Below are 55,799 nucleotides of genomic sequence, written 5' to 3'. Positions count from 1 at the left end.
CCGCCGGTGCCGGGAACGCCGGCTCCGATGCCGCCAACGGGAGCACGGCCGCCGACAGTGCCGGGACGACGAAGACCACTTCCGGCGCCACCATCCATCTGGACAACCTGACCAAGCGCTATCCGGGCAATCCGAGCCCGGCGGTGGACAACGTCACGATGGACATCAAGGCCGGTGAAACGGTGATCTTCGTCGGCCCGTCCGGCTGCGGGAAGTCCACCACCCTGAAGATGATCAACCGGCTGATCGAGCCGACGTCCGGGCGGATCAGGATCGACGACGAGGACGTCACCGACATCGATCCGGTGAAGCTGCGCCGCAAGATCGGTTACGCGATCCAGTCGTCCGGGCTCTTCCCGCACATGACGGTCGCCGAGAACATCGCCCTCGTACCGAGGATGGTCGGCTGGTCGAAGTCGAAGGTGAAGGACCGGGTCGAGGAGATGCTCGATCTGGTCGGCCTCGACCCCCGGGAGTTCCACGGGCGCTACCCGCGTGCGCTCTCCGGCGGACAGCAGCAGCGGGTGGGCGTGGCGCGGGCCCTGGCGGCCGATCCACCGGTGCTGCTGATGGACGAGCCGTTCGGCGCGGTCGACCCGATCACCCGCGACCACCTGCAGGACGAGCTGATCCGGCTCCAGCACGAGCTGCACAAGACGATCGTCTTCGTCACCCACGACTTCGACGAGGCGATCAAGCTGGGTGACCGGATCGCGGTACTGCGGGAGCGTTCGCACATCGCGCAGTTCGACACCCCGGAGGCGATCCTGACCAACCCGACGGACGACTTCGTCTCGGGTTTCGTCGGTGCCGGGGCCGCGCTGAAGCGGCTCAACCTCACCCGCGTACGGGATGTGGAGATGGTCCAGTTCCCGACGGTCACGGTCGACGACCCGCTCCAGTCGATCTTCAACAAGCTGCGCAGCGGCCCGCACAACGAGCTCCTGATGCTGGACCGCAGGAACCGCCCGTACAAGTGGCTGCGGCGCGGCGACCTGATGCGGGCGCGGGGTTCGCTGGCGCGTGCCGGGCAGTTGGTCCATGACACGGTGACGCGGGACGCGACGCTGCACGACGCCCTGGAGGCGGTGCTGACCGACAGCGGCGGACGGGCCGCGGTGACCGGGCGGCGCGGCGAGTTCATCGGGGTCGTCGACATGCACACCCTGATGAACTCCGTCCAGGAACTACTGGAGGCCGACCGGCTCGCCGCCATCGAGCACCAGCACGACCTGGAGGAAATGCGCGCCCCCCGGACCGAACAGGAGCTGGAGGGCGGTGCGGGCGCATGAATCCCAACTTCCCGCGGAATCCCGAATCGGCGCGGCCTCCGCGCTCCCTGCGCCCGGCGCCCGCGTCCGACAAGGACCGCCCGCCCGGCGAACACGACGTCATGGGCCATGCCTTCCACGACGAGGAGGAGGAACCCCCACCGCCACCGGCGGGGCCGCGGCGCCGGATCACCTGGCGCAAGCTGGTACTGCTGCCGGCCGCGCTCGCGATCGTCCTGGCCATCACCTATCTGTGGATCACCAACACCCACCTCGACTCGATCGCGAGGAATTCGCTCACCGGCGGCAATGTGCAGCTTCGCTGGTGGCAGCATGTGAAACTGACCGCGATCTCGACGTTCTGGGTTCTGGTCATCGCCATCCCGCTGGGGATCGCACTGACCCGCCGCCGGCTGCGCAAGGGCGCCCCGGTGGTCACGGCCGTCGCCAACATCGGGCAGGCGACCCCCGCGATCGGTCTGCTGGCTCTCCTGGTCATCTGGCTGGGCATCGGCCCGTCGACGGCGATCATCGGCATGGTGATCTACGCGGTGCTGCCGGTGTTCTCCAACACGGTGGCCGGTCTCAAGGCGATCGAACCGAGCCTGGTCGAGGCCTCGCGCGGCATCGGCATGTCGGCGATGGGGACGCTCACCAAGGTCGAACTGCCGCTCGCCGTCCCGCTGATCCTGGCCGGTGTACGGACGGCGCTGGTGCTCAACGTCGGTACGGCGACCCTGGCCACCTTCGTCGGCGGCGGCGGCCTCGGGGACCTGATCACCTCGGGCATCCAGACCCAGCGGATGCCGGTGCTGGTGCTCGGTTCCGTACTGACGGTGGTGCTGGCGCTGCTGGTGGACTGGCTGGCCTCGCTGGTCGAGGTGGCGTTGACACCGCACGGACTGGAGGTGGGGTGAGATGAGCCCGCGGCAGATGCGTGCCGGACTCGTGGGGGCCCTCGCCCTGACGCTGACGCTCTCCGGGTGCGGTCTGAAGAGCGGCTCGCCGATGGTGGACGACGTGGTGCCGGGCTCCGTGGGTCAGGGGAAGCCGCTGGACGGTGCTGCGCTGACCGTGACCTCGAAGAACTTCAGCGAGAACATCATCCTCGGCCAGATGATCGGCCTGGTCTTCAAGGCCGCCGGCGCGGAGGTCCTGGACCGGACGAACCTGCCCGGTTCGATCAGTGCGCGCGAGGCGATCATCAAAGGCGGCGCGGATGCGATGTACGAGTACACGGGCACCGGCTGGATCACCTATCTCGGCCATGCGAAGCCGATCGCCGACCCGTTGCAGCAATGGAAGGCGGTCCGCGACGAGGACCGGAAGAACGGGGTGACCTGGCTGACGCCGTCCACCCTCAACAACACCTACGCGCTCGCCATCAGCAGGAAGAACAACGCGAAGTACCACCTGAGGACGCTCTCCGATGTCGCCGCGCTGGCGAGGAAGAACCCGTCGGCGGTGACGATCTGCGTGGAGAACGAGTTCGCCTCGCGCGACGACGGGCTGCCGGGCATGGAGAAGGCGTACGGGATGTCGCTCCCGGCCGCCAACATCAAGAAGATGGACGCCGGGATCATCTACACCCAGGTCTCGAAGTCCAACTCCTGCCTGCTGGGCGAGGTGTTCACCACGGACGGCCGGATCAAGGCCATGGACCTCGATGTGCTCGTGGACGACAAGCACTTCTTCCCCAACTACAACGCGGCGCCCGTCATCCACACCAAGACCTTCGAGAAGTACCCGCAGATCGCGGGGCTGCTCGACCCGGTCAGCAGGAAGCTGACGACGGAGGTCGCCCAGGTGCTCAACGCGAAGGTGGATGTCGACGGGCAGGACCCGCACGAGGTGGCGAAGGACTGGCTGATCCAGGAGGGGTTCATCAAGAAGGGGTGAACCACCGCGGCCTCCAGCGGCGCTCCGGGGCAGAACGCAAAGAAGTAGTTGCAAAGAACGCGTTGCAAAGAGAGCTTTGCAACTCTATCGTTGAGCCATGCCCGCAACAGAGGACGGCGGCGACAGCCCCTTTTTCGCCGACGATCAGAACGTCCACATGGTCAATGCCCGCACCCTGCGCGGGCTCGCCCATCCCCTGCGACTGCGACTGCTGAGCGCGCTGCGGGAGTTCGGCCCCGCCACCGCCTCCGGCCTCGCGGACCGGCTGGGCGAGTCCAGCGGCGCCACCAGCTACCACCTCAGGCAACTGGCGGCGTACGGCTTCGTGGAGGACGACCCGGAACGCGGCAAGGGCCGCGAACGCTGGTGGCGGGCCGTCCACATGGGCACCGCCTTCGACAGCGGCAGGTTCATGGGCCACCCGGATCCCGAGGTGCGCGGCGCCGTCGGTGTCGTACTCCACGAGATCGCCACCTCGCACGCCCAGGAACTGAACACCTGGCTCGGCACGATGCACGAATGGCCCGAGGAGTGGCGGCGCGGCTGGGACGTCAGCGATTTCAAGGTGCGCCTCACCCCCGATCTCTCCTCGGAGCTGATCGGGAAGATCCACGACCTCATCGAGAGCTACCGGGACCGGGTCCCGGAGGGTACCGAGGGCTCGGCCACCGTCCGCAGCCATGTGCACTTCTTCCCCCGCCCTGCCGAATAACGAACCCGCCGGGCAACGAGCCCCTCCGACCGGAAGGACACCGCCATGCACCCCGACACGCATTTACTGATGCACCATCAACGCGCCGCCGAACTACGACAGCGGGCAACGGAGTTCCACCTTGCGCCGACTGCGTCGCGCACCGGGCTGCGCACCCGACTGGGCTGGTTTGCCGTCGAGTTGGGACTGCACATCCTGTCCCGCCACCCCGGGCGCCCCTCCGTCGCACCCGGTACGGCATGAACGGCCGGGGGGACCGGAACCGCATCCCGCTCATCGCCGTACTGTCCGCCAACTCCATATCCACGGCCGGTACTTCACTCACCCTCATCGGTGTCCCGTGGTTCGTCCTGGAGACCACGGGCAGCGCTGGACGGGCCGGCGTCGTCGCCTTCTGCGCGACTCTGCCGATCGTCGTCTCCGCACTGATCGGCGGACCTGTCATCGACCGGATCGGACGCCGCCGGGTCTCCGTCGCCTCCGACCTGGTGTGCGGCGTCGCCGTCGCCGCCATCCCGCTGCTGCACTACGCGGACGCCCTGGCGTTCTGGATGCTGTGCGCGCTGATGGCGGTCAGCGGACTCCTGCACACCCCGGGCAACACGGCCCGCTACGTCCTCGTGCCGGATCTCGCCGAGCACGCCGGCATCACCCTCGCCCGCGCCGCCAGCTTCTTCGACGCCGTCTCGCGCGGCGCCCGGATGGTCGGGGCGGCGCTGGCCGGCGTACTGATCGCACTGGTCGGCGCGGAGACCGTACTGCTGCTGGATGCCGCGACGTTCCTGACGTCCGCGCTGCTGATCGCGGCCGGGGTGCGGGGGGTACGCGCGGCCGAGCCCCGCAAGGCCGCGGCGCCCGTCTCGCTGCGGGCGTACCGCGCCGAACTGCGCGAGGGTTACACCTACTTGCTGAGCAACCGGCTGTTGCTGGCCGTCGTGGTGATGGTCCTCTTCATGAACGGCACCGATCAGGGCTGGAACGCCGTCCTGCTGCCGGTGCACGCCTCCGCCGAACTGGGCGGGGCCAGGGACATCGGGCTGCTCACCGCACTGTTCGGCGCGGGCGGGCTGACCGGGGCGCTGCTGTACGGGGCGTTCGGGCACCGTTTCTCGCGGCGGGCCGTCCTCACGGTGTGCGTGGTGCTGTGCGGCGCGCCCAGGTATGCGGTCGCGGCGCTGACCGGGACGACGCTGCCGCTCGCCGTGACCATGGCGCTGAGCGGCATCGCGGGCGGGGTGCTGAACCCGATCCTGACGACGGTGATCTACGGGAGCGTGCCCGACGAGCTGCGCAGCCGGGTCTCCGGGGTGCTCACGGCGGGCGGCGAACTGGCCATGCCGGTGGGCGGTCTCGCGGCCGGCCTGCTGGTGGAGAGCGCAGGCGCGAGAGGTGCGCTGCTGGCGATGGGCACGGTGTACCTGCTGGCGACGCTGAGCCCGTTGGTGTTCCCGGTGTGGCGCACGATGGACGCGGCCGGATCCGAGTCCGGGTCCGCGGGCACGGCGGCGGAGGCCTCCGTACCGTCACCGGCCGCCGAGGTCAGCAGCTCGGGACCGTGCGCCCCTGCTCCAGCGCCTGAAGCGAGGACACCGCGCTCTTCAGGGTCGTGACCGGGATCAGCCGGAGCCCCTTGGGAAGCTCGGCGCCCGCCTCCCGGCACTCGGCCTTCGGGACAAGGAAGACGGTCGCACCGTCGCGGTGCGCGGCCTGAGTCTTGAGCGACACTCCGCCGACCGCGCCGACCGTGCCGTTCGCCTGGATCGTTCCGGTGCCCGCGATGGTGCGGCCACCGGTGAGATCGCCGCCGGAGCCGTCGCCGTCGAGCTTGTCGACGATGCCGAGCGCGAAGAACAGGCCCGCGCTGGGGCCTCCGACATCGGCGAGGTGCAGGGTGACGTCGACCGAGTCCTTGGGCTTGCCGAGGTAGTTCAGGGCCGCGTCGACGGCGGAGTTCTGCGACTTCCTCATGTCCTCGAGGTTGTGCTTCTCGATCTCCTTCTCGGAGCCGCCGGTCGGGTAGACGGAGTTGCGGGGCAGAACCGCCCGGTCCGTACGGAACCAGCTGTCGACCACATCACCGATGCCGACATCGACATTGGGCCCGGTCGCGACGATCGTCGTCATCCGCAGCTCGCCCTTGGTGGGGCGGGTGGGCGCGCCCTTGATGCTGATCACGGGAGTGCCGTGATCGTCCCCGAGCACGTTCGCGGTCGTGCCGGGCTGCGCCAGCGTGAACGGCAGCGGCGCGAAGGCGGCCACGCCGAACAGAGCGAGGACGGGCAGGGCGCACAGGACGAGGGTGCGGGGGCGCGAGAGACGAGTGAGCACCCGCCCAATCTAACCGCCGGGGCGGGGTGCGCGGACCGGGTGGTGGGGCGTACCCGTCCTGCTCCGGCCGCCCGCGCTCCGCGAGAGGCCGGGGCCGCCCGGCTTGCCGCTTTGTCCTCAATCGCCGGACGGGCTGGATCTGTCCGCCCGGCCGCCACAGATTGCCTACCTCAGCGCGTCCGCCACCTCGCGGGCCGCGTCCACGACCCGGGGGCCGACGCGTTCGGGTACGGAGTCCGCGAGCATCACCACGCCCACGCTCCCCTCGACCCCCGTCACCCCCACCAGCGCGGCCGCCGCCCCGCTCGCCCCGGCTTCCAGTTCGCCGTGGGTGAGGGTGAAGGCGGTCTCACCCACCGGCTTCTGGCGGGCGGCGAGGATCGCCCGGCCCGCGGCACCCCGGTCCAGCGGGTGACGGAAGCCGGCCCGGTAGGCCACGTGGTAGTCGGTCCAGGTCGGCTCGACGACCGCGACCGCCAGCGCGTCGCTGCCGTCGACCAGCGTGAGATGGGCGGTGGCCCCGATGTCCTCGGCGAGGGACCGCAGAGCGGGCAGCGCGGCTTCCCGCACGAGCGGATGCACCTGGCGGCCCAGGCGCAGCACGCCGAGGCCCACCCTGGCCCGGCCACCCAGATCGCGGCGTACCAGGGCGTGTTGTTCCAGGGTGGCCAGCAGGCGGTAGACCACGGTTCGGTTGACGCCGAGTTTGTTGGACAACTCGGTGACGGTCAGGCCGTGGTCGGTGTCGGCGAGCAGCTTGAGGACCCGTAGTCCCCGGTCGAGCGTCTGGGAGGTCTCCGCGGTCACGACGCCCTCTCCTCTTTGGTGAGCGGCGGCGGCTGGTTCTCACGGAATGTGTGCCACCGGTCCCAGCGGCGACGCACGGAGAGGCCGCCGGCCTGGCCAAGGCAACCGGCTGCGCTCCGCGGCGGCGCTGCCACGGGGCGTGCATTTTTTGGGACAGTAGCGAGCCAGTCCGCTCAGCGGAAGACCTCGTCCAGAATCCGGGCGTCAGCGGAAGTGGAGTTACGGTGAAGAAGCTTAAGCGCCGGTCAGCGCGGCGCCGGCCGAAGCCTGGACGTCTACGCGCGTCCAGGTCGGCCGACGCCTCGGCGACGCTCCGCATACCAGACGTGAACGGTCGTTAACTCACCGTGAACGACTGTTGTGCAATTTTTCCGTTCACGAGCACCTCGCAGGCTCTGATCGCCCTCGTCGCCGGGTCGCGGACGGCGAAGTTGAGGGCGAAGGTGCCGTCGAGTCCGATGACTCGGGTGACGTACGAGTCCGAGGTCTGCTTCCCGTCCGCGGTGCGGCCGGTCACCGAGACCGTGGCGACGGGGGCGAAGCCCCGGCCGGTCACCTGGACCACCGTACCGAGGGGCCCCTCGGACGGCGAGAGCGCGAAGGACGGTCCGGCGGGGACGGTCCCGTCCTGGACGGTGAACGCCGCCGTCTCGGTGCGCGGGTTGACGAGGACCTCCCGGACCCGGATCGCGACGGTGTCGGTGGCGTTGACCGTGAAGGTCTGCGAGAACGCCCCGTCCAGCCCGACCACCTTCGTCCTCACCGGGTCGGACGTCTGCGATCCGTCGGCCCGCAGCCCGACGACGGATACGGTGGCGACCTTCGCGAACCCCTGTCCGAGGACGGTGACGGCGGTGCCCTTCGGACCTGCCGACGGGCTGAGGACGACAAAGGCCGGGGCGACGGTCAGCGGGGTGAGGGCCTGCGCTCCTCCCGCGGTGACCTGGAGCGCGTACACGGCGCGCGGGGTGGATCCGGCCACGGTGACCGTACCGGCGAGCGTTCCGTCGGCGTTGATCCGGAGGGTGGAGCCGCTGATCCGTGCGCTGTCGCAGGCGCTGCCGTCGGCGGCGCAGAGCGCGGCGACGGGCGCGGTACCGGTCGGCCAGTCGCCGCCGGAGAGGGCGATCGTTCCGCCGGGTTTGACCTTCGCAGCGCCCGCGGAGAGCGTCGCGGACGCGTCGGTCACGGTGAACGGGGTGGTCAGTACGGTGGCCGGGTCGTTGCCCTCGTCGACCTGGATCGCGGCTGTGGCCGGGTCGGAAACGGTGAAGTCGGCGCTGAACGTGCCGTCGGGGGTGCTCTTCACATAGACGGCGGTGTCGTCGAGCGTCGCCCCGCTCGCGTCCAGGCCGACGGTGTTGATCCACCGGTCCTGGAAGTAGTTACTGCCGGTCACCTTGACGACGCTGCCGAGCGGTGCACCGGCGCGGGAGAGCGCGATGGCCCGTGGCCCGCCGGGGACATAGGCCTTGACGGTCAGGGGCGCGGTCGCCTCCTTCGTACCGTCACCGACCTTCACCAGGTACGAGCCGTCGGCCACGGTGCCGGCGGCGGCGAGCACCGCACTTCCGGTCAGCTCCCCCGAGCTGCTGATGGCGAGGGTGCTGGAGACGAACTTGCCGATGTCGCAGCCACCGCCGTCCGCCGCGCACAGAGAGGGCACGGGGGTGGCACCGGCGGTCCACAGGCTGCCCGTCAGGGCGACCGCGGTGGACGGCCGGACGGCGGTGGTGGGCGCGGTCAGGGTGGCGGGCAGGCCCGCGGTGCCCTCGGCGGTGACGGTGCCGATGGAGCCGCCGCCGCTGACCACGTCGCACGGGGTCTCGTAGGTGGAGCCGAGCACCTTCGTACGCGTCAGATTGCGTACCGGGGTGAAGGAGATCGGCCCCTTCGCACTGGCGGGGATGATGAAGTCCCCTTCGTACGGCGGGATCTCGATCGGCTTCCCGGACGGGATGTCGAGGTTGATCTGTGGTCCGGTGACGGTGACCGTGCCGGTCGCGCCGCCCGACATGGCGAAGTCGATGCTGGGGGTGGTGGGCACATCGCTCAGGCTGAGTCCGCTGGTGGCGGGGGACGGGCCGAGGGTGACCTTGGCGTGGACCTTGCCGCCCGGGTCGACGACGGCCGGTGAGAGGTCGACGCTCATCTGCTGCGGCCCGGTGGCCTCGCCCTGTCCGGCGGGCAGGGTGCAGTGGACGGTCGGGGTGACCGTGCCGGCGTGGGCGACGGGGGCGAGTGCGATGGTTGTGCCGGTCCAGGCCAGCACGGCCCCGGTGGTGAGGGCGACGGCGCGGCGTAACACCGCACCCGTTCTTTCCGTTCTTCTCGATCTCGGCAGCAAGGACATGCGGCTCCTCCGTGACTACGGGAAATCTCCGAATTCGACATGGGCGACGCCCGCCTGCTCCCTTGCGAAACGGAGCAGGCGGGCGTCTCCGGGTATGTGGCTTCCTTCCTGTCCCTGGCGGCTCTCAGAGAAGGGTGAGCGTCAGGGTTGCGCTGTAATCTCCGGGCCGGGTGGTTCCGGGCACCGTCAGTACGAGAGCGGCGTCGGCGTCGAACCGGCCGCCGGTGAACGGGCGGGAGCCGTCCGGATTCATCCGGCACAGGCTCGCCGCCTCACTCCCGAGCGCGGCGGGCGATCCGGCCACCGGCACGCCCAGGCTCCCGTTCTGCGCCGCGCACTTGGGCGTCCACCGGACGGCGCCCGCCGGGATGGTGTTCCCGTCGGCGCTGGTGAAGCCGGTGAGCGTGGCGGTCAGGGACCAGCCGCTGTTGACGCCGCGGGCGTCCTCCACCTCGACCCGGTTGAGCCGGGAGCGCTGGACACCGCTGCCGGTGCCCAGGACCGTCGTACCGAAGTCGACGGTGTCGCCGTCCTGGACCATGGACAGCGTCCCGGCCCGGACCGAGGTGTTCAGCTTCTGGTCGGCGCTGCCGCCGCCCCCTCCCCCGTCCGTGGTGACGGTGAACGGGGTGGTCCGTACGGTGGCGGGGTCGTTGCCCTCGTCGGCCTGGACGGCGACGACGGCATCGGAGATCACGGTGAACTCGACGGTGAAGGTGCCGTCCGAGCCGCTCTTGACGTAGACCGCGCTGTCGTCGAGCCCGGTGCCCGTCGCGTCGAGGCCGATGACATTGATCCAGCGGTCCGGGTTGTAGTTCTTTCCGCTGACCGTGATCACACTGCCGACGGGTCCACTGCTCCGCGAGAGCGAGATCTCGCGGTCGCCGGCCGCGACGGCCTTGACGGTGAGGGGAGCGGTGGCTTCCTTCGTGCCGTCGTTGACCTTCACCTCGTACGCGCCGTCCGGCACCGCCCCGGCCTCCGCGAGGGTGGCCGTGCCGTGCAGCGTTCCGTAACTGTCGATGGTGAGGGTGTGGCTCTTGAACTTCAGCGGATCGCAGCCGCCACCGCCCTTCGCGCAGAGCGAAGGCACGGGCGCGCCGCCCGGCGTCCAGCCCGAACCCCCCAGCTTCACCGGGGTGTTGGGACGTACGGGATCGGCGGGGGCGGCCAGGACGGCGGGCTCGGAGCCGGTGCCCTCCGCCGTGACGGTGCCGATGGAGCCGCCCCCGTCGACCACGTCACAGGGCGTCTCGAAGACCGAACCGAGCACCTTGGTCTGCGTCAGCGTACGGACCGGGGCGAAGGAGATCTCGCCGGAGGCGTCCGCGGGGACCAGGAAGTCGCCCTCGTACGGCGGGAGTTCGATGGGCTTCCCGGCCGGGATGTCCATCGTGAACTCGGCGCCCCGCACAGTGACGGTGCCAGTGGCCCCGCCGGACATGGCGAGGTCGAGGCTGGGGATGGTCGGCACATCGTCCAGCGCGAGTTGACTGGTGGCGGGGGACGGGCCCAGCGTGACCTTGGCGTGCACCTTGCCGCCCGGAGCGACGACCGCGGGTGACAGCTCGACGGTCATCCCCTGCGGGCCGGTCGCCTCACCCTGACCGGCGGGCAGGGTGCAGTGGACGGTCGGGGTGACCGCACCGGCGGCCTGTCGCCCGGCCGGCCCGGCTGCCTGGGCGGTGGCCCCGACGCAGCTCAGTGACAGTACGAAACAGGCAGCGAGCAACCCTGTCACACCGGATCTTCGTCGTCGGATCACCAGACACCCCTCCATGGTCCATTGATTTGCGCACATTGAGGAGGTCGCACGCAGAGAAGTCAAGAGAGAATTGACTGATCCTTATCCGGAGAATGATCGTTATCTGAAATGCCCAAAAAGCATTTCTACAAGCACTTTTCACGCACCTGTTGACATCTCTTGACATCTCCGAAGGTCACAGTTTCACTGCATCCGATATGCCGGGCCCGGCACGCAGATCCGCAAGAAGATCGCATTCCGCGATTTCTTCGAATCCGCGGAATTCAACCGAAAGGAGTTCCTCCCGTCATGTCGATCACTTCTGTACGGCCGTCGAGAGTGCGGCCGTCGAACCGAAGACGCGTCCACGTCCCGCTCGTGCTGACCGCGGCCTGTTCCGTGGCCGGCGCCCTCGCCCTGGCCCCGACGGCCCAGGCGGTGACCCCGCTCACCGCGACGGTCACTTACGACTGCGGGGCCTGGGGCAGTGGTCTCGCCACCCTGACCGCCGCCGACTCGGGCACGTCCAAGACCATCAAGATCAACTCCACCGCGATCACCATGCCGATCGGCACCAGTGCCGACCCGAACAGCATCACGACGACGCTCAAGCTCACCAAGACCTCGGGCGGCGTCACCAGTCAGGTGCAGTTCTCCGGGAAGACCAACCCCGGCATGACCGGCCCCAACCCGATCACCCTGGGGCCGCTGAAGCTCACCTCCGGCACCCTGGCGGCGGGTGACCGCACCGATTCCGTGGTGCTGGCCACTCCCCCGAGCGCCACCAACTGGTCACTGCAGATCGTGGCCTCGTCCCCGACGTCGGCCACGGTCTTGTGCGTGGCCACGGCCAACCAGTCCGCGGCGTTCCTCTGGTAGCCATTCGTCAGGCAGCCGCACCCGATCCGCACGAACGACGCCGGCCCGGAGCGAGGACCGCTGTCCCCGCTCCGGGCCGGCACTTCACGAGAGCGTCCTCACGTCATACGCGTGGCCCACTCCTGGACCTTCTGGATCCGCTGCTGAATCTGCCCGGCCGTGGCCTCCGCACTCGGCGGCCCGCCGCACACCCGGCGCAGCTCGGTGTGGATCACACCATGCGGCTTGCCGCTCTGGTGCGTGTACGCCGACACCATCGTGTTGAGCTGCTTGCGCAGCCCCAGCAGCTGCTTGTGCGTGACCACGGGCCGCGCCTCGGCCGGCTTCTCCAGCAGGTCGGCCTCCCCGGCCGGCTTCTGGCGGCTGTGCGCGATCTGCCGGGTCTGCCGCTTCTGGAGCAGCAACTGCACCTGATCGGGTTCCAGGAGCCCCGGAATCCCCAGGTAGTCCTGCTCCTCCTCGCTCCCGGGGTGCGCCTGCATGCCGAATTCGGCACCGTCGTACAGCACCCGGTCGAAGACCGCGTCGGATTCGAGAGCCTCGAAGGGCAGCTGCTCCTCGGTCTCCTCGTCCTCCAGCTTCTCGGCGTCGGCGAGGAGCTTGTCCTCCTCCGCGAACGGGTTCTCCTCGTCGCTGCCCTTCTTGGGCTTGTCGAGGACGTGGTCCCGCTCGACCTCCATCTCGTTGGCGAAGTCGAGGAGCATCGGAATGGTCGGTACGAAGACGGAAGCGGTCTCGCCGCGCCTGCGTGAGCGCACAAAACGGCCGACGGCCTGCGCGAAGAAGAGCGGCGTGGAGATGGTGGTGGCGTACACGCCCACGGCGAGGCGCGGCACGTCGACGCCCTCGGACACCATGCGGACCGCGACCATCCAGCGCGATTCGTCCTCGCTGAACTTGTCGATCTTCTTCGACGCGGCCTTCTCGTCGGAGAGGACCACGGTGGCCTTCTCGCCCGTGACCCTCTTGAGGATCTTGGCGTACTCGCGCGCCGACTCCTGATCGGTGGCGATGACGAGCCCACCGGCATCCGGAATGCCCTTGCGTACCTCGGTCAGCCGCTTGTCGGCGGCACTCAGCACATTGGGGATCCAGTCCCCGGTGGGCGACAGGGCGGTACGCCAGGCCTGCCCGATGGCGTCCTTGGTCATCGGCTCGCCGAGCCGCGCGGCGATCTCGTCTCCGGCCTTGGTGCGCCAGCGCATGTTGCCGCTGTAGCTGAGGAAGATCACGGGCCGGACGACGCCGTCGGCGAGCGCGTTCCCGTAGCCGTAGGTGTAGTCGGCCGAGGAGCGCCGGATGCCGTCGTTCCCCTCCTCGTACACCACGAAGGGGATCGGGTTGGTGTCGGACCGGAACGGCGTACCGGTGAGCGCGAGCCGCCGGGTGGCCGGGTCGAACGCCTCCTGGCAGGCCTCGCCCCAGGACTTCGAGTCACCGGCGTGGTGGATCTCGTCGAGGATCACGAGGGTCTTGCGCTGCTCGCACCGGTTGCGGTGCAGCATCGGCCGGACGCCGACACCCGCGTAGGTGACAGCGACCCCGTGGTACTCCTTGCTCACGGGGCCCGCGCTGTACTCGGGGTCGAGCTTGATCCCTACCCGGGCCGCGGCCTCGGCCCACTGCTTCTTCAGGTGCTCGGTCGGCGCGACGACGGTGACCTGCTGCACCACGTGGTGGTGCAACAGCCATGACGCGAGGGTCAGCGCGAAGGTGGTCTTCCCCGCGCCGGGGGTGGCGACCGCGAGGAAGTCGCGCGGCTGCTCCTGGATGTACTTCTCCATGGCGCCCTGCTGCCAGGCTCGCAGCTTGCCGGCCGTGCCCCAGGGGGCGCGGCCGGGAAAGGCGGGTGAGAGGTGGTGGGAGGCGGTAGTAGTCACGGTCTCCGGTTCGGGTCTCTCGGGTACGTGGGGCGCTGCCCGTACGGGCCGGGACGGACTCGTACGCGATACGACAACCGGGCCACCCTACCGGGGGGCCGGCCGGAACCCCGTATGAACGAGCGGTGGTTCGGCCCCGCTGAGACCGTCTTCACAGAGGCGCGCTACACGGCGAACCCGGGGAGCCGTTCCGCGATCCTGGGCATGTCGAGGGTCCCCTGGCACACGTCCAGCACGAACTTCTCGGCCTCATCGACATCGAAGTCCGCGCTCAGGCGATGCCCATTGATGTGCAGGAAGACCCAGGTGGCATACCAGGCGATGCGCTTGTTTCCGTCGACGAGCGCATGATTGCGCGCCAGGGACTCCATGAGCGCTGCGGCCTTCTGCCACACGTCCGGATAGGCGTCCTGGCCGAACACGCTCGCCTGCGGGCGGGCGAGTGCCGAATCGAGCAGCCCGTAGTCGCGCACCTCGGCGGCCCCGAGGCGCTCGGCAAGGCTGAGCAGCTCGGGAAGTGTCAGGTACTTCATCAGGCGAGCCTCCGGTTTAGCTCCTCACTCACCTTCAGCACGTGGTCCGCTGCCTCGTTGAAGAGGCGCGAGTGTTCGTTTATGGCGGTGATCACCGCGTCGTGGGCGAACGACTGCATACTCCGCCCTTCCGACTCGGCACGCGCGCGCAATGCGTCCAGCTCTTCCTCGGTGAACCGCAGATTCAGACCAGCCATGCACGGATGGTACCGCGCGGTACCACGCGACACCTAAGGCCTTGTCCGCACCCGCGCCGCCACCCACGCCCCCACCAGCGCCACCCCCGCCATCGGCAGGAAGACCACCGCGAACGCCCCCGGATGAGACCCGGAGGCGCCCGCCTCCGCCGCCCCGTGCACGGCCCCCACCGCACCGCCGCCGAGCGCGGCGAAGGCGGCTCCACCCGCGGCCAGCAGCAGGACGTTCGACAGCCCGTCGGAGATCTGGAGGGCGGCCGAGTTCGCCCCCGCCTCCTCCGGCGCCGACAGCTTCAGCAGCAGCACGCTCGTCGATGCGATCACCACGCCCATGCCGAAGCACCCGAAGGCCCACACCACGGCCACGGTCCAGACCGGCACCCAGTCGATCAGCACGGACGGCGCGGCCGCGATCGCCGCGGCGACCAGCACCATGCCGCCCACCATCAGGCGCTCCCGGTACGGCTCGAGGCGCGGCCTGGACTGTACGTACGAACCGAGCGCCCAGGTCCCGCCCCCGGCCGCGAGCGAGAGCCCGGCCATCGTCGGGCTCAGCCCGCGCTGGGTCACCAGCATCAGCGGTACGAACGACTCGGCGGCGATGAACGACCCGGCCGCCACCCCGCGCAGCAGCACCACCGAGGGCAGCCCGCGCGCCGCCCGGCCCGTGCCCGGGGGCAGCAGCCCGCGCACGGCGGGGACGAGCAGGGCAACCCCCGCGACGGCCGGCAGCAGCGCAAACCAGTTCCGCTCCTGCCCGGCGTACTGGAGCAGCCCCGCCGCCAGCGAGATCCCGAGCGCAAGACGGATGCGGCGCCGGTCGTACGGCTCGACGGGTGCCGCGGGATCGGCCGGCCCCGAGGCCCGGCGCCGGATCGCGGGCAGCGCGAGCGCCAGCGGGAACACCACGAGGGCGGGGATGCCGATGAAGACCCACCGCCACCCCAGGTGCTCGGTCACACTCCCGGCGGCGAGCGGCCCGACGACGGACGGGATCACCCAGCTCGCGGCGAACGCGGCCATGATCGACGGCCGCAGACGCTCCGGGTAGGCCCGGCTGATCACCACGTACAACGCCACGATCACCAGCCCGCCGCCGAGCCCCTGGACGGCCCGCCCGGCGATGAACATCCACATGCTGCCCGCCGTGCCCGACAGCAGCAGCCCGGCCCCGAACGCACTGATCCCGGTGGCCAGCGGCCCCAGCGGCCCGCGCCGGTCCGCCCACTGCCCGGAGAGGACCATGGCGAACAGGCTGGTGGTGAAATACGCGGAGAACGCGAACGCGTAGAGCGGGATGCCGTGCAGCTCACGGGCGGCGACCGGCATCGCGGTCCCCACGGCCGTCGCCTCGAAGGCGATCAGGAACACGACGGAGACGATGCCGATGCTCAGCGCCCGATAGGTCCGCCCGAGCACCCCTTCGGATTCGGCGGGCGGGACCGGTATCGCCGCTTCGACGGCGGTGCCGGCATCGGTACCGGCGTCTCGTGGTTCCAGGGCACTCATGAGCCCAAGAGTAAGGGGCAAGATCTCATGTGGCCCCTGTCGCGAGACGGTCCGCCGCTCGTACGTTGGTCGTAGGACCGCGGAGCCGATCGTGAACGCGGTATGGCAGTCGCATTGCGGCCCGCCCCGTTCTCTTGAGTGGCCGGGTCACCCGCCCCTACGGTCGAATCACAGCAAGGAACGCACGGCCGTGTGCCCGAGTGGTTCAGGGGCTCGACTGCAACTCGAGTTACACCGGTTCGAATCCGGTCACGGCCTCGCAGACGAAGCCGCCCGCCCCGGGGAAGTTCCGGGGCGGGCGGCTTTCCCGGGTCCAGGGCGCGCGCCACGGTGTCCCGGACAGCGTCCTCCGCCGTGAACCCGGCCCGCGCTGCGCGCCCTCGCCGGCGCCCTGGCCCTGCCACCGGTGAAAGCTCGCGTCGTATCGCTGCTCGCAACCGGTTTTGCCACCCCTCAGCCTTCGGCACATTGCCGTCACCCCGAGCGGCAACCCGGTGAACCATCCCGGTCAGAGCACCAGCGATAGCCCTGGCGAACGGGCGGGAGGGAAGATCGTGATTCTGTCGGCTCGCCTCAGCGCCAGGAACTACTGTCGCGAGCATGGTCGAACACGATGCCCTCAGTGCCACCCGCGAGGCTTACGACGCTGCTGCCCCCACCTATGCGCAGCTGTTCCGCGACGAGTTGCGGGACAGGCCTTTGGACCGCGCGATCTTGGGTGCCTTCGCCGAGGCCGTAAGTGCGAGTGGGGACGGTCAGGTCGCGGACCTGGGGTGTGGACCTGGCCATATCACCGCGTATCTGGGCGAATTGGGGCTGGCGGCATTTGGCGTCGATACCTCTCCTGCGATGATCGAGTTGGCTCGACAGGCTTATCCGGGCCTGCGGTTCGACGTGGGCTCGATGGCCGCGTTGAACATCGCTGACGGCATGCTGGGCGGCGCACTCTCCCGTTGGTCCATCATCCACACTCCGCCGCAAGACCTCCCCGCCATCTTGGCGGAGTTCCATCGCGTGCTGGCACCTGGCGGCCACCTTCTGGTCGGCTTTTCGGCAAGCGATGATCCGTCTCACCCGACGCAGGTCTTCGATCACACAGTCGCGCCGGCCTATCGGTGGTCGCCTGATCACCTCGCCGCGATGCTGCGCGAGTCCGGGTTGGCCGAGGTAGCACGGATGGTTCGCGAGCCTCAGCCCACCGACCGACGGCAGTTCCAGGAGATTCAACTGCTCGCCCGCAAAGCCTAGGCAGGAGCTACCTGACCGAACACACCGAACCCCATCACCCAGCGCCTCTCCGATGTGCTGGGCGACTCCGACGAGGACGACGAGGAGGAACAGCCGGGGTGCCGCCGCGATCGTGGCCGGTGGGTCGGGTGTTCCGAGCGCGGCGGAGAGTTGCTTGTCGCCGGGGGTCTGCAGCCCCCCGGCAGTGTGAGCCGTCGGTCAGCTCAGCCGGGCATCGGCGTAGACGACCATCGCGTCACGCAGGTAGACGGCCAGCCCGTCGGCGATCTTGTCGTAGTTCGCACGGATCTGCGGGTCGTCGACGTAGGTCTGGCCCAGTCCCTTGTACGCGGCCGCGCACGGGGTCCAGAACCGGCAGACGCCCTGGTGGTGGGCGCCCACTTCGACCTGCACCGCAGGATCGGCAACCGGTGTGCCGACCACCATGAACTCCGCAATACGGATCATCTGTGCCGTCACCTCACGCTGCCACTGCTCCTGGTCCTCGGCGGTCATCGTCTCGATGGCCTGTCGGGACTGCTCCCACGCCTTCGGCCACCGCTCGCGCACCTCGGCCTCAGCAGAGGAGTGCTCGAATCCCTCGAACAGGTTCTCCGGCCTGTTGATCTTTTCCATGTCGTTGTTGTCCTTGCCTTCCTCCAGTTCGGCGATGGTCCGCCCGACCGTGCGGACGAGCGTCTCCAGCCGGTCACGCTCCCTGAGCAGCCGCCGATGGTGCTCGCGCAGCACGGCCACCTGGTCGACCTGGCTGTCCAGAACCGCCCGGATCTCGCGCAGTCCCAGGTCCAACTCCCGCATCAGCAGGATCTGCTGCAGCCGCAGCAGATCGGCCTCTTCGTAGTTGCGGTGCCCGTTGCTTCCGATCCACGCAGGCGGCAGCAGACCGATCTCGTCGTAATGCCGCAGCGTCCGGGACGTCACCCCGGACATCCGGGCCACATCCGCGATCGACCAGGCCATTGCCGTGCCTCCCATCGCCAGGCCGGTCTCTCCGGCCACACAGACGACCGTAGGAGTTGACGCAGCGGAAACCGCAAGCCGGAACCGGCGTTCGCTTCGGAGCAATGCTCAGGACTTGTGGATCAGCTCCCCGGGGGTACGCGAAGGGGGGCACCTTCCCGGGTGATTGTTCAACCAGTCATCGAGTGGGCCCGCGTTGCAGCGCGGGCCGGGAACGCACGCCCGTGCTGAGCGTAGTGAACGCCGACGGCACCACCGAGTCCGGCTCCCTGATCGACGAGATCGTCCGCGAAGGCGCCCGCCGGATGCCGGCGCCGCGCTGGAAGTGGAAGTCAGCTACCACATAGCCGAGTTGGCCGCCGAACGGGATGAGCGCGGGCACCGCCTGGTGGTCCGCAACGGCCGCCACCGGCCCCGCACGGTCGTCACCGCAGTCTGATCACACATACCCGATCCACAACTCTTGACAACTGTTCATGCACCTGACAGCAGTGGCACTGCGCCACTTCCACGAACGGCACCACACCCTGAAGGGGGCGATCAGCGCATGACCAAGCCTGAGAGCGCGGGATACGACTACGACGTCGTCATCAGCGGAGCCAGCCTCGCCGGCAGTGCCGCGGCGATCTTGCTCGCTCGACGCGGTGTCCGCGTCGCACTGCTGGAACGCCGCTCGGACCCCGAAGCGCACAAGGTGCTCTGCACCCACTCCATCACAGCCAACGCCTACCCGGTGCTGGACGAACTCGGCCTCATCCCCGCGCTCGAGAAGGCGGGAGCCGTCCGCAACGAGGCCCGCTGGTACACGCGCTGGGGATGGATCGAGCCGAGGGCCGCGCCGGAGGGCCCCGAGCTACCGTACGCGTACAACATTCGGCGCAGCACCCTCGACCCGTTGATCAGGTCCCATGCGGCAAAGACCCCTGGCGTCGATCTGCTCCTCGGTCATCGTGTGACCGGGCTGGTCCGGGAAGCCGGGCGAACCGTGGGGGTGCGCGCGTCGACACCTCAGGGCGAGTGCGAGATCCGGGCCCGGCTGGTGGTCGGCGCCGATGGCAAGGACTCGGCCGTAGCGAAGTTCGCCGGGGTGCCTGCTCGGCAGTACGAGAACGCGCGGTTCGGCTATCTCGCGCACTTCCGTAATCTTCCGCTGCACGGCGGGATCGGTCACGCCTGGTTCCTGGAGCCCGACATGGTGTACGCGTTTCCGAACGACGACGGGGTGACGGTCATCGCGGTGCTCCCGGACAAGAAGCGGCTGCCGGCCTTCCGGGAAGACCTGGAGGGCAGCTTCTTGGCATTCGTCCGCGCCCTGCCCGAGGCACCGCCCATCGACTCCGCCGAGCGCATCACGAAGATCACCGGCACTGTCGACTACCCGCTTCACAGCCGTAAGCCGACCGCACCGGGCGTCGCGTTCATCGGCGACGCCGCCCTGACCGGCGATCCCCTGTGGGGAGTGGGATGCGGGTGGGCTCTGCAGTCCGCGCAATGGTTGGCAGAGGCGGTCGCCCCGGCCGCAACCGGTCGGGGCGACCTCGACAGGTCGCTCGTGACGTACGCACGCAGACACCGGCGCCAGCTGCGCGGCCACCAGTACCTGGCCGCCGACTTCGCCAAGGCCCGTCCGTTCAACCCCTTGGAGCGGCTGATGTTCTCGGCGGCAGCGCGCGATGAGTCGGTGGCGCGGCACGTGCATCTGTTCGCATCCCGTCTGATCGGTCCGCTGCGATTCTTGAACCCCGTGGCGCTGGCCAAGGCTTCGGCCGTCAACATCAAGCATCACGGGGCGACTGTGCCAACCGCGCATTCGCCCCTCGGATAGGGGCGTGTGAGCGTGGGGGGGGCGGGCCCGTTGCGCCGGCGGTGCGATGGGGGATATAGCGTCGCGATCATGGGACCGCTGACTGACATCACCACCGACCAGGCGCCGGCTGATCCGGCCGCCGCCGACGACATGCTGGCCACCCAGCCCATCGGCTACTGGAGTGGCCTCGCCCACGTGGCCGTCACCCGGCATCTGCGTGACGCTATGGCCAGGATCGACGTCACGCAGCCGCAGTACTGGGTGCTCAACCGGGTAAACGGCGGGCCCGCGGCGCCGAGTCGCGAGGAGGTCGTCATCCAGCTGACGCCCCTCGCGGACGGGCCGCATGAGATCGCTCGTGTCATCGACCAACTGTTCCACCGCGACTGGCTCCGGCTCGACGCCGGGCAGCGCCTGCAGCTTACCGATGCCGGGGAGGCTGCCAGGGTGCGGCTGCGCGAGCTGGTGACCGAGCTGCGCGCCGTGGTCCACAAGGGCATCAGCGATGAAGAGTACGTGGCCGCGCTCAAGGTGCTGCGCAGGATGGTCGCCAACATCGAGGAGGCCGGGGACTCCTAGGTTCTGTCTCTTTGGTCAGCCGACGAACCCATCAAGGAGACACGCTCTGGCCTGGCTGGTTCAACGGCACCATCATCGAGACCGGCACCGACTCCTACCGCCTCGCGTCTCAGCTCCACGCTGGCGTGCATCAGGGAACCTTCCCAACCCAATGCACATAAGACCGGTCGGTCCAAAGCGATTTCCACCGACCCGAATCCGCACCGGGTCCCCACATACGAAAGGCGACCACCCTGCGCTCGGCGCGGGCAGTCGCCTTCTCTCGTGTGGTCCGGAGATCAGGAGGCGATCGTCGTCTCTTCCTTGAGCGCTTCCTTCACCATCTCCCGCAGGTGTGCCTCGTCCTCCTTGCTGAGCGAGGTCTGCACGAGCTGACCACCGAACTTGGCGATCTCGGGGATGACCTTGTCGCGGGCGGACGTCTTGACGAGCACGAAGACAGCGGCGGCGCCGGGCCGGAGATTGGCGCTCAGCTCCTTCATGAAGTCGTCGTTGACACCGGTGTCGACGGCGGACCCTCCGGCGGCGCCGGCCGCGGCGCCCACCGCGGCACCGAGGAACGGCGCGAGGAAGAGCAGCCCGATGACGCTCCCCCACAGCGCGCCGCCCGCGGCACCGTTACCCACGTGGTTGACGGCCTGATGCAGCTTGATCTTGCCGTCCTTCTCACGCCGTTCGACGACGACGACGTCCTCCAGCTCGACGAGGTGCTCGCGGTTCATGGACAGCAGCTTGTCCCGGACCTGGTCGGCGGTGGCGAGATCGTCGTAGGCGATGACGAACAGATTGCTCATGCGGCTGACTCCTCCGGTTGGTGCGTTACCGCACCAACCATAGAGGAACTGTTGTTAAATAAGACATTAGGTCCGAACGTATCGGCCCTCCAGCCACTTCAGCTCTCCGCCGCTCCCACCACCCGCGCCCGGCCGAGCTCCGCGAGGACCGTGTCGACCGTCTGCTCCACGGTCTGCCCGGTCGTGTCCAGCCAGAGCCCGATCCGCGGCGTCTCCTCCCGCAGCACCCGGTCCAGCGCCTCGACCGTCCACCCGGCCCCGTAACCGCTCTTGCCCCGCCCCGCCTCCCGCTCGGCAACGGCCCACGACTCGGGGGCGAGTACGACGACGTACAAAGGTTGGGTCCGTACGAGACCGACGTACCCGGCCAACTCCTCCCCCAGCACCACGTCCTGCACCACCGCGGTCCAGCCCTCGCCCGCGTACGCATCGGCCGTCATCGCGGACAGCCGGTACCGGAGCCGGAGCTGCGCAGCAGCCTCCTCGTACGCCCCCGGCACCATCTCGACCCGCCCCGACACCACCATCCGCCGGAAGACGTCCCCCCGCACATGAACGGCCCGCGGCAGCCGCTCGGCGAGGGCCTGGGCAACAGTGGACTTCCCGGACGCCATCACACCGGTAATGAGGACGACGGCGGGGCCGGGATCAGCAGCTCGCAACACGTTCGCGATCAGCCTGCGACGGCACCCGCCAGGAAGGCGGCCCAGGCGGCGGGGGCGACGGCGAAGGTGGGGCCGTCGGTGAGCTTGGAGTCGCGGACGTGGACGGTGTGGGGGCAGGTGGCGACCTCTACGCAGGCCTCGCCCTCGTTGTTGCTGTAGCTGGACTTGCGCCAGTCGTAGGCGACTTCGACGCAGGCGCCGCCCTCGTTGTTGCTGTAGCTGGACTTGAACCAGAAGAGCTCGGGCCCGGTGGTCACAGTTGCCTCGCCTTCGTTTCGATGATCTCCGCCGACTTCCAGGGGTTGAGCGCCTGGGCCCGCAGGATGCCGAAGAGGTCGAACGTGTCACCCACCTGCTCCGGCCTGGAGATCAACCTATCGCCGCCCTGGCTCTCCGCGAAGACCAGATTGCGGCCTTCCGCCGTGCACATCAACTGCATCGGCCCGTTCAATCCCGCGTGCGTGTGCTGATCGGACGGCATCACCTGCACCGTCAGATGGTTCATCCGCCGCATGCACTCCAGCAGATGCAGCAGCTGCTCCTTCAGCACCTCCGCGCCACCGAGCGTCCGCTCCAGGATCGACTCCTCGATGACGAACCCGACGTACGGCGGTGGCGTGCGCATCAGCACCGCCTGCCGCTCCAGTCGCGCCTCGACGTGCCGGACGATCTCATCCTCGGTGTACGCGGGTTTGCGTGCCCGGTACAGGGCGTACGCGTACGCCTCCGTCTGGAGCAGCCCCGGAATCAGCATCGTCTCGTACGCGCTGATGACCCGCGCCTGCCGTTCCAGCCGTGCCCAGTCCAGGAACTTCGCCGGGTACTTCTCCTCGTCGATCAGCTCGACGCACGCCTTCAGCGCACCGCCCGCGACGAAGACCCGGTCCGCGTCGGCCAGCAGTTCCAGCGACGGAATGCGCTCCGCCCGCTCGACCGCCCCCATCAGCGACTCCGAGATCAACAGCTTGTCCGCCGCGTCCTTCTGCGTGAGCCCGGCCCGCACCCGATGGATACGGATCAGTTCACCCACGAGCCTCCGCACCTGCGACGGCTCACCACTCGTCCCCACAGCCACCCTCACCCTCCCCACATCGCGTCGATGTGGACCGCGTCCTCCTGGTCACGCTATGCAGCCGTCGGGATGCTTGGAGTCATGACGAGCAAGAAACGCCCCGAATGGGTACCCGCCGCCGGCCTCCGACTCCACCTGACCGGCATCCACTTCGACGCCATCCGACTGCGGGGCGTACGTGGCGAGGCGGTGCTGCAGCACCTCGGGACGCTCACCGAAGGCGAACCGGGCCCGGTCGTACGGGAGATCGCGGGCGCCCGGTGGACGTACTTCCTGATCCCGCCCGGGTCGAGCAAGGAGTACGACTGGCCGCCGGGCGCCAGGTGCTTCGGGCCGTCCGCCCGGGACCAGTACGTGGGAATCCCCGCCCCGGACGGCAACACGTATCCGCTGAGCTGGCGGTGCGGGGCGCCGCGGGAAGGTGAGTTCGTGGACGTGGAGCTGCTGTACGGGCTGGTGATCGCGCAGTTGGCGCCGGAGGAGCGGTGAGACGGTCGCGGCATCGCCCCGCGCGCCTCCGGGCTGCATCTGCGACCCGGATCACGCCAACGTGCGGGTTTCAGGAGTTGGGGGCCGCCACCGCCGCCTGAGGCCGGATCGGGAGGCGGTTGACCGGGCGGCCGGTGGCGGCTCGTACTGCTGCGGCCACTGCTGCGGGGGAGGTCACCACAGGGATCGCCGAGGCGGGCTTGGCGCCGAAGGGGGCCACCACGTCGCGTTCTTCGATGAGTTCGACAATGCGAATGTCCGGCGCATCCAGGGTGGTCGGCAGCGCGTAGCCGGTGAGGTCGGGGTGGCGGATCAGGCCGCGGGCGCTGCGGAGGTTCTCGGTGAGGGCGGCGCCGATGCCCTGGGTGATGCCTGCCTCGATACGGGTCGCCAACTGGGACGGGTTGAGGACCCGGCCGACGTCCTGGGCGATCGCCATCTCGACGACCCGTACGGAGCCGAGTTCGATGTCGACGTCCACCACCGCGCGGATCGCGCAGAAGGCGAGGCCGACGAAGGCGTCGCCCTGGCCCGACTCGTCCAGGGGTTCGGTCGGGTGGGGGCGGCACTGGGCTGTGGCCCAGAGTTCCTTGCCGTCCAGCGCCTCCGTGACTGTCGTGGACAGCACCCCGTCGTACGAGGTGATCTTGCCGTCGGAGATCTGCAGCAGCTCCGTGGACATGCCGAACTTGTGGGCCAGGGGCTGGAGAAGCTGTGTGCGGACCATCTTGGCGGCGCGTTCCACCGCTCCTGCCGAGACCCAGGTGTGGCGGCCGTGCGTCGCCGGGCCCGCCGGGGGCTGGTCGGTGTCGACGGACGCTACGTGCACCTCTTCGATGCCCAGGGTCTCCTGAACCACCTGACGGGCGAGGGTCGAGAAACCCTGGCCCGTCTCGACCGCGGCGCAGATGACCGTCGCGATGCCGTCGTGGACCCTGACCGTGGCCGTGGAGACCTCGTCGGCACCCTCCGCCCCGAGCATGTGGACCATGCCCAGCGCATAGCCGACCCCTCGGCGCACCGCACCGGGCTCGCCCGCGCCCTCCGGGCCGCCGGGGAGCAGCCAGTCGTCCTCCGGGGCGTCCTTGGGGAGAGCGGGGAGGGGGAAGTCCCGCACGGCGGTGAGCAGTTCGGACACCGGTGCCGGGCACGTCACCGTCTGGCCGGTGGGGAGGATGTCGCCGGTGGACAGGGCATTTCGCAGGCGCAGCTCGGCCGGGTCGATGCCCAGCTTGGCGGCCAGCTTGTCCATCTGGCCCTCGTACGCCGCGCAGACCTGCATCGCGCCCTCGCCGCGTACATGGCCCGACGGCGGGTTGTTCGTACGGACCGCCCAGCCCTCGATGAAGGCGTGCGGGACGACGTACGGGCCACAGGCGAACGCGACCGCGGCGGCCAGCGACTCGGACGAGGCATCGGCGTACGCGCCCGCGTCGAGCAGGATCTGTGCCTCGACCTTCACCAGCCGGCCCTCGGCGTCCGCGTGGTGGCGGTAGCGGAGCAGCGTCGGGTGGCGGTGGGCGTGGCCGAGGAAGGACTCCTCGCGGGTGGCGGCCAGTTTGACCGGGCAGCCGGTGCGTAGGGCGAGCAGCCCGAGTGGGAGCTGGAAGCCGGGATCCTCGCGGTCGCCGGTCGCGCCGGGGACTCCGGTGACGACGACCTTCACCCGGTCCGGTTCGAGGCCGAAGCAGGCGGCGGCGAGATCGCGGTCGGTGTGCGGGTCGGTTGAGGCGGTGTAGATCTCCACGCCGCCGTCGGGGCGGGGCACGGCGAGTCCGGCCTCGGCGCCGATCGGGGCCGGGTCCTGACGGCCGATGCGGTACAGGCCCTCGACGACGACGTCGCCGGTGACATCCGGGTCGCCGTAGCGCAGCGGGATGTGGCGGATCAGATTGCCGTCGGGGTGCAGCGGTTCGGCGGCGAAGGCCTTCTCCGGGTCGGTGACCGGTTCGAGGACCTCGTACTCGACGGCGATGGCCGCGGCGGCGAGCCGGGCCGTGTCGGGGTGGTCGGCGGCGACCGCGGCGATCGGCTCACCGTGGTGGCGCACCAGGTCGGAGGCGAAGACCGGGCGGTCGACGACCCTGCGCCCGTACGCGCTCTCCCCGGGTACGTCCTCGTGCGTGACCACGGCCCGTACCCCCGGCATCTCGACGGCGGCCGAGGTGTCGATGGCCAGGATGCGGGCGTGCGGGTGCGGGGAGCGGAGGACAGCCGCCCACAGCAGGCCCTCGGCCCAGAGGTCGGCGGCGTACGGGAAGGTGCCCTCGGTCTTGGCACGCGCGTCTACGGGCGGGAGGGAGACACCGAGGCCGAGTGCGGGCGGCTCGGTGTCGGGGCCTTCGACCGGCGGGGTGGTGATCCGTGTGCTGGTCGCGTTGGCAGCGGTGGCTGCGTCGTTGCTCACGCCATGCCTCCGTCCTGCAGGTGCGGCTGAACACTACCCGCGCCGGGGGGCGCCTGGTGCGGGATGCGGGCCTCGTCGGACTCCGGGGACGAGGAGTCCGACGAGGCGGGGTCGGTGATCGCCTCGCGGCCCGCGATGACCTCGTTCACGGCGTCGAGGACGCCCCGGTAGCCGGAGCAGCGGCAGAGGTTGCCGCAGAGCGCCTGACGCGTCTCCAGTTCGCTGGGGGCGTGGTTGCCCTCCAGCAGGTCGTGGACGGTCATGGCCATGCCGGGGATGCAGAAGCCGCACTGGACGGCACCGCACTTGGCGAGGGCGCGCTGGACGTCCGACGGCTCGCCGTCCACGGCCAGGCCCTCGACCGTTCGGACCTCGCTGCCGGCCGCGGTCGCCGCGGGGACCAGGCAGGAGGCGACCAGACGGCCGTCCACCTGGACGTTGCAGGCACCGCACTCGCCCTGCGAGCAGCCGTCCTTGGCACCGGCGAGGCCGAGGCGCTCGCGGAGTACGTAGAGGAGCGACTCGCCGATCCAGGCGTCGGTGACGGGGCGGTCGGCGCCGTTCACATGCAGGACGTAGGAGGCGGCGGGGTGCTCGCTGGGCAGCGGTGAGGCTTCCGGCGGGGCGTCCAGTGGTGGTGCGTCCGGGGCCGTGTCCGGCTCGGAGCCGGGTGCCGTGTCGGCCGGCGGCTCTGCCGGGTGGTGCTCGGGCGTGGCCTCCACCAGGTGCTCGGCCGGGGTGTCGGCCGCCGGGACGGTGCCGAGGGGCGGGACGGTGTCGGCCGCCGGGACGGTGTCGGGGGTCGGGACGGTGTCGGCCGCCGGGACGGTGTCGGGGGTCGGGACCTGTGCGAGGTCCACCCCGAGAGCGGGGGTGTCTCCGGCAGCGGGTACGGGTACGTCCTCGGCAGCCGTCCTCGGTGCTGCCTCCGGGTCCTGGAGGGTGCTGTCTTCGTACGCGGACGGCTCCACCGCAGGCGCGGAATCGGCTCCCGGCGCGTGCTCCGGCTCGACGTCCGCTCCGGGTACCGGCTGCTCCACCGCGGGCTCGGGCTCCGCGACCGGCTGCTGTGTCGCCCACGGTGCGGGCGCACCGCCCGGCAGCGTGGCCGGCGGGGTCCGGTCCGCGTACCACTGGGAGGCCAGAGCCGACGCCGCGAACTCGCCGGACTCCTCAGGGAGGTCACCGTCGGCGACCGGAATCGTCCACTGGCCGGTGTGGCCGACGGGGTCGGCATGCCCACTGTGCCCGGACTGACCGCTGTGGTCGGCCGAAGCGGCGTGCCCAGCCTGACCACTGTGGTCCGCGTAACCGCCGAACTCGGTGGACTCGGTGAAGTTCCACTGGCCCGTCGCGGCCGGCGGCTCCTGGTACTGCTCCTGCTGCGGGTACTCGTACCCGTACTGCGGCTGCTGCTGGTTCGGGTCCGGCCAGTGCACCGCGTCGGATGCCGGCTGCTCCGCTCCCGTACCCCGCTCCTGCCGGCTCTGCGTCTGCATGACCCAGCTGCCCGTGACCGCCGGGTCGAGCCCGGACGCGGGGGTCAGCGGCAGGATCATCGGCGGTACGTAGCCATGGCCGGGCGCGGCCAGCGGGATGTCCGCCAGGTCCTCCGGCGGCAGGTGGACGAAGGCCGTCGCCTCGGCGTCGTACTCGCCACCCTGCGGTGTCGGCTGCCAGCCCCCGTGCCGCGGCTGCTCCCGCTGCCCGTGCTGATCGTTGTGGTCCTCGTTGCTCACGACAGTGCCCTCCCCAGCGCTCGTCGGGCCAGCGCGGCGACGGTTCGCCGCAGATGCAGTACGGCGGGGGGCAGCGGTGGCGCCTCTCCCCCGTCGGCGGGCGGTGCCTGGTCCGGGATGCAGGCCGCGGCGACGTACTCGCCGAAGGCGGCCAGCGCATCGGGGGCCAGGCCCCGTTCGCCGTCCCAGTCGATCAGTGAGGCGATCCAGCGCTCGGCCTCCAGCGGCCGCAGCGGCATCGGCGCGATGGCGCCGACCGCGCAGCGCACTCCGCGCCGGGCCGGGTCGAGGACGATCGCGACGGACGCGGTGGCGCGGCCGGGGCCGGTGCGGCCGGTGGCCTTCAGGAAGACCTGGGGGGCGTGCAGCAGCGGCACCCGGACGAAGCCGATCAGTTCGGCGGGTTCGAGCATCTCGCGGCCGGCCAGCAGGTGCGAGACCGGGACCTCGCGGCGGGCGCCGCCGGGGCCCGCGATGACGAGCTCGGCCTCCAGCGCGGCGAGCACCGGCAGGGCGTCACCGGTCGGAGCGGCGGTGGCGATGTTGCCGCCGAGTGTTCCGGCGTTACGGATCTGGGGCGGGCCCGCGGCGCGCGCGGACGCGGCCAGGGCGGGGATGAGAGCGGCGAAGTCGGGCCGCCCCATGCGTGCGTGGGTGAGTCCGGCGCCGAGCAGGGCGTGGCCGTCCTGGTAGTGCCAGCCGCGGAGCTCGCTGATCCGGCCGAGGCCGACCAGCCCCGAGGGGCGCAGCAGCCCCTTGTTGACGGCCGACATCAGGTCTGTACCGCCTGCCACAGGAACGGCGGCGGGCATGGCGCCCAGCGCCGCCACGGCCTCGTCGAGCGAGGCCGGCAGCGTCACGGACTGCGTCGCCTGCGGTGCGTGCGTGGTCAACCCAGCTGCCCCTTCCCGGTGTCCCGGCTGTCCGGCTTGTTTTGCCGTACGGTACGTGCTCAAAGCCTGGACGTGGCAACTCTGGCACATCTTCCGACCGGCCCGACGCGAGGGTCCGCGAAGGGAGCATCCGTCCCCGACCAGGGGGATGGTCCCGATTCGCCCCGCTTCGACGCAGAGGGCGAATTGCCACTCTTCGGCGAGCCTTGTGCGGCTTGTTCCGGTCCGGCAGGGGCGCGTTCCGGTCCGGCGGGGGCGCGTCCCGGCTCCTCCGTGCCGGCAGGGGCGCGTTCCGGTATTCCGTTCCGGCTGCGATGCGTTACAGGGAACGACCGCCGGCCGTCACACTCCCGGGGAGGGTGACGGCCGGACCCGGAGCGCGACCGGGATCACACGTTCGGGGGCGGTCCCTCAAGGGGGCGTCCGAGGACGCCCGGGCGCTGCTGCCGGGGCAACGGACCGCTCGGCGGCCGGTAGTCGACGCCGAGCGCGTCAAGTCGGGCGTAGTGCGTGGTCATTCGGCGTTCGAAGTCGGCGAAGTCCCGTTCGGCAGAGGCGGGCAGGGGCGACCAGGCGACCTCCGCGAACGCCGCGAGGCGCGGGAAGACCTGGTAGTCGACGCGGGCCCGGTTCTGCATGACCTCGGTCCAGACATTGGCCTGGGTGCCGAGGATGTGACGGGCCGCCTCCTCGGAGAGGCCCGCAGGTACGGGTTCGAAGCGGTAGACGTCCTCCAGGGTGCGGATGAAGCCGATGGGCATCGGCTCGTCGGCGCCGCCGTCCTGACGGTGGTCCAGGTACACGTGCTGCTCCGGGCACATCACCACGTCGTGGCCGGCCTCGGCGGCGGCGATGCCTGCTCCGTAACCCCGCCAGGACGACACGGCGGCGCCCGCCGGGAGGCCGCCTTCGAGGATTTCGTCCCAGCCGATGAGCCGGCGTCCGCGTGCGGTGAGCCAGGTGTCGAAGTGCCGGATGACCCAGGACTGCAGTTCGTCCTCGTCGGCCAGGCCGAATTCGTCGATCCGGGCCTGGGCGACCGGGGACTCCTTCCACTGGTCCTTGCGGCACTCGTCGCCGCCGATGTGGATGAACGGCGAGGTGGCGGCGGGGAAGAGGCCGAGGACCTCTTCGAGGACGCCCTCGAAGAAGCGCAGGGTGTTGTCAGTGGGGGCGAGTACGTTCGGGTTGACGCCCCAGGTGTCCCAGACGGAGAGGGTGGTGGTGTCGATGACGTCGGTGTTGCCCAGTTCGGGGTATGCGGCGATGGCCGCCTGCGAGTGGCCGGGGATGTCGATCTCGGGGACGACCCGGATATGCCGCTCGGCGGCGTACGCGACGATCTCGCGGATGTCGTCCTGCGTGTAGTAGCCGCCGTGCGGGGTCTCGTCCCACAGTTCGGAGGCCCGGTGGCCGTGCTTGGTGCGGGACCGCCAGGAGCCGACCCCGGTGAGGCGTGGGTAGCGCTTGATCTCGATGCGCCAGCCCTGGTCATCGGTGAGGTGGAAGTGGAAGACGTTCAGCTTGTGCGCGGCGAGGAGGTCGAGGTAGCGCAGGACGTCGTCCTTGGGCAGGAAGTGCCGGGCCACGTCGAGCATCATGCCGCGCCAGGGGAAGCGGGGGCTGTCCTCGATGACCGTGAAGGGGATGACCCACTTCTTGTCGGACTGGACAGGCGCGCGGCGGAAAGCGTCGGGGCCAAGGAGCTGACGCAGGGTCTGGGCGCCCCAGAAAACCCCCGCCGCGCTGCCGCCGCGGATCTCAACGCCCTGGCTCCGGACCACACCAAGCCTGTACGCCTCGGGCTCCAGAGCGTCGTCGATGTGCAGCGCGACCGAATTCTTGGCCCTTTCGTCTCCCGGCACCAGCCGCAGACCGAGGGCGGGACCAACCATGGAACGCAGCCAGCGCTCCGTGGTCTCTGTGCCGGGCGCCGCGTAAAGCGTGGTGCTCCGGTCCAGCAGGAAACCATCGGGGGCCAGGCCTTCGACGGCGACGGGCGCGGGGATCAGATCCATGGGTTCAGCGTCTCAGATGAACTTGCGCCATCCCGGTGAGGCCGGTTGTTCGGGCGAGAGCGCGCAGCAGTCCCCGATCAGCGCCGATACACGCGCCGGGGTCTTCGCCCGTCAACCGGCGAAGAGCGGCACCCGCTACCGATGATTCATGCGCAGTTCTCAGCCCTTCGGGTTGGAGGTGAAGCACTTCTGGCGCAGGCGGCGGGAGGAGCCGCCTTGCACGAGCTGACCTGGCCGGCCGGACCCCCCGCGCAGGCCGGCCAGCAGGTGCTGCGGCATCTGGACGCGGCGTCCGACAACTTCTTCAACTCCGTACACCCGGCCCGGTTCCCGGCGTTCAAGCTGCGACCGGTGCCGCCGTTTCACACCTCGCAGACCCGCGCGGCCTGCGGCCGGACGGATCCGCAGTCCCGCAAGGGCTGCGGCCGACTGTTCGCGTGCGTGCACTGCGGACACGAGGACGACGCCGACCACAATGCCTCGGTCGAAATCGAGGCCCGAGCCCGCCAGGGGGGGGCACCTCCCATGCCCTTCGGGCTATGGGGGAGGGTGGCTCGGTCAACAACAGCACGCACAGGCGCCCTTCGGTGCCGAGTCCCGCCCTCCGGCGGAGGTGGACGCGTGAAACCCAACCGGCCACTTTCGGGTGGCCAAAGGGAATCTCCCGGCTTCAGAGCCGGGAGAGGATCGTCAATTCTTGTCCTTGCCGCCCTTGCCCTTGTCCTTGTCGCCGCCGGCGCCCATGGACTCGTAGATCTCCTTGCACATGGGGCAGACCGGATACTTCTTCGGGTCGCGACCCGGTACCCAGACCTTCCCGCACAGTGCGACCACGGGGGTGCCCTCCAGGGCACTCGCCATGATCTTGTCCTTCTGGACGTAATGGGCGTAGCGCTCGTGGTCGCCGTCGCCGTTCGACACCTGCGGCGCCGGCTCTACGAGGGTGCCCGTACCTGCCCCGCGCTCGGGCTCAAGAGTGCTCATAACCGCAAGGGTACTGAAAGCCCGGAGTATCAGTTCAGCGAAGGGTCGTCCGGGTAGGTGGCGATCATCGCCAGTTCGCTGCGCTGGCGGCGCAGGACCGCCCGCCAGAGGTGTTCGGGGCGCGGGGAGGAGACGTCTCCGGGCTCGGACTCGACGACGTACCAGGCCCCCTCGCCGAGTTCCGTCTCCAGCTGTCCGGGGCCCCAGCCGGCGTACCCGGCGAAGATCCGCAGCGAGCCGAGCGCCGCGGCCAGCAGCTCCGGTGGGGCCTCCAGGTCCACCAGGCCGATCGCCCCGTACACCCGGCGCCAGCCGAGCGGGCCCTCGTCGCCGGGGATGACGGCCACACCGAGCGCCGAGTCGAGCGAGACCGGGCCGCCCTGGAACACGACGTCGGGTTCACCGGTCAGGCCGGCCCAGGACGTGAGGATGTCGCCGACGCCGACCGGGGTCGGGCGGTTCAGGACCACGCCGAGTGAGCCCTCCTCGTCGTGGTCGAGGAGCAGCACCACCGCGCGGTCGAAATTCGGGTCCGCGAGCGCGGGTGTGGCCACGAGCAGTCGCCCTGTGAGCGAGGACACCTCGGTCATGGCAGAAATGATCCCGCATCTTCGCTCTCCGCGGGGGCCAGGGGGGGCCGCCCGGTCACCGAGGGGGACCGGGTGCAGCTCAGGGCGCACGGATGCACGCGGAGCGCACCGCCCGGAGGGCGTTGCGGACGGTAACCCTCCGCAAGAGTCGGGGAGCAGAGCGTGTTGTGGCGAATTCATGACGTTCGCACACCCCCCGCTCTCTTACGGAAGGGGGGCTGTGGGCCATTACCCTTTCGGTTGGCCCCCTGCCCGACCACTCCGGAACGCGAGATTCATGACCGGCACAGACGATGTCCTGCTTGTCCACGGCGGAACCCCGCTGGAGGGCGAGATCCGCGTCAGAGGCGCCAAGAACCTGGTGCCGAAGGCAATGGTCGCCGCGCTGCTCGGCAGCGGACCCAGCCGGCTGCGCAATGTGCCCGACATCCGCGACGTGCGGGTGGTGCGGGGGCTGCTGCAGTTGCACGGTGTGACGGTCCGGCCGGGTGACGAACCGGGCGAGCTGATCCTGGACCCGACCCATGTCGAGAGCGCCAACGTCGCCGACATCGATGCCCACGCGGGCTCGTCGCGCATCCCGATCCTCTTCTGCGGCCCGCTGCTGCACCGGCTGGGCCATGCGTTCATCCCGGGGCTCGGCGGCTGTGACATCGGCGGTCGGCCGATCGACTTCCACTTCGACGTGCTGCGGCAGTTCGGCGCGACCATCGAGAAGCGGGCGGACGGCCAGTATCTGGAGGCCCCGCAGCGGCTGCGCGGCACGAAGATCCGGCTGCCGTACCCGTCGGTGGGCTCCACCGAGCAGGTGCTGCTGACGGCCGTGCTCGCCGAGGGCGTCACGGAGCTGTCCAACGCGGCCGTGGAGCCGGAGATCGAGGACCTCATCTGCGTACTGCAGAAGATGGGCGCGATCATCTCGATGGACACCGACCGGACGATCCGGATCACCGGTGTCGACCGGCTGGACGGTTATACGCACCGGGCGATCCCGGACCGTCTGGAGGCGGCCTCCTGGGCGTCCGCGGCGCTGGCCACCGAGGGCAACATCTACGTGCGGGGCGCACAGCAGCGCTCGATGATGACGTTCCTGAACACCTTCCGCCGGGTCGGCGGGGCGTTCGAGATCGACGACGAGGGCATCCGTTTCTGGCACCCGGGCGGCGCGTTGGACGCCATCGCCCTGGAGACGGACGTGCACCCCGGCTTCCAGACCGACTGGCAGCAGCCGCTGGTCGTGGCCCTGACGCAGGCCTCGGGCCTGTCCATCGTCCACGAGACGGTGTACGAGTCCCGGCTCGGCTTCACCTCCGCGCTCAACCAGATGGGCGCGCACATCCAGCTCTACCGCGAGTGCCTGGGCGGCTCCGACTGCCGCTTCGGTCAGCGCAACTTCCTGCACTCCGCGGTCGTGTCCGGGCCGACGAAGCTGCAGGGCGCGGATCTGGTCATCCCGGACCTGCGCGGCGGTTTCTCGTACCTGATCGCCGCGCTGGCGGCGCAGGGCACCTCGCGGGTGCACGGCATCGACCTGATCAACCGCGGCTACGAGAACTTCATGGAGAAGCTGGAGAAGCTCGGCGCGAAGGTGGAGCTGCCGGGCGGGGCACTGGTCTGAGGCTCGGCGCCCGACGGCTGCTGACGGGGGTTCGGGGCGCCGCCCCGGGCCCCCGTTCCTCGTTTGCGGGAGGGGCCGGGTCCGTACCCCTGGTCCGCGATGGCGGCAGAAGCCCAGAACGGGCCCTCTCGGGCCGGTACACCGAAGGGCGGTCACCCTGGTCGGGTGACCGCCCTTCGTCGCGCCTGTGGGGCTTACTTGCCCTTGGCGGCTTCCTTGAGCTTGGAGCCCGCGGAGACCTTCACGCTGTAACCGGCCGGGATGTTGATCGGGTCGCCGGTCTGCGGGTTACGAGCGGTGCGAGCGGCACGGTGGGTGCGCTCGAAGGTCAGGAAGCCGGGGATGGTGACCTTCTCGTCGCCCTTGGCGACGATCTCACCGACGGTCTCGGCGAGCGCGGCCAGCACGGCGTCGGCGTCCTTGCGAGTCACCTCGGCGCGGTCGGCCAGGGCGGCCACCAGCTCACTGCGGTTCATGTTGTTACTCCCGTGTTCTTCTTGCCTGTGAGGCGTGAGATCGAAGCCGATGCTGCCAGGGCCCTCGGACAGTCCCCGGACCCGGGTCTGTCGTCAGACCCTCGCGCCCGATTACGCATCCTGCCCCCACCTGCGGCGGGAAAGCCAATCCGGCACCCTCCGGAGTCACACGAAAAGCACCACTGCCTCGTCGTGGTGACGTTCCGTCGACTCCCCGAAAGCGGTCCGCAGCGGATGCGGGGCTCTGCGGGACGCGCCGCCCGCCCACCCTAAAGGGGCGTTTGTGGCACCGCGACCCGCGACGCGCCGTACGTCAGGCCGACGTGGGGGCACCGCGGCCGTGGGCGACGCCGGCAGGGGCCGTGGCGGGTTCTGTGAGTGGGGTGGTTCAGCCGAGGTCGCCCGAGCCCGTCACAGCGCCGCCCGCCGCCTTCGCGGCGTCCCGGACGGCACCGGCGACCGCTCCCGCGACCCTGTCGTTGAAGACCGACGGGATGATGTAGTTCGCGTTCACCTCGTCCTCGGCCACCACATCGGCGAGGGCGCCCGCCGCGGCGAGCATCATCTCCGTGTTGACGGTGCGGGACTGGGCGTCCAGCAGACCGCGGAAGACACCCGGGAAGACCAGCACGTTGTTGATCTGGTTCGGGAAGTCGGAGCGGCCGGTGGCGACAACTGCCGCCGTCTGGCGGGCGATTGCCGGGTCGACCTCGGGGTCCGGGTTCGCGAGCGCGAACACGATCGCATCGTCGGCCATGGCGGCGACATCGGCGCCGTCCAGCACGTTCGGAGCGGAGACGCCGATGAAGACGTCGGCGTCCACGACGGCCTGCTTGAGGGTGCCGGTGATGGATTCGGGGTTGGTGTTGTCGGCGATCCAGCGCAGCGGCGAGTCGGCGTCGGCGGAGACCAGGTCCTCGCGGCCCGCGTGCACCACGCCGTGGATGTCGGCGACGACGGCGTGCTTGACACCCGCGGCGATGAGGAGCTTCAGGATGGCCGTACCGGCCGCTCCGGCGCCGGACATGACGACCCGTACGTCCCCGATTCCCTTGCCCACCACGCGCAGTGCGTTGGTCAGCGCGGCCAGGACCACGATCGCGGTGCCGTGCTGGTCGTCGTGGAAGACGGGGATGTCCAGGGCCTCGCGCAGCCGTGCCTCGATCTCGAAGCAGCGGGGTGCGGAGATGTCCTCCAGGTTGATGCCCGCGAAGCCGGGGGCGATCGCCTTGACGATCTCGACGATGGCGTCGGTGTCCTGGGTGTCCAGGCAGATCGGCCAGGCGTCGATGCCGGCGAACCGCTTGAAGAGGGCCGCCTTGCCCTCCATCACCGGGAGGGCTGCCATCGGGCCGATGTTGCCGAGGCCGAGCACGGCGGAGCCGTCCGTCACAACTGCGACGGAGTTGCGCTTGATGGTGAGGCGGCGGGCGTCCTCGGGGTTCTCGGCGATCGCCATGCAGACTCGGGCCACACCCGGGGTGTAGATCATCGAGAGGTCGTCACGGTTGCGGATGGGGTGCTTGGACGCCATCTCGATCTTGCCGCCGAGGTGCATCAGGAACGTACGGTCGGAGACCTTGCCCAGCACGACGCCCTCGATGCCGCGCAGGTTTTCGACGATCTCGTCGGCGTGTGAGGTGGAAGTGGCGGCGATGGTGACGTCGATCCGCAGCTTCTCGTGGCCGGAGGCGGTCACATCGAGGCCGGTGACCGAACCGCCGGAGGACTCCACGGCCGTGGTCAGCTGGGAGACTGCTGTGCCGCTCGCGGGCACCTCCAGCCTGACCGTCATCGAGTACGAGACGCTGGGCGCCGTTGCCATGGCCGAGTCCTTCGCTTTCCTTAGCTTCATTGCCGCGCGGCCGGGGCGCTCGCCTCGGACACGCTTCCCGATCGTCGCACCTACTGGCCGGTAGCCGGTAATGACTGCCACGTTTCGGAAAGCATTTTCCACCATACGAGAGATAACTGCTTCAGTGGAACCCCCAACCGCTCCTCGCCGGGGCCGGAAGCCGCCAAGCCCGTAAAGAAGCTGTCAGGTCCGCAAACAACAGCAGACCCGCGCCACCAGAAGGTGACGCGGGTCTGTCTTCTTGTTCAAGCGGCACCGACCCGCCATGCTCGCCTCGCGGCAAGTGGTCGCTCGAAGCGACGAAGGTTGGGCCCGGGGGCTTGGATCGAGCCGGTGCCGACACCAGGCTAACAAAGACCCCGCAGAAGTGATTCCTGCTGGACAGGCCGGTTCGAAAATCTGCCCCGACGGCGGTGCCTTCGCTCCTTGCCTCAGTCCCTCAGCAGGTCCGGGACGCCGTCCTCGTCGGGCAGGTCCCGCTCCCCCGAGACCACCGTGAGCTGCTGCGTCGCACGCGTCAGCGCCACGTACAGCACCCGCAGACCGGCCGGGGACTCGTCCGCGATCTCCGCGGGCGAGACGACCACCGTGGCGTCGTACTCCAGGCCCTTCGCCTCCAGGCTGCCCAACGCCACCACCCGCTCGCCGAGCCCGGCGAGCCAGTTGCGCGCCTGCGCCCGGCGGTGCATCGCGACGACCACACCCACCGTGCCGTCCACCTCGGCCAGCAGCCGCCGCGCCTCCTCGCGCACCGATGCGGCCAGATCGCCGTCCCGTACGGTCTCGAAGCGCGGCTTCACACCCGTGGAACGGACCGCGGCCGGTGACTCCATTCCGGGCATCGCGAGCGCCAGGACCTTCGAGGCCAGCTCGGCGATCTCCGCCGGGTTGCGGTAGTTGACCGTGAGGGTGAAGCGGCGGCGCGGCCGGCTGCCGAGTGCCTCGTCGCGTGCCCTGGCCGCCTCGTCCGGATCGGACCAGGAGGACTGCGCCGGGTCTCCGACGATCGTCCAGGTGGCGTGCCGGCCACGGCGGCCGACCATGCGCCACTGCATGGGCGTGAGGTCCTGCGCCTCGTCGACGATGACATGCGCGTACTCCGTACGCTCCGCGGCCAGCCGCTCGGCCCGCTCGCGCTGGGTCTCCTCGCGCTGCGGCATCAGCTCCTCCAGACCGGAGAGCTGGTCCAGCGGGTCGAATTCGCGCTTCTTCCTCGGCCGGTGCGGGGTGCCGAGCAGCGTCTGCAGCTCGTCGAGGATCGCCACGTCGTGTACGGAGAGCGGCCCGTTCCCTTCGCTGTCGAGCCTCTTCAGGGAGCGGGTGAAGCGGCGCACCTCGCCCTGGTTGAGGACCCGGCGCGCCCAGCGGCCGAGCCGCTTCTCGTCGGCCATCGCGGCGAGCACCCCGCGTGGGGTGAGCTCGGGCCACCAGGCGTTCAGGAAGTCGAGGAAGGGCGTCTCGGTGGAGACGTCCTCGTCGAAGGAGGAGCGCAGTTCGGCGGCCAGCTCGGGGTCGGTGTAGCGGCCCCGGCCCGAGGACTTGTTCCACAGGGCGTCCAGGAGCAGTCTGCGGGCGCGCGGGCGCAGCAGGTTGACCGGGGCGGTGCCGCCGAGGACGGACTGCCGGATGCGGTGCAGTTCGTCGGCGTTCAGCTCGGCACGGGCGCCGAACGCGACGACCCGCAGCCGGGTCGGGGTGGCCGGGGCCTCGTCGGCTTCGTCGCCGAAGGACAGCTGGCCGTCCCGGTCCTCCGCCTTGTGGGGGGTGCCGGGCTGTTCCAGTGCGCCGCGTGCCGCCTTGCGCAGCACCTGGAGCATCCGGGAGGAGCCCTTGATCCGGGCGACGGCGGGTTCGTCGTACGTGGTGGCGCCCTCGACGCCGGCCGCCTCGTCGGAGAGCGAACCGACCGCGCGGATCGCGACCTGTCCTTCCTCGCCCAGCGAGGGCAGCACGCCTTCGGTGTACGCGACAAGGAGCGGGGTCGGCGAGACGACGAGGATGCCGCCCGCGTAACGCCGCCGGTCCTGGTAAAGGAGGTACGCGGCACGGTGCAGGGCGACGGCGGTCTTGCCGGTGCCGGGGCCGCCGGACACCTCGGTGACCGAGGCGGCGGGGGCCCGGATCACCAGGTCCTGTTCGGCCTGGATGGAGGAGACGATGTCCCGCATGGTGTGGCTGCGGGCCTGGCCGAGCGCCGCCATCAGGGCGCCGTCACCGATGACGGGAAGCTTGTCGCCGCCCAGGTACGCGGTCAGCTCGGGGCGCATCAGGTCGTCCTCGACCCCGAGGACCTTGCGGCCCTTGGAGCGGATGACCCGGCGGCGTACCACCCTGCCCGGTTCCTTCGGCGTCGACCGGTAGAACGGTGCGGCGGCCGGTGCGCGCCAGTCGATGACCAGCGGCGCGTAGTCGGAGTCGAGGACCCCGATCCGGCCGATGTGCAGCGTCTCCGCGATATCGGCGGAGTCGTCCTCGCGTACGGCGTCGTCGGCCGGTTCGACGGAGGTGTACGCGCCGTCCGAGCCCCGTTCGCCGTCCTTGCCCAGCAGCAGATCGATCCTTCCGAAGAGGAAGTCCTCGAACTCGCTGTTCAGCCGGTTGAGGTGGATTCCGGCCCGGAACACCTGGGCGTCGCGCTCGGCGAGCGCTCCGGGGGTACCGACCTGGCCGCGCTTGACGGCGTCACTCATGAGAAATTCCGCCTCGTGGATCTTCTCTTCGAGGCGGTGATAAACACGGTCGAGATGTTCCTGCTCGACACCGATTTCCCGGTCCCGCATCGAATCGACAGCGGCATCCTGCGCGGCCACCGAGGCCCCCTTCTGACGTGCATTGGGCAGCCGTCAACCCTATGCGAAGCGGGGGCCGCCGCGCACCTGCCACGCGTATCGAAATGGCACGGCGGGGTCTCGATCAGGCGTCGACCTCCACCAGCCGCTTGCCGTCGAACGTACGCACCTCGAAATGGTCGATGTCACCGCGGTCCATCGTCGGTGGCCCGCGGTGACCATCGATGACGATGCGCCGGGCGACCGTCACCAGCCAGGGGCGGACGGAGCCGACGGCGCGGTTGAGCCGGCCGGCGTTCTTCCAGGCACGGATGAGCGTTTCCTGCACCACGTCCTCAGCGCGCCGCCGGTCGTCGGCGACGAGGCGGAGCACGGCGTGTTCGCGGTAGAGCGCCCGCATCAACTCCTCGTCGGGGACGTCGGAGGGGGACGGAGGCGGCTCACTGCGATGTCGAGCCCTGTGCGGACGGTCATCGGCCACGGCCGCATCCTTGCGCACCCGAACCTCCCGGTCGAGACCCTGTTGAGCTCCTTGACCATGAACACGAGGGGGGGCCACGATCCATTCAATCCGCTTTCAAGATTCTTTACGGCGCTCCCGCATCCGTGTCCGTGATCGCCACGGCCGCCGCCCGGCGCCGGTGCCGGGCCACCCGCTCCCGGTTCCCGCACACCTCGCTGGAGCACCAGCGGCGTCGGCGGCCGCGCGAGGTGTCCAGGTAGAGGCGGCGGCAGTTGCCGGCCTCGCAGCGGCGCAGGCCGGCTCGCGCCACGGGGTCGGTCAGGAGTTCCACGACGTCGCGGGCCACGGCGGCCAGCAGTGCTCCGCATTCGGGATCGGCGCTCAGTGTCCGTACCAGCGTGCCGCTTCGTCCGCGTACGGCCCGCAGTCCCGGTGGTGCGGTCGCGGCGAGCGCGTTGACCCGTTCCAGGGCGCTCTCGGCTCTGCGGCCGCCGAGTTCGGCGGTCAGCAGGCGGTCGACGCCGGTCCTCAACTGCCGGAAGCGCACCACCCAGGTGTCGTCCACTGCGCCGAGGTGGGTGCCGCTCGGTACGAGTCCGGCGGCCACCAGCCAGTCGGCGAGCCGCTCGGCGCCGTCGAGCAGTTCGCATGCGCCAAAGGTGCCGATTCCCGTGGCCACCAGATCCAGGCAGGGGCGGCCGGAGTCGAACCGCCAGTCGTACGAGCTTTTGCCCGCCGTCATGCGCATGTCACCGCCTCGGGTCTCCGGTGGAGGTCTCCCCCAGAGTGCCCCTCGGGCGGCAGACCCGGAACCCCTGCTGCCACGCGGGCCGGTGCACGCGAGCCCGTACGGTGTCCTGATGGACGACGATCTCCGTACCGCCACCCTTGCGGCCGGCCCGCTCCTGCTCCGGCCGTGGCTGCCCGACGACGGGCCCGCCCTGATCGAGGCGTACCGCGATCCTGCGATGCGCGCCATGCTGCGCATGCTGGTCACGGACGAGGCGGAGGCTCAGTACTGGCTGCGGGTGCAGCAGGAGGGCCGGGAATCCGGCAACCGCTTCAGTTTCGCGGTGGTCGATCGCGATCTCGGCGACGAACTGGTGGGCAATGTGGCGCTCAAGTACCCCGCACCGGGCTCCGGCAGCGCGGAGGTCGGCTACTGGACGGCGGCGCGGGCGCGCGGCCGCGGAATCGCGCCGCGGGCGCTCGGGGCGCTCACCGGCTGGGCGTTCGAAGCGTTCGCCGGGGACGGGCTCGTGCGGCTGGACCTGCTGCATCAGGTGGACAACGAGGCGTCCTGCCGGGTTGCCGAGAAGAGCGGATACGGCTTCGCGGAGGTTCTTCCGGCACGGCCGCCGTGGCCGCTGGACGGACACCGGCATGCGCGGGGGCGCACCGGGGGCGTCCGGTAACCGTCTTTGTCCTCAATCGCCGGGCACGCTCAACTTTCACGCCCGCACGGCGAGAACAGGGCCGTCCGGCGTTCGAGGACACTCCCACAGCCAACGGTCACCCCATCAACGGCCCATCGTGCAGGATCCGCTGGAACAGCCGGTGGTCGCGCCACTCACCATTGATGTGCAGGTAGCGCGGAGCCATCCCGTACTGCTCGAAGCCGCACTTGGCGAGCACCCGCTGCGACGCCACGTTGTCCAGCACCGTCCCTGCCTCGACCCGGTGCAGGCGCAGCTCGTCCCTGGCCAACTCGCAGATCCGCTCGACGGCGGCCGTGGCCAGCCCGCGACCCGCGTACTCGACATCGACCCAGTAACCGAGAACCCCGCTGCGGAACGGCCCGAGCACAATACCGTTGAGGTTGAACCCGCCCACCACGCGGTCCTGTTCATCGGCGAGCACCCACGGCATCACCCGCCCCGCGTCGCGGTCCGCGAGTATTCCGGCCAGGCGTTCTTGCTGCCCCTGCTCGGTGTAGAAGTCGTCGGGCCGTGCCGGCTCCCAGGGCTGCATGTACGCGCGACTGCGGGTCAGCGCCACGGCGAGGGAGGGGGCATCGGCCGGGGTGACGGGACGGAGTCGCACCTCCGCGTCGAGCCGGTGGATGTCATTGATCACCCCTTCACGCTATCCCGGCCTCCTCACGCCGCCTCCGCCGAGGCCGTCCCTGCCAGCCGGTCGAAGGTGCGGATCAGCTCCGCCCGTCTCTTCTCCTTGTACTCCGGCTTGGGTTCAAGACCGTCGATGGTCCGCTCCCACACGTGCATGAAGGTCTTCTTCCAGCCCTCGACCACCGCCGCACCGGGCACCGCCGCACCGACGTGGTGCTGCTCGGCGATCAGGCACAGCAGCTCGATGTTGCACGGCACCGCGACGCCCCAGTATTCGTCGGGCTCCAGGCCCACCGGGTCACCTGCCATCGCCTCCTCGATCTCCGAGAGGAGTCGCCCGGTGATGCCCGACAGGTGATCCGCCGCCGTGTCGCTGTCGAAATTCCCACTGCCCCAGGTACCCACAGGTCCCCCTCCGCTCACCGTTCTGTGCCTGCGACTGTTCTAGCAAGCCGCACTGACAACAGCGGGCGGACCGAGTGCCGCGTTCCCTCTGGACGCTCGCGTAGGGAGCTGCGCGTCCGGGCCATGGAGCGCGGCCGCCCCCGCCGCTCTACTGGGAGACATGACAACCACCCGGCCCACACCCCCCTCCCGCACCCTGGACCACCTCGTGCTCGGCGGCGCGGCCATCGCCACCGGCCTGGTCGCGGGCACGTTCTACGTGTTCTCCTGTGCCGTCATGCCGGCCCTCGGGCGCAGCGACGACCGGACCTTCATCGAGGTCATGCAGAACATCAACGACGTCATCGAAAATCCGGTCTTCTTCGCCGGATTCTTCGGCGCGCTGGTCCTCACGGCGGTCGCCGCCTGGCAGCAGCGCCGGTCCCCGGGGCCGCGACGGTGGATCCTCGCCGCCCTCGTCACGTACACCGTCGCTTTCCTGCTCACCTCGGGCGTCAACGTCCCGCTGAACAACGCCCTTGCACACGCCGGGGATCCGGCGCGGATCGCCGATCCCGGAGCCGTACGCGAGAGGTTCGAGGACGCGTGGGTGGCCTGGAACGCCGTCCGGGCCGTCCTGTGCACGGCCGCACTCGCCCTTCTCCTGCGTGCCGCGTTCCTGACGGCGCGGCAGCACCCGCGGCCTCCTCAGGAATCGCCGTACTCGCTGTCCCCCGCCGGGTCCAGCGCCAGCCGGTAGCCGCGCTTGACGACCGTCTGGATGAGGCGGGGTGCGCCCAGTGACGTGCGCAGCCTCGCCATGGCCGTCTCCACCGCGTGTTCGTCCGTTCCGCTGCCGGGCAGCGCGCGCAGCAGGTCGGCGCGGGCCACCACCCAGCCCGGCCTACGGGCCAGGGTGTGCAGCAGGGCCATTCCGGCGGGCGGCACCGGGCGCAGCTCGCCGTCGACGATCGCGGCGTGACCGCGGATCTCCACCCGGTGCCCGGCGATCGGCAACATACGGGCCCTGGAGGGGAGTTCGTCGCACAGCAGCTGAACGAGCGGGGCGAGCCGGAAGCGCTCCGGCTGGACGGTGTCGATGCCGCGGGCCTGCAGCGGCAGGGCGGTGACCGGTCCGACGCAGGCCACGAGGACGTCGTCCCGCAGGGCGCTCAGGAGCTCCGGGATCAGCCCCCGCTTCTCGGCCCGGCCGAGCAGCGAGGCGGCGGCCGGGGCGCTGGTGAAAGTGAGGGCGTCCAGGCCGCGGGCCAGGGTGATGTCGAGCAGCCGGTCGAGCGGGGCGATGTCCTCGGGGTCCACCCAGCGGTAGACGGGTACGGCGACGACCTCGGCGCCCGCGGCACGGAGCGACTCGATGAGGCCGGGGAGGGGTTCGCCGTGCAGCTGGAGGGCGAACCGGCGGCCCTCCATGCCCTCGTCCAGGAGCCGGTCCAGTACCTCGGCCAGGGACTCGGAGGCGGGCGACCACGCCTCGGTCAGCCCGGCGGCCCGGATGGCGTCCTTGACCTTGGGGCCGCGGGCCGGCAGTTCGGTGCCGCGCAGGGTTTCCAGCAGCCGGTCGCCGAGGCCCCAGCCGTCGGCGGCCTCGATCCAGCCCCGGAAGCCGACCGCGGTGGTGGCAACGACCACTTCGGGGGCGGAGTCGATGATTCGCCGGGTGGCGGCGAGGAGTTCGCTGTCGTCGGCGAGCGGCACGATCCGCAGGGCTGGCGCGTACAGGACGGCGGCGCCGCGTCGCTCGAACAGCGCGCCGAACTCCGCCGCGCGCCGCGCGGCGGTGACCCCGACGGTGAAGCCCGCGAGGGGCCCGTGCTGTTCGTCCGCGTGCATGTGGTCTACCCGGCTCTCGTCCCGCTGCTGCCCGATGATGCCGAGGGCCGAGCCTGCCAACGATGCGTGACAGACCTGGTTCACCCATATTTCCCGCCCGTTACGTCAGATGACATCGAGTGGTCGTGATTACGCCTCGATACGGCTGAGCTGCGACTTGCCGGGCACGGGCAGGGCGGAATCCGGTCCGGCGAAGGTATACCGTCCCCCGGTCACCGGGACTTCCGCGAACCGTTCGGCCAGAGCCTCGGTGCGCGCTTCGCCGCTACGTCCTCGACCCAGCCGATCGCCGGGATCATCAGCGCCATCAGCGGCCAGACGAGGAGCAGCATCAGCGCCGTGTACGAGGCGCCGATGTACGTACCGAAGTGGTCGCCGAAGTACGGGATGCGGCAGCCAGGGCGCGCTCGAACTGCCGCCGAGCACGGCGACGGCCAGCGTCACCGCATAACCGGCACAGACCGCGGCGAGGATCCAGCCCAGACGCCTGAACGTCTTGCTGCGCCGGCCGCTCTCGTCGACGAACACGGGCCCGCCCGAGCCTTCCGGTTCGCTCGGCTGCGCGGTCAGCTCGGAGAGCTGCCGACCCAGGCCGTCGAGCTGGACCGTGACTTCGTTCGGCTCATGTGTGTGCCCCGAACGGGCACTTTCACGCCAGGTTTCCACAGGTGTACGCACTTCCCCCCACTCAAGGATCGGGTGCGCACGACTGTCCGATTATGTGCTTCCGGACCGGGCCCCCACCCTGTCCGCGCCCCCACCACATTGCACCCGGGCGATGAATGTGGCGCACGAAAACGGCACTTCTTTCCCCCAATCAGGTGGATTTCAACATGAGAGATGCATCGGTCTCGGGCAGCCAGCTTCCGTCCGGCCGCACCATCCAGCCCTCCTCGGAGCCGAGCTGAGCTGTGGCTTTACGCAATGCGTCCAGGCCGGGGTGGCGCAGTCCCTTGCGCCAGACCATCAGGAGCGGCGAGAGCGGTACGGGCCGGGCCAGCGGACGCATCACGGTGCCCGGCACCGGAGAGAAGTCGACGACGCACAGAACCGGCTGCCGCGACTTCGCCATGACCCGTTGAAATTCGGCCACACCGATCGCGAGTGGGGCGGGTGGCGCCAGCTCGATGCCCCATTCGGCGAAGAGCAGCCGGGCGAGGTCCGTCCATTCCTCGGTGCGCGGATTCCCGGCGCCCGCGTAGACGGTCTCGCCGGCCAGGTCGTCCAGTGCGACGACCTCGTGCGCGGCGAGGGGGTGATCGTCGGGGAGCAGAACGGCCATCGGCTCGTACCGCACCGGCTGTACGCCGAGCCGGGCCCGCACCGCGGGGTCGAGTCCGGCGGCGCGGCCGAAGGAGACATCGAGCCGCCCTGCGAGGATCTCGCCCGCGGCCCAGGTGAGCCCGCTCTCGAAGCGCGCCATCAGCTCGCACGCCGGCGCCAGTTCCCGTGCGCGGGCGAGTACGCGGGCGGCCGTCATACCGTCGGTGTTGAGGTCGACGAAGAGCGGCCGGGCCGCAGGGTCGGCGAAGGCCGCGGCAAGATCGGCGTGCGCCTCCAGCACCCGCCGGGCGTACGGGAGGAGCCGTTCGCCGTCGGCGGTAAGGGTGACCTGCCGGGTGGTGCGTACGAACAGTTCCGCACCCAGATCGCGCTCCAGCCGGCGGATGTCCCGGCTCAGCGCCTGCTGGGCGATGTAGAGCCGGGCGGCGGCACGGGTGAAGTGCAGTTCCTCGGCGACGGCGACGAAGGCGCGGAGCAGCCGGGGGTCGGTATGGGTATGCGTCTGGTTGCCCGTATCGGCAGCGGAGGAGGCCACACCCAGGAATTTACAACACAGATGCGTTAATCGCTCGGAGAAGGTGTTGGACCCCATGGCTCGTGCGCCGTGAGGGTTGATCCATGCCGTACGAGAGAGCCCCGCACACCGACCCCATACTCACCGTCTCCGGGGACCTGCTGGTCATCGCCCCGCGCACCGCCACCCCCATCCGGACGGCGCCCACCAACCCGTACCGCCGGCTGCTCGCCACCCCGGGTGCCCGCGCCTTCACCGCGGGCAATCTCCTCGCCCGGCTTCCCATGGGCATGTTCAGCGTCAGCGCGCTGATCATGATCGCCGGTTCGCGCGGCTCGTACGCCCTGGCCGGTGCCGTCACCGCGACCGGCCTCGCCGCCACGGCGGTGGTCGCACCCTGGACGGCCCGGCTCGTCGACAGGTACGGACAGGCCAGGGTCGCCGTACCCGCCACCGCGATCGCCGCGCTCGGATCGCTGGCACTGCTGCTCTGCGTGCATTACGGCGCCCCGGTCTGGACGCTCTTCGCCTCCTACGCCGCGACCGCCACCACCCCCAACACCGGCGGGATGTCCCGGGCCCGCTGGGCCCATCTGCACCGGGGCGATCCGGCCGCCCTGCACACCGCGAACTCCTTCGAACAGGCCGCCGACGAACTCTGTTTCATGCTCGGCCCGGCCCTCGCCGCCCTGCTGTGCGCGGCGCTCTTCCCGGAGGCCGGAACGCTCGTCGGGGCGATCCTGCTGATGACCGGCGTGCTGATCTTCGCCGCCCAGCGCGCCACCGAACCGCCGGTGGCACCCCGCACCCACGCGGGCTCCCCGCTCCGCGCCCCGGGCATGCCGGCCCTGCTCGCCGCCTTCCTCGCCACCGGCGCGGTCTTCGGCGCGATGGAGGTCGTCACGATCGCCCACGCCGGGGGCGCGATCCTGGCCCTCCAGGCTGCCGGATCGTGTACAGCGGGACTGCTGTACGGATCGCTGCGCCCGGCCGCGGACATCCGGCGCCGGCTGCTGGGCTGCCTGGCGGGAATGACGACACTGATGTCCCTGCCGCTGCTGGCCGCCTCCTCGACCGATTCGCTGCTCGCCCTCGCGGGCGCGCTGCTGCTGGCCGGTGCGGCGACGGCCCCGACCATGGTCACCGGCATGACGCTGGTGCAACGCCTCACCCCCGAGGGCCGGTTGAACGAAGGCATGACCCTGGCCGTGACCGCGCTGCTGGGCGGGATCGCCGCAGGTTCGGCGACCGGCGGCTGGATGGTGGAGCACATGGGGCAGGTCACGGGCTATGTCGTACCGGTGTGCGCGGCCGGGCTGGCGCTGGTCGTCGCGGCGGCCGGGGTCCGGGCCCCCCGGAACTGATGGCCGGCACAAAAACGAGGACCCCGTTGCCGGTGGGCAACGGGGTCCTCGTTCACATGGGAATTGTGGAGATGGCGGGAATCGAACCCGCGTCCAACGGTGCAGAATCAGGGCTTCTCCGAGCGCAGTTCGCTGCGATTTTCTCGGCCCCGGAGATCTCGCGAACAAGTCTCCGACGGGCCCAGCCACTGTTTGATTTCCCACCGAACCCCGTGACCGGGATCAGTGGTTTAGTCCCCTAGATTATGCCAGGGTCCGGGTCGGGAACACCCCCGGGCTGACACCCATTAAGGGTCCCTCACTCACTGCTTATTAGGCAGCGAGGGCGAAGGACTGGGAATCGCTCTTGGAATTGGCGATTATTGGTTGCGACATATGGTTTACGAGATCATTGCCGCTTCCTCGGCTCGCTTCCCCTGCTTCGACATCCGCTGTCGAAACCGATCATCCCCATGTTGGCGTATTTAATTGTCAACCGCTCAAAACGCGCACCCGCCGCGGGGTGCAGTGCCATCGTACGTGACCAACGCACGACGATGCCAGCCTATTCCTGCCGGCCCGCCCGTGCGCTCCCCGGCTATGCGCTGCGCTGGCGCCGACGCACTGCCGAGATCGCGCGGTTGGTCTCCCTCAGATCCTGCTTCTCGCGCAGGGTCTGCCGCTTGTCGTACTCCTTCTTGCCCTTGGCGAGCGCGATCTCGACCTTGACCCGGCTGTCCTTGAAGTACAGCGCGAGCGGCACGATCGTGTGACCCGTCTCGCCCGCCTTCGACTCCAGCTTGTCGATCTCCGCCCGGTGCAGCAGCAGCTTGCGCTTGCGCTTGGCCGAGTGGTTGGTCCAGGTCCCCTGCACGTACTCGGGGACGTGGATGTTGTGCAGCCAGGCCTCGCCCCCGTCGATCTGGACGAAGCCGTCCACCAGGGAGGCCCGGCCCAGCCGCAGCGACTTGACCTCGGTACCCATGAGTACGAGACCGCACTCGTAGGTGTCGAGGATGTGGTAGTCGTGCCGCGCCTTCTTGTTCTGCGCGATGAGCTTGCGCCCTGTGTCCTTTTCCTTAGCCATAGTGCAGCCATTTTCGCACTACGACCCACCCCCGAGGCCACTCAATACCATCTCGGCCCGCTGCTCGGCCCCGGAGCTGACCACGAGGTCCGGCGTTATGCCGCGGCCGTCGACGCCGCGGCCCGCCGGGGTGCGGTAGTGGCCGACGGTCAGCTCGGCCACCGAGCCGCCCGGGAGCTTGCTGGGCATCTGGACCGAACCCTTGCCGAAGGTGCGCGATCCGACGGTGACGGCGCGGCCCCGGTCCTGGAGCGCGCCGGTGAGGAGCTCGGCGGCGCTCATCGTGCCGCCGTCGACGAGGACGACGAGGGGGCGGACGGTGTCACCGCCCGGCTGCGCGTAGAGGGCACGCTGCTCGCCGTGCACGTCGTACGTGGCGACCAGGCCGCCGTCCAGGAAGGCGGAGGCGGCGGTCACGGCCTCGGTGACCAGGCCGCCGGAGTTACCGCGCAGATCGAGGAGCACCCCGGCGCCCCCCGGTGCGTCCCGGACCGCGTCGCGGATCTTGGCACCCGAGCCCCTGGTGAACGAGTCGACCTCGATCAGTACAGCAGCGGAGGAATCGGAACGGTCCGGCCCGATTCGCCGCACGGTGACGGCCTCGGTGGTGAGTCTGGCCCGGTGCAGCGTCTCGGTCCGAAGGGCGGCGCCCCGCTGGACCCCCAGCACGACGGCGGTGCCGGCGTCCGCCTCCGTACGGTCTCCGCGCAGCAGGGCCACGGCCTCGGCAACGGGGCGCTTGTCGATCCGGTGACCGTCGATCGTACGGAGCAGATCGCCCGGCTCGATGCCGGCCCGGTCGGCGGGGCCGCCGGGCTGGACCCGGGCCACCTCGACCAGCCCGCCCGCGGAGCGCTTCGCGGCGATCCCGACACCGGTGTACAAGCCGTCGAGGGCCTGCTCGAACTCCTCGTACTGCCGCTCGTCGTACACCGCGCCCCAGCGGTCGCCGCTGCGGCTGACGGCCTCCTCGGCCGCCTCCTTACCGGACTTGCCGTCGGCGACGGCGCGGGCGGCGGCGTCGGCCACCTCGTCGACGTCGACGGTGGAGGCAACGGAACGGGCCGCTATGTCCGAGGACTTCGCACCGTCGTGCGGCAGTGAGCCGGTGGCCGCCGCGGTGGCCAGCACGGTCGCGAAGACCAACGTCAGGGCCGCCCCGCGGCGCACGCCGCGGGGCCCGAAACATTGCGCGGGGCCCGACATGGCGTCGAGTCTAGGACAACGCCCCTGTGGCGCACGGCCGGTTGGCCGCGCCCCACAGGGGCGCTTGTCACACCTTCAGGTACTTGCGGAGCGCGAAGAGAGCGGCAACGGCGGGCATCAGCAGACCGATTGCCAGGACCAGGGGCAGCTTGGTGAAGACCGCGTCCCAGCCGATGAAGTCGATCAGATTCAGCTTGCTCTGCAGTGCCAGACCGCCGTCGATCAGGAAGTACCGGCCGGCCAACAGCATCACGCAGGCGAGCACACCACCGATGAGGCCGGCGAACGCGGCCTCCATGATGAACGGCATCTGGATGTAGAAGCCGGAGGCGCCGACGAGCCGCATGATGCCGGTTTCGCGCCGCCGGCTGAACGCGGACACCCGGACGGTGTTCACGATCAGCATCAGCGCAATGACCAGCATCAGCGCCATCACGAAGAGGGCGGCCACATTCATGCCGTTCATCAGCTGGAAGAGGTTGTCCAGGATGGATCTCTGGTCCTGGACGGACTGCACCCCGTCACGGCCGGCGAAGGCGGTGGCGACGACCTTGTACTTCTTCGGGTCGTGGAGCTTGACCCGGAACGACTCCTGCATCTGGTCCGGCGTGATGTTGCTCGCCATGGGCGAGTCGCCGAACTGCTGCTGGTAGTGCTTGTACGCCTGGTCGGCCGACTCGTACGTGACGGTCTGGACGGCGTCCATCTTCTTGAGGTCGCCCTCGATCTCCTTCTTCTGCTCGGCGGTGACAGCGCCCTTGGCACACTTGGGCGTCGAGGTCACATCACTCTTGCTGCACAGGAAGATCGAGACGTTGACCTTGTCGTACCAGTAGTCCTTCATCGTGCTGACCTGCTCGCGCATGAGCAGCGCGCCGCCGAACAGGGCGAGCGAGAGGGCGACGGAGACGACGACGGCGAAGGTCATCGTGAGGTTGCGACGGAGGCCGACGCCGATCTCCGACAGGACGAACTGGGCGCGCATGGCGTCCTTTCAGTGCTCGATGCTCAGTGCTGGTAGCCGTAGACGCCGCGGGCCTGGTCGCGTACGAGACGGCCCTGCTCCAGCTCGATGACGCGCTTGCGCATCTGGTCGACGATGTTCTGGTCGTGAGTCGCCATGATCACAGTGGTGCCGGTCCGGTTGATCCGGTCCAGCAGCTTCATGATGCCGACGGAGGTCTGCGGGTCGAGGTTGCCGGTCGGCTCGTCCGCGATCAGCAGCATCGGACGGTTCACGAACGCCCGCGCGATCGCCACGCGCTGCTGCTCACCACCGGAGAGCTCACCGGGCATCCGGTCCTCCTTGCCGCCGAGGCCGACCAGGTCGAGAACCTGGGGCACCGCCTTGCGGATCTCACCGCGCGGCTTGCCGATGACCTCCTGCGCGAACGCCACGTTCTCCGCAACGGTCTTGTTGGGGAGGAGGCGGAAGTCCTGGAACACCGTGCCCAACTGGCGGCGCATGTGCGGCACCTTCCAGTTGGACATGCGCGCGAGGTCCTTGCCCAGGACGTGAACCATGCCCTGACTGGCGCGCTCCTCGCGGAGGATGAGTCGCATGAAGGTGGACTTGCCGGAGCCGGAGGAGCCCACCAGGAAGACGAACTCGCCCTTCTCGATATCGAGAGACACATCCCGTAGAGCGGGACGGCTCTGCTTCGGGTAGGTCTTGGAGACGTTGTCGAATCGGATCACGAATGCACCACGGTCGGCCGGGAGTAGGTGTGCGTGACCATACGCGAACCGGGCTGACGCGTGCAGGCGCGCGTCCGAGGATGGGCGATTTATGGCGGAACGGGACTGGTCGGAAGCGGGGCCGAAGCGCTACGGAACGGGTGATGTCCGGCGGGCCGCGCCGAAATCCGCGCGAGCTGGCACAGTGGTGGGGGGAACAGTCGCGTTTCCATGAGCGTTGTGCGGAGTGAAGGCGTATGCGGCTCCGCCGCGCGGGAGGAGGAAAGCGCATGACCTATGACCGACTGGTGTGCGCAAACTGCGCGGCGCCCGTGAACGAGGGCCGTTGCCCTGTGTGCCGGGCCAGTCGCGCACGGCTGCAGCAGGAACAGGAGCAGGGAATGTTCGCGGGGCTGAGCCCCGTGACGCTGGTGGCCCTGCTGGTGGTGCTGCTGGGCGCGCTGGCGCTGCTGGCGCACCAGACCGTGTAGCGAGGCCGTCCGTCCGCCTGCCAAGAGCGTGTACGTGTACGCAGAGGGGCCCGGGATGCCGACTGGCGTCCCGGGCCCCTCTGTGTGCACTTGTACCGCAGGCGGCCCTTAGGCGACCGTACGGCCGTTCACGAGGCGCGGCAGGATCCGGAAGCCGATGCCTCCGGCAATCATCGTCGCGGCGCCGACCAGCAGGAACGTGGTCTCGGCGGCACCGGTCTCGGCGAGCTCGTCCTTGCCCTTGCCCTGCTCGACCGGCTGGTTGCCGACCGAGTCGGGAGTGGTGTTGTCCGCGCACTTCGCGCCGTCGAGGTCGACGGTGCACGTGTCGGCGTCGCCGCCACCCGTCGCGGAGCCTGCGGAGGCATTACCGGTGGTGGAGCCGGTGTCGCCACCGGTCACGCCGCCGTGCGAGGCACCACCCTGGTTGCCCGCACCACCCTGGCTACCGGCGCCACCCTGGCTACCGGCGCCACCCTGGTTACCGGCACCACCCTGGTTGCCCGCACCACCCTGGCTACCGGCGCCACCCTGGTTACCGGCGCCACCCTGGTTGCCCGCACCACCCTGGCTACCGGCGCCACCCTGGTTACCGGCGCCACCCTGGTTGCCCGCACCGCCCTGGTTACCGGCACCACCCTGGTTGCCCGCGCCACCCTGGTTACCGGCACCACCCTGGTTGCCCGCGCCACCCTGGTTGCCCGCACCACCCTGGTTGCCCGCACCACCCTGGTTGCCCGCACCGCCCTGGTTGCCCGCACCGCCCTGGTTGCCCGCACCGCCCTGGTTGCCCGCGCCACCCTGGTTACCGGCACCGCCCTGGTTGCCCGCACCGCCCTGGTTACCGGCACCGCCCTGGTTGCCCGCGCCACCCTGGTTGCCCGCACCGCCCTGGTTACCGGCACCACCCTGGTTACCCGCACCACCTTCGTTGGTGCCGCCGCCCTGGTCGACGCCACCAGGTTCCCCGCCGTTACCACCGTTGGCCTCGCCGGCGCTGCCGACCTGGGCGTTGACGGAGGCGTCACCGGCGTCCACGCCGATCCCGATTCCAATACCGGCGGCCGATGCCACACCGGCAGCGGTGAGCGAGGCACCCGCCGCGATCACCGCACCTGCGGCTATGCGCGCGACGCGTACTCGCGTCTTCTTGGTCATCTGCTGCTACCCCCAGTAGCTGTTCTCGTCAGTGGAGCAGCCATATGCGGGCCCCGGTTCTGCGGGGTTTGCTCCGAACAGCGCCACATGGAGCCGTGGCCATGCCGCCCGCCCCCGTTCACATCCGTCCCAGACATACGCATGCTGCCCTAGCACCCTGTCCACAGTTAAGGCCTGCGTCAAGGCCGTTCCGTGTAATGTGCACCGCTTTGATCGCAGTTGACCCTCATTCAGAATCACGACTGTGACGCACTCGCCACGCCACCTGCGCAACTCGGAACCCCAACTCCCTTTCGGGTGCCGCCCCGTACTCCTCCCCGACGAAAACGGCGGTGCCGGAAACCCCGTCGGGATTCCGGCACCGCCGTAAGAACAGGAAGCAGCAACAGACTGCTGGGGCCCGCCTACTTCTCCCGCTGCTTGCGCCAGCGGATGCCCGCCTCCAGGAAGCCGTCGATCTCGCCGTTGAAGACCGCTTCCGGGTTGCCGATCTCGAACTCCGTACGCAGGTCCTTGACCATCTGGTACGGGTGCAGGACGTACGACCGCATCTGGTTGCCCCAGGAGTTGCCACCGTCGCCCTTGAGGGCGTCCATCTTGGCCTGCTCCTCCTGGCGGCGGCGCTCAAGGAGCTTCGCCTGGAGGACGTTCATCGCGGACGCCTTGTTCTGGATCTGCGAGCGCTCGTTCTGGCAGGAGACGACGATGCCGGTCGGGAGGTGGGTCAGGCGCACCGCGGAGTCCGTGGTGTTGACGCCCTGGCCGCCGGGGCCCGACGAGCGGTACACGTCGACGCGCAGCTCCGACTCGTCGATCTCGATGTGGTCGGTCTGCTCGACCACGGGCAGCACCTCGACACCCGCGAAGGACGTCTGGCGGCGGCCCTGGTTGTCGAAGGGCGAGATCCGGACGAGCCGGTGGGTGCCCTGCTCGACGGAGAGGGTGCCGTAGGCGTACGGGACCTGGACGGCGAAGGTGGTCGACTTGATGCCGGCCTCTTCCGCGTACGACGTCTCATAGACCTCGGTCTTGTACCCGTGCCGCTCGGCCCAGCGGATGTACATGCGCTGGAGCTTCTCGGCGAAGTCGGCGGCGTCGACGCCACCGGCCTCGGCACGGATGTTGACCAGCGCTTCACGGGAGTCGTACTCGCCGGAGAGGAGGGTACGGACCTCCATCTCGTCGAGCGCCTTCCTGACGGACTCCAGCTCCCTCTCGGCCTCGGCGAGGGTGTCGGCGTCGCCCTCGTCCTCGGCGAGCTCGAAGAGAACCTCAAGATCGTCGATACGGCCGCGGAGGGCCTCGGTCTTGCGGACCTCGGCCTGGAGGTGCGAAAGCTTGCTGGTGATCTTCTGCGCCGCGTCCGGGTCGTCCCAGAGGGACGGCGCCGCCGCCTGCTCCTCGAGCGCGGCGATGTCCGCCCTCAGCGCATCCAGGTCCAGGACGGCCTCGATCGACCCCATGGTCGAGGAGAGGGACTTCAGCTCTTCGGAAATATCGACGACTGCCACGGGTCCAGCGTAACGGCTGTCGGCGCGGACATTCCTCGGGCCGCATGATCACGACTTTGCGGCCGTATGGGCGCCGCGTCCCCGGGCCGTACGGCGAGGGGGTGCTCACGGGGCCCGGGGGGGTCAGGGTGTTCCCGGCGCCGAGTTCTTCGTGTCCTGCGCAGGCGCGTCCGCGGCGTCGTCGCCCAGCGCCAGCCAGCCGCCCACGCCCAGCGCCACCACCAGCACCAGCGCCGCGGCGCCCAGCGTCAGGCGGCGCTTGCGGACGGCCGCGGACTTGTTGCGGGCCGAGCCCGGGCGGGGCCGGCCCGGGGAGCGCGGGGCCCTGGCCGTGCCCCGGGGGCCGCCGGAGAGTTCGTCGGGGGCCGGGACACGCATGCTCGTGTGGGTGTCCCGGTTGGAGTCGGCGGACGAGCCGGGGACCAGGGGGACCGCGCCGCGGCGGCGGGGTTCCTCGGGTGCGGGGGTGTACTGCTGCTCGTCGTAGGTCTGAGGTTCCGGTTCGACGTCCGGCTCGTCCACGTCCAACGGCGGGATGCCGGCCAGCTGCGGGAGCTGCTCGCGCAGCCGGGCCGCGAGCTCGGAGGCACGCAGCCGGGAGGCCGGGGCCTTGGCCAGGCACTGGACCAGGAGCTGCCAGAGCTCGTCGGGGATGCCCGGGAGCGGGACGACCGTCTCCGTGACGTGGCGGCGCAGGACCGCGCCGGGGTGTCCGCCGCCGAAGGGTGTGAAGCCGGCCAGGAGTTCGTACAGGACCGTCGCGAGTGCGTAGATGTCGACGGCGGCGCGGGGCGGCAGGCCCTCGACTATCTCGGGGGCCAGATAGTCCGGCGTACCGATGATCTTGCTGGCCTTGGTGCGGCCCGGGGTGTCGATCAGCTTGGCCACACCGAAGTCGGTGAGCAGCGCCGGGTGCGAGCCGCCGGGACCGAGCGGGCCCTCCATGTCGAGCAGGATGTTCTCCGGCTTGACGTCACGGTGGACCACCCCGGCGGCGTGCGCGGCGGCCAGGCCGTCGGCGACATCCGCGATGATCGCGACGGCGGCCTCGGGCGCGAGACGGCGTTCGCGGTCGAGGCGGGTGCGCAGGTCCGTGCCGCGTACCAGGTTCATGACCAGTGCCAGGTCGTTGCCGTCCACCACGAGATCGCGGACGGCGACGACATGCGGATGGTCCAGGCCGAGCAGGGCGGTGCGCTCCTGGACGAAGCGGCCCACGAGCTCCTGGTCGGACGCGAGGTCCTCGCGGAGCAGCTTGATGGCCACCGGGCCCTCGGGCCCGTCGCCGAGCCACACCGTGCCGGCGCTGCCGCGCCCCAGGATCTGGTGGGCGGTGTACCGGCTGCCGATATTCCGTGCCAAGTCTGCTCCCTCAGCGGCTGGCGATGGACCGTCGCTCATGACCCCCGGTCGACAAAGTTACGCGTCGATCGGGGTGTTGAGTGCCCGGGATGGCGCCAACCTTCACTTCTGCGGGCGAAATGCGGTGGAAACTGGCCCGCAGAAGTCGATATAGCTACAGAGTTGATGGTGTATCGGCCGTTCAGGGGCCGCTGCTGCCGCCCAGTTTCGAGACCCAGTCGGTCACGCTGGAGACGGCGTCACTGATCGCCTGCCAGTAGCTCTTGCCCTGGCCGATCCAGTCCTGCAGCGGGGTCAGTTCCCA

52 protein-coding genes, 1 tRNA gene, 1 other RNA gene and 3 pseudogenes (1 of these 57 only partly in view) are annotated in these 55,799 nt (G+C 70.0%); 19 read left to right on the top strand and 38 right to left on the bottom strand.

Annotation, left to right across the window (positions count from 1 at the left end; genetic code table 11):
• Positions 1-92: 92 nt before the first annotated feature.
• The 6 genes from ACZ7IB_RS31235 to ACZ7IB_RS31210 all read left to right on the top strand — a co-directional run bounded on the left by ACZ7IB_RS31235 (position 93) and on the right by ACZ7IB_RS31210 (position 5,492).
• Positions 93-1,292: an ABC transporter ATP-binding protein gene (locus ACZ7IB_RS31235; protein ID WP_470917134.1), complete on the top strand. Its 1,200-nt coding sequence runs from the start codon at positions 93-95 to the stop codon at positions 1,290-1,292.
• A gap of 101 nt (positions 1,293-1,393) precedes the next feature.
• Positions 1,394-2,188 (top strand): ABC transporter permease, encoded by a 795-nt coding sequence (locus tag ACZ7IB_RS31230; protein ID WP_470917132.1) that lies wholly within the window; start codon positions 1,394-1,396, stop codon positions 2,186-2,188.
• 16 nt (positions 2,189-2,204) lie between these two features.
• Positions 2,205-3,170, top strand: coding sequence for a glycine betaine ABC transporter substrate-binding protein (locus tag ACZ7IB_RS31225; protein ID WP_470917130.1), 966 nt, complete (start codon positions 2,205-2,207; stop codon positions 3,168-3,170).
• A 97-nt stretch (positions 3,171-3,267) separates the two neighbouring features.
• Positions 3,268-3,882: a helix-turn-helix domain-containing protein gene (locus tag ACZ7IB_RS31220; RefSeq protein ID WP_470917119.1), complete on the top strand. Its 615-nt coding sequence runs from the start codon at positions 3,268-3,270 to the stop codon at positions 3,880-3,882.
• Positions 3,883-3,927: 45 nt separating this feature from the next.
• Positions 3,928-4,125 carry a hypothetical protein gene (locus ACZ7IB_RS31215; protein WP_470917118.1) on the top strand — a complete coding sequence of 66 codons (198 nt, stop codon included), beginning with the start codon at positions 3,928-3,930 and terminating at the stop codon, positions 4,123-4,125.
• Positions 4,122-5,492, top strand: a complete 1,371-nt coding sequence (locus tag ACZ7IB_RS31210; RefSeq protein ID WP_470917117.1) for an MFS transporter — start codon at positions 4,122-4,124, stop codon at positions 5,490-5,492. Before ACZ7IB_RS31215 ends, ACZ7IB_RS31210 begins: the two co-directional genes overlap by 4 nt.
• On the opposite strand, the gene ACZ7IB_RS31205 is transcribed toward ACZ7IB_RS31210, so the two are convergent.
• From ACZ7IB_RS31205 to ACZ7IB_RS31190, 4 genes are all read right to left on the bottom strand, one after another.
• Entirely contained in the window at positions 5,422-6,210 is a 789-nt protein-coding gene (locus ACZ7IB_RS31205) for a S16 family serine protease (RefSeq protein ID WP_470917116.1), read from the bottom strand. The genes ACZ7IB_RS31210 and ACZ7IB_RS31205 overlap by 71 nt on opposite strands.
• Positions 6,211-6,375: 165 nt before the next feature.
• Positions 6,376-7,017, bottom strand: coding sequence for an IclR family transcriptional regulator (locus ACZ7IB_RS31200; protein ID WP_124723277.1), 642 nt, complete (start codon positions 7,015-7,017; stop codon positions 6,376-6,378).
• Between the two features lie 337 nt (positions 7,018-7,354).
• On the bottom strand, positions 7,355-9,325 hold the full coding sequence (locus ACZ7IB_RS31195; protein WP_470917115.1) for a hypothetical protein: 1,971 nt from the start codon (positions 9,323-9,325) through the stop codon (positions 7,355-7,357).
• Between the two features lie 169 nt (positions 9,326-9,494).
• Complete coding sequence (locus tag ACZ7IB_RS31190) at positions 9,495-11,111, bottom strand: WxL domain-containing protein (RefSeq protein WP_470917114.1); 1,617 nt, start codon at positions 11,109-11,111, stop codon at positions 9,495-9,497.
• Positions 11,112-11,423: 312 nt separating this feature from the next.
• On the opposite strand from ACZ7IB_RS31190, the gene ACZ7IB_RS31185 reads away from it, so the two are divergent.
• The gene (locus tag ACZ7IB_RS31185) at positions 11,424-11,993 is read left to right on the top strand and encodes a hypothetical protein (protein WP_470917113.1); all 570 of its coding nucleotides are present in this window, start codon (positions 11,424-11,426) and stop codon (positions 11,991-11,993) included.
• Positions 11,994-12,091: 98 nt separating this feature from the next.
• Here the strand turns inward: ACZ7IB_RS31185 and ACZ7IB_RS31180 are convergent, their stop codons facing one another.
• The 4 genes from ACZ7IB_RS31180 to ACZ7IB_RS31165 all read right to left on the bottom strand — a co-directional run bounded on the left by ACZ7IB_RS31180 (position 12,092) and on the right by ACZ7IB_RS31165 (position 16,112).
• The gene (locus ACZ7IB_RS31180; RefSeq protein WP_470917112.1) at positions 12,092-13,873 is read right to left on the bottom strand and encodes a DEAD/DEAH box helicase; all 1,782 of its coding nucleotides are present in this window, start codon (positions 13,871-13,873) and stop codon (positions 12,092-12,094) included.
• A 164-nt stretch (positions 13,874-14,037) separates the two neighbouring features.
• Positions 14,038-14,406 carry a type II toxin-antitoxin system death-on-curing family toxin gene (locus tag ACZ7IB_RS31175; RefSeq protein WP_470917111.1) on the bottom strand — a complete coding sequence of 123 codons (369 nt, stop codon included), beginning with the start codon at positions 14,404-14,406 and terminating at the stop codon, positions 14,038-14,040.
• A complete protein-coding gene (locus ACZ7IB_RS31170; protein WP_114249050.1) occupies positions 14,406-14,603 on the bottom strand; it encodes an Arc family DNA-binding protein in 198 nt (65 codons plus the stop codon). The genes ACZ7IB_RS31175 and ACZ7IB_RS31170 overlap by 1 nt, the downstream gene beginning before the upstream one ends.
• A 33-nt stretch (positions 14,604-14,636) precedes the next feature.
• On the bottom strand, positions 14,637-16,112 hold the full coding sequence (locus ACZ7IB_RS31165) for an MFS transporter (protein WP_470917110.1): 1,476 nt from the start codon (positions 16,110-16,112) through the stop codon (positions 14,637-14,639).
• 186 nt (positions 16,113-16,298) lie between these two features.
• Between ACZ7IB_RS31165 and ACZ7IB_RS31160 the strand changes: the two genes are divergently transcribed.
• Both ACZ7IB_RS31160 and ACZ7IB_RS31155 read left to right on the top strand, forming a co-directional pair.
• Positions 16,299-16,370, top strand: a tRNA-Cys gene (locus tag ACZ7IB_RS31160).
• Positions 16,371-16,712: 342 nt separating this feature from the next.
• A complete protein-coding gene (locus tag ACZ7IB_RS31155) occupies positions 16,713-17,360 on the top strand; it encodes a class I SAM-dependent methyltransferase (RefSeq protein ID WP_470917109.1) in 648 nt (215 codons plus the stop codon).
• Between the two features lie 198 nt (positions 17,361-17,558).
• Here the strand turns inward: ACZ7IB_RS31155 and ACZ7IB_RS31150 are convergent, their stop codons facing one another.
• On the bottom strand, positions 17,559-18,320 hold the full coding sequence (locus ACZ7IB_RS31150; RefSeq protein ID WP_470917129.1) for a MerR family transcriptional regulator: 762 nt from the start codon (positions 18,318-18,320) through the stop codon (positions 17,559-17,561).
• Positions 18,321-18,544: 224 nt separating this feature from the next.
• Between ACZ7IB_RS31150 and ACZ7IB_RS31145 the strand changes: the two are divergent.
• The 3 genes and pseudogenes from ACZ7IB_RS31145 to ACZ7IB_RS31135 form a co-directional block, all read left to right on the top strand.
• A pseudogene (locus tag ACZ7IB_RS31145) lies at positions 18,545-18,753 on the top strand (IS256 family transposase); the annotation flags it as partial.
• Between the two features lie 114 nt (positions 18,754-18,867).
• Complete coding sequence (locus ACZ7IB_RS31140) at positions 18,868-20,145, top strand: NAD(P)/FAD-dependent oxidoreductase (RefSeq protein WP_470917108.1); 1,278 nt, start codon at positions 18,868-18,870, stop codon at positions 20,143-20,145.
• Positions 20,146-20,214: 69 nt separating this feature from the next.
• On the top strand, positions 20,215-20,706 hold the full coding sequence (locus tag ACZ7IB_RS31135) for a MarR family transcriptional regulator (RefSeq protein WP_470917107.1): 492 nt from the start codon (positions 20,215-20,217) through the stop codon (positions 20,704-20,706).
• A gap of 278 nt (positions 20,707-20,984) precedes the next feature.
• On the opposite strand, the gene ACZ7IB_RS31130 is transcribed toward ACZ7IB_RS31135, so the two are convergent.
• The 4 genes from ACZ7IB_RS31130 to ACZ7IB_RS31115 all read right to left on the bottom strand — a co-directional run bounded on the left by ACZ7IB_RS31130 (position 20,985) and on the right by ACZ7IB_RS31115 (position 23,195).
• Entirely contained in the window at positions 20,985-21,500 is a 516-nt protein-coding gene (locus ACZ7IB_RS31130; protein WP_389971892.1) for a DUF1269 domain-containing protein, read from the bottom strand.
• A 98-nt stretch (positions 21,501-21,598) separates the two neighbouring features.
• The gene (locus tag ACZ7IB_RS31125) at positions 21,599-22,165 is read right to left on the bottom strand and encodes an AAA family ATPase (RefSeq protein ID WP_470917106.1); all 567 of its coding nucleotides are present in this window, start codon (positions 22,163-22,165) and stop codon (positions 21,599-21,601) included.
• An 8-nt stretch (positions 22,166-22,173) separates the two neighbouring features.
• Positions 22,174-22,422 (bottom strand): DUF397 domain-containing protein, encoded by a 249-nt coding sequence (locus tag ACZ7IB_RS31120; RefSeq protein WP_470917105.1) that lies wholly within the window; start codon positions 22,420-22,422, stop codon positions 22,174-22,176.
• Positions 22,419-23,195 (bottom strand): helix-turn-helix domain-containing protein, encoded by a 777-nt coding sequence (locus ACZ7IB_RS31115; RefSeq protein ID WP_470917104.1) that lies wholly within the window; start codon positions 23,193-23,195, stop codon positions 22,419-22,421. The genes ACZ7IB_RS31120 and ACZ7IB_RS31115 overlap by 4 nt, the downstream gene beginning before the upstream one ends.
• 123 nt (positions 23,196-23,318) lie before the next feature.
• Between ACZ7IB_RS31115 and ACZ7IB_RS31110 the strand changes: the two genes are divergently transcribed.
• Complete coding sequence (locus ACZ7IB_RS31110) at positions 23,319-23,726, top strand: hypothetical protein (RefSeq protein ID WP_470917103.1); 408 nt, start codon at positions 23,319-23,321, stop codon at positions 23,724-23,726.
• Positions 23,727-23,796: 70 nt separating this feature from the next.
• Here the strand turns inward: ACZ7IB_RS31110 and ACZ7IB_RS31105 are convergent, their stop codons facing one another.
• The 4 genes from ACZ7IB_RS31105 to ACZ7IB_RS31090 form a co-directional block, all read right to left on the bottom strand.
• A complete protein-coding gene (locus ACZ7IB_RS31105; RefSeq protein ID WP_470917102.1) occupies positions 23,797-26,133 on the bottom strand; it encodes a xanthine dehydrogenase family protein molybdopterin-binding subunit in 2,337 nt (778 codons plus the stop codon).
• Positions 26,130-27,872, bottom strand: a complete 1,743-nt coding sequence (locus ACZ7IB_RS31100) for a (2Fe-2S)-binding protein (RefSeq protein WP_470917101.1) — start codon at positions 27,870-27,872, stop codon at positions 26,130-26,132. Before ACZ7IB_RS31100 ends, ACZ7IB_RS31105 begins: the two co-directional genes overlap by 4 nt.
• The gene (locus ACZ7IB_RS31095; protein WP_470917100.1) at positions 27,869-28,765 is read right to left on the bottom strand and encodes an FAD binding domain-containing protein; all 897 of its coding nucleotides are present in this window, start codon (positions 28,763-28,765) and stop codon (positions 27,869-27,871) included. Before ACZ7IB_RS31095 ends, ACZ7IB_RS31100 begins: the two co-directional genes overlap by 4 nt.
• A 389-nt stretch (positions 28,766-29,154) precedes the next feature.
• The gene (locus ACZ7IB_RS31090; protein WP_470917099.1) at positions 29,155-30,783 is read right to left on the bottom strand and encodes a beta-N-acetylhexosaminidase; all 1,629 of its coding nucleotides are present in this window, start codon (positions 30,781-30,783) and stop codon (positions 29,155-29,157) included.
• A 141-nt stretch (positions 30,784-30,924) separates the two neighbouring features.
• Here ACZ7IB_RS31090 and ACZ7IB_RS31085 point away from each other — a divergent pair.
• Positions 30,925-31,215: pseudogene (locus ACZ7IB_RS31085) on the top strand (hypothetical protein); the annotation flags it as partial.
• Positions 31,216-31,473: 258 nt separating this feature from the next.
• Here the strand turns inward: ACZ7IB_RS31085 and ACZ7IB_RS31080 are convergent.
• Together ACZ7IB_RS31080 and ACZ7IB_RS31075 are read right to left on the bottom strand one after the other, a co-directional pair.
• Positions 31,474-31,767 (bottom strand): DUF3039 domain-containing protein, encoded by a 294-nt coding sequence (locus tag ACZ7IB_RS31080; protein ID WP_470917098.1) that lies wholly within the window; start codon positions 31,765-31,767, stop codon positions 31,474-31,476.
• 29 nt (positions 31,768-31,796) lie between these two features.
• Positions 31,797-32,357: a YqgE/AlgH family protein gene (locus ACZ7IB_RS31075; protein WP_093900253.1), complete on the bottom strand. Its 561-nt coding sequence runs from the start codon at positions 32,355-32,357 to the stop codon at positions 31,797-31,799.
• Between the two features lie 277 nt (positions 32,358-32,634).
• On the opposite strand from ACZ7IB_RS31075, the gene murA reads away from it, so the two are divergent.
• Positions 32,635-33,975, top strand: a complete 1,341-nt coding sequence (gene murA / locus ACZ7IB_RS31070) for a UDP-N-acetylglucosamine 1-carboxyvinyltransferase (protein WP_266746489.1) — start codon at positions 32,635-32,637, stop codon at positions 33,973-33,975.
• Between the two features lie 194 nt (positions 33,976-34,169).
• Here murA and ACZ7IB_RS31065 read toward each other — a convergent pair whose 3' ends face one another.
• From ACZ7IB_RS31065 to ACZ7IB_RS31045, 5 genes and pseudogenes are all read right to left on the bottom strand, one after another.
• Positions 34,170-34,451: an HU family DNA-binding protein gene (locus ACZ7IB_RS31065; protein ID WP_003968811.1), complete on the bottom strand. Its 282-nt coding sequence runs from the start codon at positions 34,449-34,451 to the stop codon at positions 34,170-34,172.
• A 388-nt stretch (positions 34,452-34,839) separates the two neighbouring features.
• Entirely contained in the window at positions 34,840-36,276 is a 1,437-nt protein-coding gene (locus ACZ7IB_RS31060; protein WP_266361168.1) for an NAD-dependent malic enzyme, read from the bottom strand.
• A gap of 461 nt (positions 36,277-36,737) precedes the next feature.
• On the bottom strand, positions 36,738-39,116 hold the full coding sequence (locus tag ACZ7IB_RS31055; RefSeq protein WP_470917097.1) for a HelD family protein: 2,379 nt from the start codon (positions 39,114-39,116) through the stop codon (positions 36,738-36,740).
• Positions 39,117-39,306: 190 nt separating this feature from the next.
• Positions 39,307-39,594 (bottom strand): annotated as a pseudogene (locus ACZ7IB_RS31050) (sigma factor); the annotation flags it as partial.
• A gap of 88 nt (positions 39,595-39,682) precedes the next feature.
• Complete coding sequence (locus tag ACZ7IB_RS31045) at positions 39,683-40,300, bottom strand: CGNR zinc finger domain-containing protein (protein ID WP_470917128.1); 618 nt, start codon at positions 40,298-40,300, stop codon at positions 39,683-39,685.
• A gap of 118 nt (positions 40,301-40,418) precedes the next feature.
• Between ACZ7IB_RS31045 and ACZ7IB_RS31040 the strand changes: the two genes are divergently transcribed.
• Positions 40,419-40,973, top strand: a complete 555-nt coding sequence (locus ACZ7IB_RS31040) for a GNAT family N-acetyltransferase (RefSeq protein ID WP_470917096.1) — start codon at positions 40,419-40,421, stop codon at positions 40,971-40,973.
• A gap of 97 nt (positions 40,974-41,070) precedes the next feature.
• Here ACZ7IB_RS31040 and ACZ7IB_RS31035 read toward each other — a convergent pair whose 3' ends face one another.
• Positions 41,071-41,634, bottom strand: coding sequence for a GNAT family N-acetyltransferase (locus ACZ7IB_RS31035; protein WP_470917095.1), 564 nt, complete (start codon positions 41,632-41,634; stop codon positions 41,071-41,073).
• 23 nt (positions 41,635-41,657) lie between these two features.
• Positions 41,658-42,032, bottom strand: coding sequence for a DUF4259 domain-containing protein (locus ACZ7IB_RS31030; protein ID WP_470917094.1), 375 nt, complete (start codon positions 42,030-42,032; stop codon positions 41,658-41,660).
• Positions 42,033-42,192: 160 nt separating this feature from the next.
• On the opposite strand from ACZ7IB_RS31030, the gene ACZ7IB_RS31025 reads away from it, so the two are divergent.
• Positions 42,193-42,771 carry an anthrone oxygenase family protein gene (locus ACZ7IB_RS31025; RefSeq protein WP_470917093.1) on the top strand — a complete coding sequence of 193 codons (579 nt, stop codon included), beginning with the start codon at positions 42,193-42,195 and terminating at the stop codon, positions 42,769-42,771.
• Here ACZ7IB_RS31025 and ACZ7IB_RS31020 read toward each other — a convergent pair.
• The 3 genes from ACZ7IB_RS31020 to ACZ7IB_RS31010 form a co-directional block, all read right to left on the bottom strand.
• On the bottom strand, positions 42,720-43,862 hold the full coding sequence (locus tag ACZ7IB_RS31020; protein ID WP_470917127.1) for a uroporphyrinogen-III synthase: 1,143 nt from the start codon (positions 43,860-43,862) through the stop codon (positions 42,720-42,722). The genes ACZ7IB_RS31025 and ACZ7IB_RS31020 overlap by 52 nt on opposite strands.
• Positions 43,863-43,991: 129 nt before the next feature.
• Positions 43,992-44,528 (bottom strand): hypothetical protein, encoded by a 537-nt coding sequence (locus ACZ7IB_RS31015; protein WP_470917092.1) that lies wholly within the window; start codon positions 44,526-44,528, stop codon positions 43,992-43,994.
• Between the two features lie 151 nt (positions 44,529-44,679).
• Positions 44,680-45,681 carry a LysR family transcriptional regulator gene (locus ACZ7IB_RS31010; RefSeq protein ID WP_470917091.1) on the bottom strand — a complete coding sequence of 334 codons (1,002 nt, stop codon included), beginning with the start codon at positions 45,679-45,681 and terminating at the stop codon, positions 44,680-44,682.
• A gap of 83 nt (positions 45,682-45,764) precedes the next feature.
• On the opposite strand from ACZ7IB_RS31010, the gene ACZ7IB_RS31005 reads away from it, so the two are divergent.
• Positions 45,765-47,024: an MFS transporter gene (locus ACZ7IB_RS31005; protein ID WP_470917090.1), complete on the top strand. Its 1,260-nt coding sequence runs from the start codon at positions 45,765-45,767 to the stop codon at positions 47,022-47,024.
• Positions 47,025-47,087: 63 nt separating this feature from the next.
• Here the strand turns inward: ACZ7IB_RS31005 and ssrA are convergent.
• The 5 genes from ssrA to ftsE all read right to left on the bottom strand — a co-directional run bounded on the left by ssrA (position 47,088) and on the right by ftsE (position 50,994).
• Positions 47,088-47,476, bottom strand: a transfer-messenger RNA (tmRNA) gene (gene ssrA / locus ACZ7IB_RS31000).
• Between the two features lie 125 nt (positions 47,477-47,601).
• A complete protein-coding gene (gene smpB / locus ACZ7IB_RS30995; RefSeq protein WP_470917089.1) occupies positions 47,602-48,090 on the bottom strand; it encodes an SsrA-binding protein SmpB in 489 nt (162 codons plus the stop codon).
• Positions 48,091-48,108: 18 nt separating this feature from the next.
• Positions 48,109-49,296: a S41 family peptidase gene (locus ACZ7IB_RS30990; RefSeq protein ID WP_470917088.1), complete on the bottom strand. Its 1,188-nt coding sequence runs from the start codon at positions 49,294-49,296 to the stop codon at positions 48,109-48,111.
• A 67-nt stretch (positions 49,297-49,363) separates the two neighbouring features.
• Positions 49,364-50,281: a permease-like cell division protein FtsX gene (gene ftsX / locus ACZ7IB_RS30985; protein ID WP_327274911.1), complete on the bottom strand. Its 918-nt coding sequence runs from the start codon at positions 50,279-50,281 to the stop codon at positions 49,364-49,366.
• 23 nt (positions 50,282-50,304) lie between these two features.
• Positions 50,305-50,994 carry a cell division ATP-binding protein FtsE gene (gene ftsE, locus ACZ7IB_RS30980; protein ID WP_024489199.1) on the bottom strand — a complete coding sequence of 230 codons (690 nt, stop codon included), beginning with the start codon at positions 50,992-50,994 and terminating at the stop codon, positions 50,305-50,307.
• 269 nt (positions 50,995-51,263) lie between these two features.
• On the opposite strand from ftsE, the gene ACZ7IB_RS30975 reads away from it, so the two are divergent.
• Positions 51,264-51,464 (top strand): hypothetical protein, encoded by a 201-nt coding sequence (locus tag ACZ7IB_RS30975; protein WP_266361154.1) that lies wholly within the window; start codon positions 51,264-51,266, stop codon positions 51,462-51,464.
• Between the two features lie 108 nt (positions 51,465-51,572).
• Here ACZ7IB_RS30975 and ACZ7IB_RS30970 read toward each other — a convergent pair whose 3' ends face one another.
• The 4 genes from ACZ7IB_RS30970 to ACZ7IB_RS30955 form a co-directional block, all read right to left on the bottom strand.
• A complete protein-coding gene (locus ACZ7IB_RS30970; protein WP_470917087.1) occupies positions 51,573-52,622 on the bottom strand; it encodes a hypothetical protein in 1,050 nt (349 codons plus the stop codon).
• A 404-nt stretch (positions 52,623-53,026) separates the two neighbouring features.
• On the bottom strand, positions 53,027-54,133 hold the full coding sequence (gene prfB, locus ACZ7IB_RS30965; RefSeq protein ID WP_470917086.1) for a peptide chain release factor 2: 1,107 nt from the start codon (positions 54,131-54,133) through the stop codon (positions 53,027-53,029).
• A 123-nt stretch (positions 54,134-54,256) separates the two neighbouring features.
• Positions 54,257-55,495, bottom strand: coding sequence for a serine/threonine-protein kinase (locus tag ACZ7IB_RS30960; RefSeq protein WP_470917085.1), 1,239 nt, complete (start codon positions 55,493-55,495; stop codon positions 54,257-54,259).
• Positions 55,496-55,676: 181 nt separating this feature from the next.
• Positions 55,677-55,799 carry the 3' end of a serine/threonine-protein kinase gene (locus ACZ7IB_RS30955; RefSeq protein WP_470917126.1) on the bottom strand. 1,527 nt of this gene lie beyond the right edge of the window, so the window shows 123 of its 1,650 coding nt (coding positions 1,528-1,650); the start codon falls outside the window, past its right edge; it ends in the stop codon at positions 55,677-55,679.

It is taken from the genome of Streptomyces sp. NPDC037301 (assembly GCF_055602785.1).
This window is presented reverse-complemented; position numbering and strand designations above follow the sequence as displayed.

Bases quoted from the DNA above. Each gene is read 5' to 3' on its own strand.
- ACZ7IB_RS31230 (WP_470917132.1), top strand. From the start codon at position 1,394: ATGGGCCATGCCTTCCACGACGAGGAGGAGGAACCCCCACCGCCACCG.
- ACZ7IB_RS31225 (WP_470917130.1), top strand. From the start codon at position 2,205: ATGCGTGCCGGACTCGTGGGGGCCCTCGCCCTGACGCTGACGCTCTCC.
- ACZ7IB_RS31220 (WP_470917119.1), top strand. From the start codon at position 3,268: ATGCCCGCAACAGAGGACGGCGGCGACAGCCCCTTTTTCGCCGACGAT.
- ACZ7IB_RS31215 (WP_470917118.1), top strand. From the start codon at position 3,928: ATGCACCCCGACACGCATTTACTGATGCACCATCAACGCGCCGCCGAA.
- ACZ7IB_RS31210 (WP_470917117.1), top strand. From the start codon at position 4,122: ATGAACGGCCGGGGGGACCGGAACCGCATCCCGCTCATCGCCGTACTG.
- ACZ7IB_RS31185 (WP_470917113.1), top strand. From the start codon at position 11,424: ATGTCGATCACTTCTGTACGGCCGTCGAGAGTGCGGCCGTCGAACCGA.
- ACZ7IB_RS31175 (WP_470917111.1), bottom strand. From the start codon at position 14,406: ATGAAGTACCTGACACTTCCCGAGCTGCTCAGCCTTGCCGAGCGCCTC.
- ACZ7IB_RS31170 (WP_114249050.1), bottom strand. From the start codon at position 14,603: ATGGCTGGTCTGAATCTGCGGTTCACCGAGGAAGAGCTGGACGCATTG.
- ACZ7IB_RS31165 (WP_470917110.1), bottom strand. From the start codon at position 16,112: ATGAGTGCCCTGGAACCACGAGACGCCGGTACCGATGCCGGCACCGCC.
- ACZ7IB_RS31155 (WP_470917109.1), top strand. From the start codon at position 16,713: ATGGTCGAACACGATGCCCTCAGTGCCACCCGCGAGGCTTACGACGCT.
- ACZ7IB_RS31150 (WP_470917129.1), bottom strand. From the start codon at position 18,320: ATGGCCTGGTCGATCGCGGATGTGGCCCGGATGTCCGGGGTGACGTCC.
- ACZ7IB_RS31140 (WP_470917108.1), top strand. From the start codon at position 18,868: ATGACCAAGCCTGAGAGCGCGGGATACGACTACGACGTCGTCATCAGC.
- ACZ7IB_RS31135 (WP_470917107.1), top strand. From the start codon at position 20,215: ATGGGACCGCTGACTGACATCACCACCGACCAGGCGCCGGCTGATCCG.
- ACZ7IB_RS31130 (WP_389971892.1), bottom strand. From the start codon at position 21,500: ATGAGCAATCTGTTCGTCATCGCCTACGACGATCTCGCCACCGCCGAC.
- ACZ7IB_RS31110 (WP_470917103.1), top strand. From the start codon at position 23,319: ATGACGAGCAAGAAACGCCCCGAATGGGTACCCGCCGCCGGCCTCCGA.
- ACZ7IB_RS31090 (WP_470917099.1), bottom strand. From the start codon at position 30,783: ATGGATCTGATCCCCGCGCCCGTCGCCGTCGAAGGCCTGGCCCCCGAT.
- ACZ7IB_RS31080 (WP_470917098.1), bottom strand. From the start codon at position 31,767: ATGAGCACTCTTGAGCCCGAGCGCGGGGCAGGTACGGGCACCCTCGTA.
- ACZ7IB_RS31075 (WP_093900253.1), bottom strand. From the start codon at position 32,357: ATGACCGAGGTGTCCTCGCTCACAGGGCGACTGCTCGTGGCCACACCC.
- murA (WP_266746489.1), top strand. From the start codon at position 32,635: ATGACCGGCACAGACGATGTCCTGCTTGTCCACGGCGGAACCCCGCTG.
- ACZ7IB_RS31065 (WP_003968811.1), bottom strand. From the start codon at position 34,451: ATGAACCGCAGTGAGCTGGTGGCCGCCCTGGCCGACCGCGCCGAGGTG.
- ACZ7IB_RS31060 (WP_266361168.1), bottom strand. From the start codon at position 36,276: ATGGCAACGGCGCCCAGCGTCTCGTACTCGATGACGGTCAGGCTGGAG.
- ACZ7IB_RS31045 (WP_470917128.1), bottom strand. From the start codon at position 40,300: ATGACGGCGGGCAAAAGCTCGTACGACTGGCGGTTCGACTCCGGCCGC.
- ACZ7IB_RS31040 (WP_470917096.1), top strand. From the start codon at position 40,419: ATGGACGACGATCTCCGTACCGCCACCCTTGCGGCCGGCCCGCTCCTG.
- ACZ7IB_RS31025 (WP_470917093.1), top strand. From the start codon at position 42,193: ATGACAACCACCCGGCCCACACCCCCCTCCCGCACCCTGGACCACCTC.
- ACZ7IB_RS31020 (WP_470917127.1), bottom strand. From the start codon at position 43,862: ATGCACGCGGACGAACAGCACGGGCCCCTCGCGGGCTTCACCGTCGGG.
- ACZ7IB_RS31005 (WP_470917090.1), top strand. From the start codon at position 45,765: ATGCCGTACGAGAGAGCCCCGCACACCGACCCCATACTCACCGTCTCC.
- smpB (WP_470917089.1), bottom strand. From the start codon at position 48,090: ATGGCTAAGGAAAAGGACACAGGGCGCAAGCTCATCGCGCAGAACAAG.
- ACZ7IB_RS30990 (WP_470917088.1), bottom strand. From the start codon at position 49,296: ATGTCGGGCCCCGCGCAATGTTTCGGGCCCCGCGGCGTGCGCCGCGGG.
- ftsX (WP_327274911.1), bottom strand. From the start codon at position 50,281: ATGCGCGCCCAGTTCGTCCTGTCGGAGATCGGCGTCGGCCTCCGTCGC.
- ACZ7IB_RS30975 (WP_266361154.1), top strand. From the start codon at position 51,264: ATGACCTATGACCGACTGGTGTGCGCAAACTGCGCGGCGCCCGTGAAC.
- ACZ7IB_RS30970 (WP_470917087.1), bottom strand. From the start codon at position 52,622: ATGACCAAGAAGACGCGAGTACGCGTCGCGCGCATAGCCGCAGGTGCG.